This window comes from Paenibacillus sp. (assembly GCF_035645195.1).
GTDB lineage: Bacteria > Bacillota > Bacilli > Paenibacillales > YIM-B00363 > Paenibacillus_AE.
Window position 1 is genome coordinate 288,358 of sequence record NZ_DASQNA010000025.1, and the last position, 57,671, is coordinate 346,028.

The 57,671-nt window shown below is 55.9% G+C and carries 44 protein-coding genes (1 of these 44 running past the window's edge); 12 read left to right on the forward strand and 32 right to left on the reverse strand.

Annotation, left to right across the window (positions count from 1 at the left end):
- Positions 1-737: the 5' portion of a beta-galactosidase gene (locus VE009_RS13815; protein WP_325008523.1), read on the reverse strand. It extends 2,044 nt beyond the left edge of the window; the window shows 737 of its 2,781 coding nt (coding positions 1-737); the start codon lies at positions 735-737; its stop codon lies beyond the left edge, outside the window.
- A gap of 1,408 nt (positions 738-2,145) precedes the next feature.
- Positions 2,146-3,723, reverse strand: a complete 1,578-nt coding sequence (locus tag VE009_RS13820) for a glycoside hydrolase family 28 protein (protein WP_325008525.1) — start codon at positions 3,721-3,723, stop codon at positions 2,146-2,148.
- A gap of 104 nt (positions 3,724-3,827) precedes the next feature.
- On the opposite strand from VE009_RS13820, the gene VE009_RS13825 reads away from it, so the two are divergent.
- Positions 3,828-4,673 (forward strand): AraC family transcriptional regulator, encoded by an 846-nt coding sequence (locus VE009_RS13825; RefSeq protein ID WP_325008527.1) that lies wholly within the window; start codon positions 3,828-3,830, stop codon positions 4,671-4,673.
- Between the two features lie 96 nt (positions 4,674-4,769).
- Here the strand turns inward: VE009_RS13825 and VE009_RS13830 are convergent, their stop codons facing one another.
- Together VE009_RS13830 and VE009_RS13835 are read right to left on the reverse strand one after the other, a co-directional pair.
- Positions 4,770-6,338, reverse strand: a complete 1,569-nt coding sequence (locus VE009_RS13830) for a glycoside hydrolase 43 family protein (RefSeq protein ID WP_325008529.1) — start codon at positions 6,336-6,338, stop codon at positions 4,770-4,772.
- Between the two features lies 1 nt (position 6,339).
- Complete coding sequence (locus tag VE009_RS13835; protein ID WP_325008531.1) at positions 6,340-7,470, reverse strand: glycoside hydrolase family 88/105 protein; 1,131 nt, start codon at positions 7,468-7,470, stop codon at positions 6,340-6,342.
- Between the two features lie 235 nt (positions 7,471-7,705).
- Here VE009_RS13835 and VE009_RS13840 point away from each other — a divergent pair, with 235 nt between their 5' ends.
- Positions 7,706-9,130 (forward strand): serine hydrolase, encoded by a 1,425-nt coding sequence (locus VE009_RS13840; RefSeq protein WP_325008533.1) that lies wholly within the window; start codon positions 7,706-7,708, stop codon positions 9,128-9,130.
- Between the two features lie 196 nt (positions 9,131-9,326).
- On the opposite strand, the gene VE009_RS13845 is transcribed toward VE009_RS13840, so the two are convergent.
- From VE009_RS13845 to VE009_RS13870, 6 genes are all read right to left on the reverse strand, one after another.
- Complete coding sequence (locus VE009_RS13845) at positions 9,327-10,244, reverse strand: nucleoside hydrolase (RefSeq protein WP_325008535.1); 918 nt, start codon at positions 10,242-10,244, stop codon at positions 9,327-9,329.
- 22 nt (positions 10,245-10,266) lie between these two features.
- Positions 10,267-10,434 (reverse strand): DUF3502 domain-containing protein, encoded by a 168-nt coding sequence (locus tag VE009_RS13850; RefSeq protein WP_325008537.1) that lies wholly within the window; start codon positions 10,432-10,434, stop codon positions 10,267-10,269.
- 224 nt (positions 10,435-10,658) lie between these two features.
- On the reverse strand, positions 10,659-12,155 hold the full coding sequence (locus tag VE009_RS13855; protein ID WP_325008539.1) for a glycerol kinase: 1,497 nt from the start codon (positions 12,153-12,155) through the stop codon (positions 10,659-10,661).
- The gene (locus tag VE009_RS13860; protein WP_325008540.1) at positions 12,155-13,102 is read right to left on the reverse strand and encodes a transketolase family protein; all 948 of its coding nucleotides are present in this window, start codon (positions 13,100-13,102) and stop codon (positions 12,155-12,157) included. The genes VE009_RS13855 and VE009_RS13860 overlap by 1 nt, the downstream gene beginning before the upstream one ends.
- Positions 13,103-13,104: 2 nt before the next feature.
- Entirely contained in the window at positions 13,105-13,950 is an 846-nt protein-coding gene (locus VE009_RS13865) for a transketolase (protein ID WP_325008542.1), read from the reverse strand.
- A 16-nt stretch (positions 13,951-13,966) separates the two neighbouring features.
- The gene (locus tag VE009_RS13870) at positions 13,967-15,400 is read right to left on the reverse strand and encodes an L-fucose/L-arabinose isomerase family protein (protein ID WP_325008544.1); all 1,434 of its coding nucleotides are present in this window, start codon (positions 15,398-15,400) and stop codon (positions 13,967-13,969) included.
- 265 nt (positions 15,401-15,665) lie between these two features.
- On the opposite strand from VE009_RS13870, the gene VE009_RS13875 reads away from it, so the two are divergent.
- Positions 15,666-16,727, forward strand: a complete 1,062-nt coding sequence (locus VE009_RS13875; protein ID WP_325008546.1) for a LacI family DNA-binding transcriptional regulator — start codon at positions 15,666-15,668, stop codon at positions 16,725-16,727.
- Positions 16,728-16,790: 63 nt separating this feature from the next.
- Here the strand turns inward: VE009_RS13875 and VE009_RS13880 are convergent, their stop codons facing one another.
- The 8 genes from VE009_RS13880 to VE009_RS13915 all read right to left on the reverse strand — a co-directional run bounded on the left by VE009_RS13880 (position 16,791) and on the right by VE009_RS13915 (position 25,675).
- Positions 16,791-17,852 carry an ABC transporter permease gene (locus VE009_RS13880; RefSeq protein WP_325008548.1) on the reverse strand — a complete coding sequence of 354 codons (1,062 nt, stop codon included), beginning with the start codon at positions 17,850-17,852 and terminating at the stop codon, positions 16,791-16,793.
- A 1-nt stretch (position 17,853) separates the two neighbouring features.
- Positions 17,854-19,410, reverse strand: a complete 1,557-nt coding sequence (locus tag VE009_RS13885; RefSeq protein WP_325008550.1) for a sugar ABC transporter ATP-binding protein — start codon at positions 19,408-19,410, stop codon at positions 17,854-17,856.
- Position 19,411: 1 nt separating this feature from the next.
- Complete coding sequence (locus VE009_RS13890; RefSeq protein WP_325008552.1) at positions 19,412-20,056, reverse strand: DUF2291 domain-containing protein; 645 nt, start codon at positions 20,054-20,056, stop codon at positions 19,412-19,414.
- A 116-nt stretch (positions 20,057-20,172) separates the two neighbouring features.
- Entirely contained in the window at positions 20,173-21,207 is a 1,035-nt protein-coding gene (locus tag VE009_RS13895; protein WP_325008553.1) for a D-ribose ABC transporter substrate-binding protein, read from the reverse strand.
- A gap of 628 nt (positions 21,208-21,835) precedes the next feature.
- A complete protein-coding gene (locus VE009_RS13900; RefSeq protein WP_325008555.1) occupies positions 21,836-22,147 on the reverse strand; it encodes a hypothetical protein in 312 nt (103 codons plus the stop codon).
- A gap of 271 nt (positions 22,148-22,418) precedes the next feature.
- Positions 22,419-22,721: a hypothetical protein gene (locus VE009_RS13905; protein ID WP_325008557.1), complete on the reverse strand. Its 303-nt coding sequence runs from the start codon at positions 22,719-22,721 to the stop codon at positions 22,419-22,421.
- A gap of 132 nt (positions 22,722-22,853) precedes the next feature.
- Positions 22,854-24,245, reverse strand: coding sequence for a CorA family divalent cation transporter (locus VE009_RS13910; protein WP_325008558.1), 1,392 nt, complete (start codon positions 24,243-24,245; stop codon positions 22,854-22,856).
- On the reverse strand, positions 24,242-25,675 hold the full coding sequence (locus VE009_RS13915; protein WP_325008560.1) for a class I SAM-dependent methyltransferase: 1,434 nt from the start codon (positions 25,673-25,675) through the stop codon (positions 24,242-24,244). The genes VE009_RS13910 and VE009_RS13915 overlap by 4 nt, the downstream gene beginning before the upstream one ends.
- Before the next feature lie 326 nt (positions 25,676-26,001).
- Between VE009_RS13915 and VE009_RS13920 the strand changes: the two genes are divergently transcribed.
- Positions 26,002-27,636 carry a hypothetical protein gene (locus VE009_RS13920; protein ID WP_325008561.1) on the forward strand — a complete coding sequence of 545 codons (1,635 nt, stop codon included), beginning with the start codon at positions 26,002-26,004 and terminating at the stop codon, positions 27,634-27,636.
- Positions 27,637-27,708: 72 nt separating this feature from the next.
- On the opposite strand, the gene VE009_RS13925 is transcribed toward VE009_RS13920, so the two are convergent.
- From VE009_RS13925 to VE009_RS13955, 7 genes are all read right to left on the reverse strand, one after another.
- Positions 27,709-28,593, reverse strand: coding sequence for an AraC family transcriptional regulator (locus tag VE009_RS13925; RefSeq protein WP_325008563.1), 885 nt, complete (start codon positions 28,591-28,593; stop codon positions 27,709-27,711).
- Between the two features lie 153 nt (positions 28,594-28,746).
- Positions 28,747-29,775 (reverse strand): glycoside hydrolase family 88 protein, encoded by a 1,029-nt coding sequence (locus VE009_RS13930; RefSeq protein WP_414694855.1) that lies wholly within the window; start codon positions 29,773-29,775, stop codon positions 28,747-28,749.
- Between the two features lie 212 nt (positions 29,776-29,987).
- Positions 29,988-32,168 (reverse strand): dihydroxy-acid dehydratase, encoded by a 2,181-nt coding sequence (locus VE009_RS13935; protein WP_325008565.1) that lies wholly within the window; start codon positions 32,166-32,168, stop codon positions 29,988-29,990.
- A gap of 23 nt (positions 32,169-32,191) precedes the next feature.
- Positions 32,192-33,646, reverse strand: coding sequence for an aldehyde dehydrogenase family protein (locus tag VE009_RS13940; protein ID WP_325008567.1), 1,455 nt, complete (start codon positions 33,644-33,646; stop codon positions 32,192-32,194).
- Positions 33,647-34,591 (reverse strand): U32 family peptidase, encoded by a 945-nt coding sequence (locus VE009_RS13945; protein ID WP_325008569.1) that lies wholly within the window; start codon positions 34,589-34,591, stop codon positions 33,647-33,649. It abuts the gene before it with no gap.
- The gene (locus VE009_RS13950) at positions 34,588-35,304 is read right to left on the reverse strand and encodes a FadR/GntR family transcriptional regulator (protein ID WP_325008571.1); all 717 of its coding nucleotides are present in this window, start codon (positions 35,302-35,304) and stop codon (positions 34,588-34,590) included. The genes VE009_RS13945 and VE009_RS13950 overlap by 4 nt, the downstream gene beginning before the upstream one ends.
- A 119-nt stretch (positions 35,305-35,423) precedes the next feature.
- The gene (locus VE009_RS13955) at positions 35,424-36,944 is read right to left on the reverse strand and encodes a family 43 glycosylhydrolase (RefSeq protein ID WP_325008573.1); all 1,521 of its coding nucleotides are present in this window, start codon (positions 36,942-36,944) and stop codon (positions 35,424-35,426) included.
- Between the two features lie 565 nt (positions 36,945-37,509).
- On the opposite strand from VE009_RS13955, the gene VE009_RS13960 reads away from it, so the two are divergent.
- The 3 genes from VE009_RS13960 to VE009_RS13970 all read left to right on the forward strand — a co-directional run bounded on the left by VE009_RS13960 (position 37,510) and on the right by VE009_RS13970 (position 40,699).
- Complete coding sequence (locus VE009_RS13960; RefSeq protein ID WP_325008575.1) at positions 37,510-38,877, forward strand: ABC transporter substrate-binding protein; 1,368 nt, start codon at positions 37,510-37,512, stop codon at positions 38,875-38,877.
- 90 nt (positions 38,878-38,967) lie between these two features.
- Positions 38,968-39,858 (forward strand): sugar ABC transporter permease, encoded by an 891-nt coding sequence (locus VE009_RS13965; RefSeq protein WP_325008577.1) that lies wholly within the window; start codon positions 38,968-38,970, stop codon positions 39,856-39,858.
- A gap of 1 nt (position 39,859) precedes the next feature.
- A complete protein-coding gene (locus VE009_RS13970) occupies positions 39,860-40,699 on the forward strand; it encodes a carbohydrate ABC transporter permease (RefSeq protein ID WP_325008579.1) in 840 nt (279 codons plus the stop codon).
- Between the two features lie 222 nt (positions 40,700-40,921).
- On the opposite strand, the gene VE009_RS13975 is transcribed toward VE009_RS13970, so the two are convergent.
- Complete coding sequence (locus tag VE009_RS13975) at positions 40,922-42,085, reverse strand: DUF4317 domain-containing protein (protein ID WP_325008581.1); 1,164 nt, start codon at positions 42,083-42,085, stop codon at positions 40,922-40,924.
- A gap of 600 nt (positions 42,086-42,685) precedes the next feature.
- Here VE009_RS13975 and VE009_RS13980 point away from each other — a divergent pair.
- Both VE009_RS13980 and VE009_RS13985 read left to right on the forward strand, forming a co-directional pair.
- Positions 42,686-44,440, forward strand: coding sequence for a methyl-accepting chemotaxis protein (locus tag VE009_RS13980; RefSeq protein WP_325008583.1), 1,755 nt, complete (start codon positions 42,686-42,688; stop codon positions 44,438-44,440).
- A 15-nt stretch (positions 44,441-44,455) separates the two neighbouring features.
- A complete protein-coding gene (locus VE009_RS13985; protein WP_325008585.1) occupies positions 44,456-48,208 on the forward strand; it encodes an amino acid adenylation domain-containing protein in 3,753 nt (1,250 codons plus the stop codon).
- Between the two features lie 62 nt (positions 48,209-48,270).
- On the opposite strand, the gene VE009_RS13990 is transcribed toward VE009_RS13985, so the two are convergent.
- Positions 48,271-49,008 carry an SDR family NAD(P)-dependent oxidoreductase gene (locus VE009_RS13990; protein WP_325008586.1) on the reverse strand — a complete coding sequence of 246 codons (738 nt, stop codon included), beginning with the start codon at positions 49,006-49,008 and terminating at the stop codon, positions 48,271-48,273.
- Positions 49,009-49,153: 145 nt separating this feature from the next.
- Between VE009_RS13990 and VE009_RS13995 the strand changes: the two genes are divergently transcribed.
- A complete protein-coding gene (locus tag VE009_RS13995; protein WP_325008588.1) occupies positions 49,154-49,762 on the forward strand; it encodes a TetR/AcrR family transcriptional regulator in 609 nt (202 codons plus the stop codon).
- Positions 49,763-49,824: 62 nt separating this feature from the next.
- Here VE009_RS13995 and VE009_RS14000 read toward each other — a convergent pair whose 3' ends face one another.
- From VE009_RS14000 to VE009_RS14015, 4 genes are all read right to left on the reverse strand, one after another.
- On the reverse strand, positions 49,825-50,670 hold the full coding sequence (locus VE009_RS14000) for a carbohydrate ABC transporter permease (RefSeq protein WP_325008590.1): 846 nt from the start codon (positions 50,668-50,670) through the stop codon (positions 49,825-49,827).
- A 3-nt stretch (positions 50,671-50,673) separates the two neighbouring features.
- Positions 50,674-51,615, reverse strand: a complete 942-nt coding sequence (locus tag VE009_RS14005; RefSeq protein WP_325008592.1) for a sugar ABC transporter permease — start codon at positions 51,613-51,615, stop codon at positions 50,674-50,676.
- Positions 51,616-51,777: 162 nt separating this feature from the next.
- Entirely contained in the window at positions 51,778-53,094 is a 1,317-nt protein-coding gene (locus VE009_RS14010) for an ABC transporter substrate-binding protein (protein ID WP_325008594.1), read from the reverse strand.
- Positions 53,095-53,119: 25 nt separating this feature from the next.
- Positions 53,120-54,460: an ADP-ribosylglycohydrolase family protein gene (locus tag VE009_RS14015; protein ID WP_325008596.1), complete on the reverse strand. Its 1,341-nt coding sequence runs from the start codon at positions 54,458-54,460 to the stop codon at positions 53,120-53,122.
- Positions 54,461-54,679: 219 nt separating this feature from the next.
- Between VE009_RS14015 and VE009_RS14020 the strand changes: the two genes are divergently transcribed.
- Complete coding sequence (locus tag VE009_RS14020; protein ID WP_325008598.1) at positions 54,680-55,555, forward strand: AraC family transcriptional regulator; 876 nt, start codon at positions 54,680-54,682, stop codon at positions 55,553-55,555.
- Between the two features lie 54 nt (positions 55,556-55,609).
- Here the strand turns inward: VE009_RS14020 and VE009_RS14025 are convergent, their stop codons facing one another.
- Entirely contained in the window at positions 55,610-56,236 is a 627-nt protein-coding gene (locus VE009_RS14025) for a hypothetical protein (protein ID WP_325008600.1), read from the reverse strand.
- Between the two features lie 251 nt (positions 56,237-56,487).
- Here VE009_RS14025 and VE009_RS14030 point away from each other — a divergent pair, with 251 nt between their 5' ends.
- Complete coding sequence (locus VE009_RS14030; protein ID WP_325008602.1) at positions 56,488-57,651, forward strand: HEAT repeat domain-containing protein; 1,164 nt, start codon at positions 56,488-56,490, stop codon at positions 57,649-57,651.
- Positions 57,652-57,671 lie beyond the last annotated feature (20 nt).

Consider the following 57,671-nt stretch of genomic DNA (forward strand, 5'->3'; position numbering starts at 1 on the left):
AGCGGCACCCCTCGTTCCGCGAGCAGCTCCCGATAGTGCATCGCCTTCTCCTCGAAGGCCGGGTCGCGGTCGTTCGGGTAAAAGTTGCACGTCGGGACGACCCCTTCCGCGAATCCCGAAGCCTCCCGCAGCCCGCCTTGCCCTGCGCAGGCGATGAGCGGCACCGCGATGCCGTGAGCGAGAGCCATGTCCCGCAGCGCCGAGATGTACCCGTTCGGATCGGAGCATCCATAGAAGTCCAGTTCGTTGTCCAGCTGCACGCAGATGACCGTTCCGCCCGCGCCTGCTTCGTACTTTTTCAACATCGGCAGTACGCGGTCGTACCACTTCGACACATACGCCAAAAACGCGCTGTCTTGATCCCGAAGCTTCATGCCTTCCTTAGCGAACAGGTATGCGGGCAGCGCTCCGCCGTCCCATTCCGAGCAAATGTAAGGTCCCGGTCTCGCGACCACCCACACCCCCGCTTCCGCCGCGGTCTGCAGGAACGCCTCGATGTCTTTCTCGCCGGCGAAATCCCACTCGCCCTCCCGCGGCTCATGGAAATTCCACGGAAAATACACGTCGATGCAGTTATAGCCGAACGTCTTCAGCTGCTCCATCCGTTCGCGCCAATATGCCCGCGGAATTCGAAAGTAAAAGAGCGACGCGCACAATAAAATTTCCGGCTTCCCTTGAATGTTCAGCGAGTTCGCGGACAGCCCGACGGCTGGCGCGGCGGCATGGGGCGTTTCCATCACGATTCCTCCGATCGATGTCGAAATTTGTGAAACGGGTTTCATGAAACCCGTTTCATAAAGTGGATGCTGAATGTAACTTCTGTAACCATGTTGTCAAATGAGGCGGATCTCCGTACAACTCTGCGATCGACATTTTAGTGAAAGGGGTTTCATTTTTGTCTGATTTGGCGGGTTAGTATGATTTGCTCTGGGTTGCCGTACGAGGTGGGAAGCGCTTACAAACAAAGGATAGCATGCCGCCTGACCTTTTGTCATGCAATTATTTTTACTTTTGATCGCACTATTTTGATCTTTTCGCGAGTTGCGACACTCCGGTCGCTCCTCGTTGTCGCTGCGACCGTCGCCGCCGGGGAGCTTCCCGCCGCCGCGCTCGTCGGCTTTCGAGCACCGCGCTGCCTCGATCGCCGACTCTCGAGCACCGCGTCGCCCCGATCGCCGGCTCTCGAGCACCGCGCCGCCCCGATCGCCGACACTCGAGCACCGCGTCGCCCCGATCGCCAGCTCTAGAGCACCGCGCCGCCCCGATCGCCGGCTCTCGAGCACCGCGCCGCCGCCATCGCCGGCACTCGGGCACCGCTCCACCTCGACCGTCAGTTCTCGGGCGCCGCTCAGCCGCTATCGCCGGCACTCGGGCCATTATGGGAAGCATGTATGCGTAACAAGTAACCACCCTTCCTTTCTTATGCATACTTCCTTCCCTTCTTGCTCCCGGCACCGCCGCTGCCGTCGGCGCTAGGACCCGTTATGGGAAGCATGTATGTATAAGAAGTAACCACCCCTCCCTTCTTTTGTATACCTCCTTCCCTTCTCGCCCCTCGCGCCGCCGCTGAAGTCGGATCTTGGACCCGTTATGGGAAGCATGTATGCTTATTAAATAACCATCCTTCCTTTATTATGCATACCTTCTTCCCTTCTCGCCCCTCGCGCCGCCGCTGAAGTCGGCTCTTGGACCCGTTATGGGAAGCATGTATGCTTAATAAATAACCATCCTTCCTTTATTATGCATACCTCCTTCTCTTCTTGCCCCTCGCGCCGCCGCTGAAGTCGGATCTAGCCCCGAGCGTCGGCTGGGAAGGGGGCCAGGGGCCATCGATTAGCTAGGGAACCCAGCGCCAACGTGCGATCACCAACTCCGACCCTGGCCCCGTGGGGAGGTCCTGCGCCGCCGCCGTGAGTACCGGCCGGGTCGGGAGAGACCCCGCGCGCAGCTAGAGCGTCAGCAACGGGACCGGCAACGGCGGTGCGCAGGTAGAGCCAGCAACGGGACCGGCAGCGCAGCGCGCAGGTAGAGCCAGCAACGGGACCGGCAGCGGCAGCGCGCAGAGCGATCATCGCCGGTAACGCCGAAAACCCGCACAGAGTGCGAGTTTTCGGCGAATTCGCTGGATTGTCGTTCCGCCTGGGATCAACCGACGATGCGAACCGCTTCCCTGTTCACCTCAGGGGAGACGTCCACACGCCGATGCGTACCCTCCGCGGCCGCTGAACGGCATTCGATCGCTTCCGTTAACGAACCGGTCACATGCAGCAGCCGATCATCGTCCGGCGAGCCCTCGCCCGCCATCCCTTCCAGGCGGATGTCCCGGCATTGGTGCAGCGTCACCAGCGGCCCCCCTTGAACGCGAAGCTCTACGTTCCGAAGCGTTACGCGTTCCCCGTACCTGCAGACGATGCCGTGTTTGCTGGAGACGACCGAATCGCGCCATTCGAAATCGGACACGGGCATCTCCGGCAGGCCGTTGATCAGAAGCGCGCTCTCGGCGCCTTGGCAAACGACGTCCGTGATGCGGATGTTTCGGAACGCCGGCGTTTCCTCCGTGACCGGGAACGGCGTCTCGTCCCCCATCGCTCCGGAGCCGGACTTCCCTTCGTAATACAGATTGAACGAAATCGCCTCCCCGACGATGTCCCGCATGCGGACGCGTTCGATGACGATCCGTTCCACGACGCCGCCGCGGCCGCGGCAGCTTTTGAACCGAATGCCGATGTCCGTGCCGATGAACGTACAGTCCGACACGCGCACATCCCGAACCCCGCCGGACATTTCGCTGCCGACGACGATGCCTCCGTGACCGTGGTAGACCGTACAATTACGGATCGCGATATGTTCGCTCGGAAGCCCTAATCGGCGACCAGCTTCGTCCTTGCCGGACTTGAGGCAAATCGCGTCGTCCCCGACGTCGAAGGCGCTGTCCTCCACGACGACTTGGCGGCAAGAGTCGATATCCAATCCGTCCCCGTTCTGGGCGTACCACGGATTACGCACCGTTACGTTCCGAATGATAATTTGCTCCGAAGCCCAAGGATGCAGGCACCAAGCGGCCGAGTTTTGGAACGTAGGGCCGTCCAGCAAAATACGGCGGCATCGTCTCAAGCTAAGCAGGTTCGGACGCAAATAGTCGCGCACAGCCTCGTAACGATCGACGTCCGTCACCCCCTCCCGCTCCAAACGCGCCGCAACCGCCGCTCCGTCTTTGGCGGCCTGCGTCGGCCACCATACGTCGTTCTCGTCCACGACGCCCCCGGACCGGATCAGCGCGTTCCACTGACGCTCCGTCATTTTCCACCGCTTCACGGGCCTCCAAGCCTCTCCGCCGCCGTCGAAAACGCCGCGCCCGGTAATTGCGATATCCTCGAGTCCTTCGCCATCGAGCGGAGACTGGCAGCGCACCGTCTGCTTGCCCTCGTAGCTGGACAGCACAAGCGGATAGTCGCGAAACCGTTTGCTGAAAAGGACGAGAGCGCCGGCCTCCGCGTGCAGCTCGATCCGGCTCTGCAGGGAGATCGGCCCCGTCAGCCAGACGCCCGGCGGAATGACCACTTGGCCGCCCCCCGCCGATGCGCAAGCTTGAATCGCCGCATGAATGGCTTGCGTGTTATCGGTATGACCGTCTCCGACGGCGCCGTAATCGACAATCGAAACCGAACGGTTCGGAATATTGGGCGCGGCGACCTCGGGAATTTCGGTGTTGGTGTCCATCATCTTCTCCACCTCTGGGTTTATTTTCACTGTCTTAGAGTTTGCCTGCCTTGATGCAGCCCGACGCTCATGTTATAAATGGTCAAGGGATGAAAGGAGCGCCTATCGTGAACGATCAATGGAGGCCGAAATTTCATATCGGGCATGACGATTTTTCGATCCAGTACTTGTCTCGCACGGGGGCGACCAACATGCCGCGTCCTCACGAGCACTCCAGCTTCGAGCTGTATTACTTGCTGAACGGGGAGCGCATTTACTTTATGGAAGATCAGGTCGTCACCGTTCGGAAGGGCGATCTAATGATCATATATCCCCATCAGCTGCATTCCACGGCAAGCACGGAGAAACAGCGCTTCGAGCGGATCCTCGTCAACTTCTCCCCTGCGTTCATCGAACAGGGCGGCGGCCAGGTCACGTCGCTGCTGCGTACGGGCGGCTCGAGGCTCGTGCGCGTCCCGCTGAAGGATCAGCCGGACGTCGAGCGGCTGCTGCGGGCGATGCTCGCCGAATGCGAAGGGGCGCAAACCTATTACGAATCCCTCGTTCGAATCTATTTGAGCGAGCTGCTCATCCGCATTCGCCGCATCGAGCTGTCGATGCACGCCCGCGCCGGAACGGAATACGAACACCCGATGCACCATAAAATTACGGAAATCGCGCAGTACATCAAAGCCAACTACCATCAAAAGCTTACGTTGGAGCAAATTGCCAAACAGTTTTACATCAGCCCGTCGCATTTGAGCCGCACCTTCGCGAAGCTGACGGGGTTCCGCTTCCGGGAATATTTGCAAACCGTCCGCATCCGGGAAGCGCAAAAGCGGCTCGCGGAAAGCAAAGATTCCGTGCAGAGGATCTCGGAGCAAGCCGGCTTCGAGCATATCGCGCATTTCAATAAAACGTTCAAAAAAATCGTCGGCACGACGCCGCTCGACTATCGCAAACGCCACGGCTGAGTGCACCCGCGCCCGGAGCAAAGCGAAGCAGCGCCGGGCAAGGCGCCCCTTGACGCCCGCTTTGGCGGCCGCGCCTCATGCGGCGCCGAAGCGCTGCTACCCGCTCGTCACGCGGAACCAATCCGCATCGGCGAAGCCGCCCTGATTGCCGTCGACCCCGGCGGCGAACAAGCCGATTTTCGCGCCGACCCAATGTCCTTCGACCGCTTGGAAATCCGTCTCCCCGCAGGCGATGAACTCCCCGTCCGAATTCTCGTAAGCAAAGGAACAAACCGCCCCCACCTGGACGGTAACGCGCAGCGTGATCTCGTTCGCGGACCAATCGGTCGACCATACAATGCGCTCCTGCTTGGCATTCCCTTCCCCGCGAATCAGCTCCAAACCGGAACCATCCTCTTTCCTGCGGATCGCGGCATATGCGAAGCTGTAGCCGAATACGACGACGCCCGCTCGTTCCCCGGCCTCCAGCGAACCGACTTCGAGCCGCACGTTCGCTTGGAACGATTCCGCCGGGAACTTCTGCATGAGCAGGTGCGGCGCGTAATAGAGCGTCTGACTCGGCGCGGCGGCGGGAATCGGCGCGGCGAACAGGCGCAGACGGCTGTCCCCCCGCAACGAATACCATTCGGAACTCGGGTTCGCCTGCCACTGCCATTGCAGACCGAGTTCGGAACCGTCGAACTCATCGGAGTCGTCCGGCGCCTCCGCCGGATACGACGCCCCGACGTTCGGTTTCGGATGACGCAGTACAGGCTCGCCGATGCCGTCACCGTTGCTGTCTACGCCCATGATCGGCCAATCGTCCTCCCACCGAACCGGCTGCAGATGAACGATCCGGCCATAAGCCCCCTTATCTTGAAAATGGAGGAACCAGGATTCCCCCGACTCCAATTCGACCCATCCGCCTTGATGCGGGCCGTTGATCGGCGTATCCCCTTGATGCAGCACGATCCGGTCTTCGTACGGACCGTAAATCGAGCGCGAACGGAGCACGGTCTGCCAGCCTGTCGCGACACCTCCCGCCGGTGCGAAGATGTAGTAATACCCATTACGCTTGTACATCTTCGGCCCTTCCATCGTCGGATGGCTCTCGGTGCCGTCGAAGACGATCGTCCCTTCGTCCAGCAGCCGCCGGCCGTCTTCGGACATCCGGCACAGCCTCAGCTTGTGCTTAATGCCGCAGCGGCTGTTCGCGAACGCGTGCACCATGTACGCCTGTCCATCGTCGTCCCAGAACGGGCACGTATCGATCAGCCCTTTGCCCTCCTGCACCAAATGAAGAGGCTCCCATTCTCCCGCGGGATCGTCGGCCGTGCTCATGAATATGCCGACGTCCGGATCGCCGTAAAACACCCAGAACTTGCCGGCATGATATCGCAGCGCGGGCGCCCATACGCCGCCGCCATGGTTCGGAACGTCGTAGCCGGGCAACTCCATTCGCTGGATCACATGATTAATGAGCTTCCAATTGACCAAATCTTTCGAATGCAAAATCGGCAGCCCCGGTATATGCGAGAAGCTGGACGCAGTCATATAGAAATCTTCGCCGACCCGGATGACGTCCGGATCCGAATAATCCGCATGCAGCACCGGGTTGACGAAGGTGCCGTCCCCTTGATCGGACATCCAAGCTTTCCGTTGCTGCGAGTTGGCCGTCGTTGTCATATTAGCGCCTCCCGAATGGTAAGTGTTCGTTCATATTCTCCATCTCCAAGCAAGCCAGCAGGAACGGCGCGACGCCGATCGGAGCGTCCGTCACGACCTTCTCCCGGATATAGTAATCGTATGTGCCGTTGCGGTCGTCGCTTAGGCCGGCGCCGTGGCAGATCGAATGTAGATGCACACCGGCATCGTTCGTCTCGACGAACCGTTCCACCAAACCTTGGAAAGCCTTCTCCGCCGCCAGCCTTGCCGGTTGCTCCAAGTATCCTAGGCGGGCTCCCTTCGCCATTGCGTAAATAAACATGGAAGATCCGGACGTCTCCAAATAATTCCCGGCCCGCGAGCCTTGGTCCAACACTTGGTACCACAGGCCGCTTTCCGCATCTTGCACGCGAATCAATGCGTTGCACATCCGGTGGAAGACGCCGATCAGCGTCCCCCGTTTCGGATGGTCGACAGGAAAATGCTCGATGCTGTCCGCCAGCGCCATGGCGTACCACCCGCAAGCTCGGCTCCAGAAATTTTGGGAGCACCCCGTAACGGGGTTGGCCCACGCCTGCTCTTTGGATTCATCCCAGCCATGGTACAGCAGCCCCGTCCTCGGATCGCGAGTTCGCCGCTCGACGAGCAGCAGCTGATGGGCGACTTCGTCGAACAATTCGCCGCGCCCGAACGTTCGGGCGTACTGCGCGAGGAACGGCGAGGACATATACAGGCCGTCCAGCCACATTTGGAACGGGTACACCTTCTTATGCCAAAACCCGCCATCCGTCGTTCTCGGGTGTCCCGCCAATTGGGCGGCCAGCGTGTGCGCCGCTTGTTCGTAGCGCCGCTCTCCGCTCCGCTCCATGAGGAGGAACAAATTTTTGCCTTGGTTGATTTGGTCGAGATTGTATTCCTCTATGCGGTACCCCCGGATCGAACCGTCCTCTTGAACGAACAGATCCATATGCCTTTTCATAAAATGGTAATAATCCTCATTCGCATATTTTACGCCTACCCGAGCGATCGCCATGAGCATCATTCCCGGTACGTACGCCCACCGGGCGGCCAACTCCGGGTGCAAACCGTCGCTCCCCGCTTGGGAAACAATCGTTTCCGCTGTTCGAAGCGACCATTGTTTTCCATCCTTCAAGCGTGCTTCACCTCATTTTCGGAATTCGATCATGTCCCCTATTATAAAGTAGTTAAGGATTAATTTTTTTACATTCCCTGTCCTTTCACGCTCAAATTTTGCTTTCTATGCTTTCTTCCGGCTTTTCCGAGCAAAAAATGCAAAATACCGCTTCATCTCGACAGATGAGGCGGTATTTTGTTCGTCTCCCTTTGTTTAGAATTATGGAAGAGAGCATTCGAAAGAGGTGGAATCTATGAACGAGCTTTTGAGAGTCAGGCCGGAAGAAGTCGGCGTCAATCCATCTGGGATCCTTAACTTCATCCGGGATATTCAGGACCGGAACATCCCTCTGCACAGCTTTATGCTGCTTCGCGGCGGGAAGGTGGCGGCCGAAGCCTACTATGCTCCGTTTCGTCCGGAGCTGCCGCATCCCATCTTTTCCGTGAGTAAAAGCGTCACCTCCGCCGCGGTCGGCATCGCGATTGGGGAAGGCTTGCTTTCGCTCGACGACAACGTCGTCGAATTTTTTCCAGAAAAGCTCCATTCCGCCGTCCACCCGTATACTGCCGAGATGAAAATTCGTCATCTCCTCAGTATGCAGACCGTTCATAGAAAATCTACGAACAAAGAAGCGGCCGATATCGTTCAAACGTATCTGCTTACGCCTCCGAGCCATCCTCCGGGGTCCGTGTTCGCCTACGACACGACGGGTACGCATACGCTGTGCGCCATATTACAGAAGGTTGCGGATTGCACCGTTCACGAGTACCTCGAGCCGCGGCTGTTCGGACCGATCGGTATGCGGGACGTCGAATGGGAAACTTGCCCGATGGGAATTAACAAAGGCGGAAGCGGGATACGCTGCACAACCGAAGACATGGCCCGCTTCGGCCAGCTTTACCTTCAGGAGGGGCGGTGGAACGGGATTCAAGTGCTTCCGGAAGGGTGGGTGCGGCAAAGCACGAGACGGATCGTCGATACTTCCAACGCCAATATGTTGTTGGAAGGGCGCCGCGGATACGGCTACTGCTTTTGGATGGCACGGGCACAATCGTACTGCGCGTTCGGCGCCGGCGGTCAATTCATCCTCGTCATCCCCGGCAAGGACGCCGTATTCGTCACGACCGCCAATACGATGCTGAATCGGGACGAGCACCAGTTGATCTTGGACTGTTTTTGGGCAAACCTGTACCCATCCATGCCGGACGGCGCATTAGCGTACGACGACGCTAATACCGCGCTTCTAGAAGACAAGCTAAGCAATCTGGAGCTGGTCCTACCGGCCGGCCTGCCGTCCTCTCCACTAGCGGCGAGGCTTCAGGGACGTAGGTTCCAGCTCCAAGATGCATGCCTCGGCGCTGACGTCTGCTCGTTCGTATTCGGCGATACCGCCTCGAAGCTGCTATTCGGCCAAGGGGACGACGCGGCGGCGGTATCCTGCGGAATGAACACTTGGATCGTCGCGCAGGAGCCATTCTATGGCATGTCCGCCGCCTGCGCCGCCGTCTGGACGGACGAATCGACGCTGATCGTCAACATTCAGCTGCTGGAAGAGCAGCACATGTTCATTCTTACCTGCCGCTTCCTCGAGGAACGGTTCGTGCTCCAGATCAAACCCGTTGGCTTCGTCAATTCTGAGCCGTGGGACCGCGAGTGGACCGGCATACTCATGCAGTAGTGTGAAAAGTTCCTTTTCGATCCCCCTCCGCCGGATGCCAGCCGTCCAGCACGGAGTTAACGCAGAAAAGCGACATGAGCGTACGGTCTCCAAGGGCGACATTCATGCATCCCCGGCCTTATTCGTTTATGCTAGTCAAAACACATAAACCCAACCGTCATTTTCATGACAGTTGGGTTCAAGCTTGAAGCACCGATCAATTGTTATGATTGCTATAATGAAGCGCAAGCTTCGAGAACATATCCTCTAATGTGAAACGAGGGTCTACGAAATGGTACACGCGGATCATCCGCTCTTTCTGGTCATGGACGTAATACATATCCTGCGTAATGCGCGGCGCCGGCTTGTACGTATACCCATATTCGTGCTCATCCAACAGCAAGCTGATGCAGGGGGAGTCGCCTAGCGACCACATCTCGCCCTTCGGCCATGTCGGATACTTGATGGAGTTGTTGAATTCGATCAATTGTTCCACCAAGTAGTTCCCGATCCTCCCGTACGGTTGCACTTTGTGGATCAATTCCGCCAAGCTGACGCGCATGGTCGTATAAACGCCGCGCGGTACTTGCCACAGCTCGATCGGAGAGTCGAAGATGACGTTCGCGGCATGAATATCGTTGAACAAATTGTATTCCCAGCCGCCGTTCGGATAATCTTCTCCCCCGATCCAGATGACTGTGACTCTCCCGGCGATCTTCGGTTCCATAAGATACGCCGTCGCCATATCGGTCAGCGGACCCATAAACACGACATACAGCGGCGCATCGTCGTCGGCCATCGCTTCGCGAACGATCGCCTCCGCGCCTGCCGACGGTTCCGGGGTCAACTCATCGCTTAGCGGATTGGCGGCGCCGGAGTATACCGGCACTTGTCCCTCCAAATCCATCAAAGAGAGAATTTTATGCACCTCGTCGCAGCTCTGCTGCATCGTATGCTCGCGGTTCATCATTTTGCCGGTTGTTTCGAACTGCGCACCGATAATCCCCTTGATGCGGAATCTGGGTGTCAGTAATGCATGTACGATGGCGAACTGGTCGTCCGCCTCATTCTTCGCGTCCGTATTGATGATCACGCGTATTTTCCGCCACTCCGGCACGTCGAAAGCCAGGTTCATAACGAATCACTCCCGATTAGAATCACTTGTCGTTCGCCGCCGACCAAGCGTCTAGCTGCTTTTGCTTTTCGGCGATAATGTTGTCGATGCCTGCCGACTTCAGTTCCGCGACCTCCGTCTTCACCGGAGACTGGTCGAATGTGAAGACAGATGTCAGGAAGTTGTTGCCGATTTCCCATTGATTAAACATATACTTCGATTCGGTAACACCGTCCGGCATGCGAATTGAGGCGAAGCGAATGGAGGAAGGGCTGCATCCTTGGTAGACCCCCTTGCTGCTTGCCCGGGCATATTCTGTTATTGTAATATATCCATTTTTATATTCTCACTGTATTAGAGCTTCCGTCCATTGCTGCGTAGGGACAAAAACAGCCGACCGAACGAGCGTCCGGCCGGCTCCGAAGCTTGCTTGTATTACAACACGGTAGCGACCGCGCTCTTCCAACCTTCGTACAACGCCTCCCGCGCTTCAGGAGCGAGGGCGGGCGCGTATTCAACATACTGCTTGCCCGAGGCGGCCGACGGAATTTCTTCGGGAGCTCGCCAGAAGCCGGTGCCGAGCCCCCCCATATAGACAGCGCCGAGCGCCGACAATTCCGCTACGTTGGACTTCAGCACGCGCCGGTCCAGCATATCGGATTGGAACTGCATCAATACCGCGTTGTCGCTCGCGCCGCCGTCGGCGCGCAGCTCGACGAGCGCGACGCCCGACTCCCGATACAGCAGTTCCACCGCGTCTCGCACTTGATATGCAATCGACTCGATCGCCGCGCGGACGATCTGCGCCCGGCCGCTGCCCCGGCTCAAACCGACGATCGACGCGCGCGCGTCCGGCGCCCAGTACGGCGCCCCGAGTCCGACGAACGCCGGTACCAAGTAGACGCCTTCATTATGCTCGCCCGCTTCCTGCAGCAGCGCGTCCAGTTCCTCGTACGTCCGAAACAACCCCAACTGGTCCCGCACCCATTTGACGCTGTCCCCGGACGTGCGGATGACCGCTTCGAGCGCATACGTCGCTTTCCCCTCGCGTCCCCAAGCGATCGCGTTGACGAGCCCTTGGACGCCCGGGACCGGCCGGTCGCCGACGTTCATGAGCACCGACGTGCCGGTGCCGTACGTCGCCTTCGCCATGCCGGGAGCAAGGCACAGATGGCCGAACAGCGCCGCCTGCGAGTCGCCGATGACGCCGGCGATCGGCACGGGCACGTCGAACAGGTCGGGATCAAGCGCATAGCCGAACAGCGCGTCCGAACATTCGACGTTCGGCAGCAGCTTTCTCGGTACCCGGAACAGCTCGCACATCGTGTCGTCCCACTGAAGCGTATGGATGTTGAAGAGCGACGTCCGGCTGGCGTTCGTGTAGTCGGTCGCGTGCGTCGCGCCGCCGGTCAGCTTCCAGATCAGCCAGCTGTCGACCGTGCCGGCGAGCAGCTCGCCGCGCTCCGCCCGTTCCCTCGCGCCTTCCGTATGGTCGAGCATCCAGCTCCATTTCGTCGCCGAGAAATACGGATCGATCATCAGTCCGGTCGCCGCGCGCACCGCATCTTCGTGCCCTGCAGCGACCAGAGCGGCGCAGTCGTCCGCCGTCCGCTGGCACTGCCACACGATCGCTCGCGTGACGGGAAGTCCGGTCGTTCGGTCCCACAGCACGGCGGTTTCGCGCTGATTCGTGATGGCGAGCGCCGCCAATTGGTCGGGACGAACGCCGGCGGCGCGCATCGTTTCGCGGATCGTCCGCTTCACGCTGTCGTAAATTTCGACCGGGTCATGCTCGACCCAACCGGGCTGCGGGTAATATTGCTTATGCTCCGCAGCGCTCTTCGCCACGATCGCTCCGCTTCGATCGACGAGCAGCGCCTTCGTGCCCGACGTGCTCTGGTCGACCGCAAGCATGAATTCGCGCCCGCCCATCAGACCACCTTGGCGTTCGTCATCGCCAGCGCCGTTCGCGCGACGTTGTCCGCGGTAAGGCCGTAGTGGCGGAACACTTCCGCCGTTTTCCCCGCGATCGCCGGTTCGTCCGGAATGCCGAGGATGCGCATCGGCACCGGGCAGTGCTGCACGACGACTTCCGCCACCGCCGCGCCGAGTCCGCCGTAAACGCTATGTTCCTCCAGCGTAATGATGCGCCCCGTTTCCCGCGCGGCTTTCAGAATCGCTTCTTCGTCGAGCGGCTTGATCGTATGCATGTTGAGCACACGGCACGACACGCCCGAGTGCGCAAGCAGCGCGTGCGCGTCGAGCGCTACCCGCACCGTCTCGCCCGCGGCGATGATCGTGACGTCGCCGCCTTCGCGCATCGTGACCGCTTTGCCGATTTCGAACTCGTACTCGTCGTTCTCGTACACGTCTTCGACCGGGTTCCGTCCGATTCTCACATAGACGCCGCCCTCGTGCTTTACGAGCGCTTCGGTCATCCGCTTCGTCTCGTGGCGATCGGCGGGCAGGACGACGGCGAGGCCCGGAATGGCGCGGGCGACGGCGATATCCTGCACCGAATGATGCGACATGCCGAGCGCGCCGTAGCTGACGCCGCCGCTGATGCCGATCAGCTTCACGTTCGTGGCCGAATAGGCGACGTCCACCTTAATCTGCTCGATGCTGCGCATGCTGAGGAAACAAGCCGGCGACGTGACGAACGGCTTCTTCCCGCTGTGCGCGAGGCCGGCCGCGATGCCGACGATGTTTTGCTCCGCGATGCCCACTTCCACGAATTGCTCCGGGTACGTTTCCGCGAACGGCCCCATCGCCGCCGAGCCGCGCGAATCGCTCGCGAGCACCATAATGTCGCGGTCTTCCTTCGCGAGCTCCAATAACGTATCGCAAATCACTTTCCGATTCGGAATCGTATTCGCCACGGTTACCGCACCTGCCCTTCCGACATCAATTGCGCTTCCTGCGCGTCGAGCTCCGCGAGCGCCTTCGAGAGGTCGTCGTCGCTCGGCACATGATGATGCCATTTCGCCGAATTTTCCATGAACGAGATGCCTTTGCCTTTAACGGTATTCGCCATAATGAGCGTCGGCTTGCCTTTCGCTTCCGGCGTCGCCTCGAACGCGCGGACGAGTGCGTCCATGTCGTTCCCGTCGATCGACACGACGTGCCAGCCGAACGCGGCCCATTTGTCCTCCAGCGGCTCGAGCCCCATCACTTCCTCGGTCGTGCCGCTGATTTGCAGCCGGTTCCGATCGACGATGCCGATCAAATTATCGAGCTTGTAATGCGCGCCGGCCATCGCCGCCTCCCAGACGGAGCCTTCCGCCTGCTCGCCGTCGCCCATCAAGCAATACACGCGGTACGGCTTGCCGTCCCGCTTCGCCGCGAGCGCCATCCCCACGGAGATGGCGAGCCCGTGCCCGAGCGCTCCCGTATTCATCTCGATCCCAGGCACTTTGTTGTTCGGATGCCCGATGAGCCGCGTTCCGAATTCGCTGTATGTCAGCAGTTCTTCTTTCGGGAAAAACCCTTTATCGGCCAAAATGCACCAGAGCGACTCGACGGAGTGCCCTTTGCTCGCGATAAATCGGTCGCGGTTCTCGGCCTTCGGATTCAGCGGATCGATATTCATAATTTTGTAGTATAACGCCGTTAAAATGTCCGTGTTGCTGAGCGAACCGCCCGTGTGTCCCGTTTTCGCCCGGTGAATCATCTTGAGCAGCTCTTTCCGCGTCTGGATCGCTTTCCGCTTTAATTCCGTATTCGCCATGGTCTCTCCCCTCTCCTTATAACCCGGCGCCGCGGAGCCACGCTTGAATTTCCTGCTCGGTCGGATCGACCGGATCCGGCTTCAAGCCTGGAATGTAATTGCAAGCTTCGTATAGCGCCGGAATCGCGTTGGCATGGATGCCGACGGAGTGATGCACGTACGGCCCTTTGACCAGCTTCTCTTCCCACAGCGGCCAATCGTTCACCTCGACCCACACGTACGATCCGCGCGTGTACGGTCCTTGAATGCCGCGCGCTTTGCCGAGGAACAGCTGGTATTCGCCGTGATCGCCGTCGAAGCGCGCGAGCGTCATGTCGCCGCCCTTGATTTCGCCTTCGTGCGTGCCCGGCGCGTGGGAGTCGAACAAGAAGTGCTTTCTCAGCTTCGGTTTGTTCTCGACCGACAACGACACCGGGAAGTTGCCGCAATGGAACAGCAGCTCTCCGTTCGGGTTTTCCGGATGGCGGATCGTCAGGTCGGCGAAGAACGTCGGCGCTTGGTTCATCGTCGCGGCCTGCACCATGACGGAGGTGATCGCGCCGTGGATGTCCGTCTCGCAAGTGACCGGAATTTGCTCGTCCGTCAAAATCGCGTTCGCGAGGCAAGGCATAATGCCCATCGCGTCTTGGAGCGATGACCAGCATTGGATCGCGATCGCCGTGCTGCCCGTCTTGACGGCGTATTGCTTCATCGCGACTTTGAGCGAAGCGATCCGCCTTACGTCTTCTTCCGTCACCTCGGACCAATCGAGCTTTTCCTTGATGTAGTCGATGGCGGCCGTCAGCTCCGAGCTGTTCCCTTTCTCGATCTGCTTCGACGCTCTTTGGATGTCCACAAGCGTAATCGGATGAATTTCGATGCCGAACCTCTCGAGCAATTCGCCTTCGTTGCATATCATCGTCCAGAAGGAAGCCGGCCGAGGGCCGATCTGAAGGATGCGAAGGTTCCGGAACTGGCGCACGACGTTCGCCGCCGCGGCGAAGTTGACGAACCCGCGCTCGAACACCGGATCGTTCACGCGGCTGTTCGGGATATACGTGAACGGAACGTTAAACCGGCGAAGCACTTTGCCCGTCGCGAACAAGCCGCATTGCGTGTCGCGCAGCCGCATGCCGTCCTCGAGCGGCGCTTCGTCCCGCGGTCCCCACAGCAGCACCGGTTTCCCGAGCGCTTTGCCGACCCGCGCGACCGTATCTTCCGTCCCGAAATTGCAGTGCGGGAAAAATACCGCGTCGACGCCTTCCTTCTTGAACCGGTCGGCGATTTGCTCGGCGTTGATGTGGTCGTCGTACAGCAGCCCTTCGGAATTCAATCCTTCCAAATCGACGATATCGATATCGAGGCCGAAACTATCGATTTTCTCGCGGATCATCACCTTGTACTTGTAAGCGTCTTCAGCGCTAAAAACGAATCTTCTCGTGGGTGCGTACCCGAGCTTTAATTTTTTCATGTGCTAAACCTCCATTAACTAAACTTTTTGATAAACAATGGCAACTTTGACTAAACTGTTTACTAGTTCTAATTACAGATTAACACCATAACTCTCAGCGGTCAACGTACTTTTAGCTCTATCTAGTTCTATTTTATGTTCCGTTTAACTGAAATATATCTAAACAGGGTCATTCCTTCTTGCATTTCTTTCACAATCGTTGTACGCTAAACTCACTAAACTAAACACAAACCTCTACTCTAAACGGGAAACGGAGTTTTTAAACTTGAAGCTGGAAGATATCGCAAAACTGGCCGGCGTATCCAAGTCCGCCGTATCGCTGGCCTTCAACGAAAAACCCGGTATCAGCGCGGAAACGAGGGAACGCATCCTTCAAATCGCGAAGGAATATGGGTATACGCCGAAGCCGCGCGCGACGGCGGCGGAACCAACAGCGGCCAAAGCGCTAACGTTCCTCGTCATTACGAATTCCGGCATCGTACTGGAGGAGTACTATCAGCAGCCCTTTTTCCGCGAGTTGATTCAGTACATCGAGGAACGGTGCCGGGCGCAAGGATATTCCATGATGTTTTCTTCGGTCGACATGGGGGCGTTCGAGCGGGACATCCGTATCGCCGCCAACGACGCCCGTACGGACGGCATCATCTTGCTCGGCACAAACCTATCGACCGAACATATATCGTTCATTGCCGAACAGATGGCGGACTTGGTCGTCCTTGATACGTGCTTCGACACGCTCCCGATCCATTTCATCGAAATCAATAACTTCATGGGGGCGTACCAAGCGGGCAAGCACCTATGCGACATCGGGCATCGCCAAATCGGCTACATCGCCTCGAACGTTCGAATTCACAACTTTGAAGAGCGTCGGCGCGGCTTTACAGCAGCCCTCCAGGAGCAGGGGCTCAAAATCGCTGATGCCCACGTCTTTTCCGTCGCGCCGACCATTCTTTCCTCCCAAGAGTCGCTTCGCAAGCAGTTGGAGCAATTTTTGCATACTGGGGAAACGATGCCGACGGCCTTCTTCTGCGAGTGCGACTATATCGCCATCAGCGCGATGAAAACGCTCGCCGAGCTCGGCTTCCGCATTCCCGAGGACGTTTCAGTCGTTGGCTTCGACAACATCAACGAGTCTGTTATCGTCTCGCCTGAGTTGACGACGGTGCACGTTGAGAAAGAACGCATGGCGCATTGGGCGGTCGACCTGCTCGTCGGATCGATCGAGGGCGGAAGAGACGTTAAAATGAAAATGAAGGTCGACACGCGTATGATCGTGCGCACCTCCTCCGCTGTTCCTCAATCGGCCGGCGCTTCCGTGGAAACGTAATCGCGACAGTATGAATCAAAAAGTCCGAGCGCATCGCGCCGGACTTTTTTGATTTTCCTTGCTTTAACTTTTGCTGCGGCTTTCCATCGCCAGCTTATGCTGGAGGTTGCGCTGAAATTGGTCGACAACAACGGCGAGCACAATGACGAGGCCAGTAATGACCATCTGCCAAAACTCGGAAACACCCATCATGACCATCCCGTCGCTCAGCACCCCGATGACGAACGCGCCTAAAATCGTGCCTCCGATCGACCCGCGCCCCCCTGCCAACGACGTACCGCCAAGCACCGCCGCCGCTATGGCGTTCAGTTCCCACGTTTCGCCCGTCGCCGGATGCGACGCCACGAGCTGGGAAGAAACGATCAGACCGACGACGGCGGCGCAAAATCCCGAAATCATGTAAACGGCCATTTTCGTCCGCACGACGCGGATGCCGGACAGCTCCGCCGCCCGCTCGTTGCCGCCGACCGCGAAAATATGCCAGCCGAACGGCGTCTTCTTGAATATGTACGCCGCGACAAGGCCGATGGCGATCATAATCCAGATCGAATACGGCACCGCCAAAAAGCTGCCCGCTCCGAGCGCCGGAAAGCCCGTGTTGCCGAGCTCCTCTTTCCCGACCAGGTTCGGGAACGTCGCCCCGCCCGAGCGAAGCATGGAGAAGCCGCGCGCGACGTACAGCACGCCCAGCGTCGCAATGAACGGCGCGACGTTGAACCGGGTGACGAGCAGCCCGTTCACCCCTCCGATCAATATGCCGCATAGGAGCGTGATCAGGATGACGATCGGCACGCTGAAAAACACGCTGACGCCGAACATCGGCAAGACGAGACCTTCATAGATGAGCCCGCCGGCGATCATGCCGGTGAGTCCGACGATGGAACCGACGGATAAGTCGATTCCGCCGCTGACGACGACGAACGTCATCCCGATACCCAAAATGGCATACAACGCCACGTGCTTGGCGATTAAAATCAAGCTTTGCGCGGACAAGAAGTTCGGAGCTAATGCGCTGAACGTAATCAGCAATACAATCAACGCAATAAATGTGCGCGCCTTCAGCAGCAGCAGCCCGATTTGCGCGCCTTGACCTGCGCCGGATGTTCCTTTCATCTGTTGCAGCATGTTACACGGACTCCTTTACTCGAGGTTTCGGGCGGAACCCGCCGTAGGACGCGTTCACCAACGCCTCTTCCGTAATTTGCTCCCCGGCGAATTCGCCGGTAATTTTGCCGTTCGACATGACCAAAATGCGGTCCGAAATCGCCATTATTTCTTTCAACTCGGACGCGACCAGCAAAATGCTGAGCCCCTCCTCCGCGAACTGCCGCGCAATTTTGTACACGTCCGCCTTAGCGCCAACGTCGATGCCGCGCGACGGCTCGTCGAGCAGTAAAATGTTTGGAGACGTCAGCATTCCCTTGCCGATGACGACCTTCTGCTGATTGCCTCCGCTCAGCGACAAAATCGGCAGCTTCCGGTCGGCGACTTTAATGTACAAATCTTTGATCATTCTCGTAATGCTCTCGTTTTCATCCTTCTCCGAAATGTGGAACAGCTTCGTATAGTTGGACAGGCTGGAGAGCGTCATATTTTTCGCAATCGAAAGCGCCTGCACAAGCCCTTCCCGCTGCCGGTCCTCCGGCACGAGGGCGAAGCCCCTCTGGATTTGCTTCCAGACGGATTCGGGCTTAATTTTCTTGTCGTTCAAATACAGCTCGCCGCGCACTTCCGGCCGCAGCCCCATGATCGACTCGAGCAGCTCCGTCCGGCCGGCGCCGAGCAAGCCGTAAATGCCCAAAATTTCTCCGCGGCGAAGCTGGAACGATACGTCCTCCAAATAATAACCGCCCCCAGCGCGGGGCAGCGTAAACGATTCCACCCGCAACACTACTTCGCCTGGAGGCTTCGTGCTCCGCGTTATGGCCGCCGTCTGGCTATGACCGACCATGCTGCTGACGATCCAAGGGATATCGATGCCGCTTACCCGCTCCTCCGCCACGAGCTTCCCGTCCCGGAGGACGGTAATGTAGTCGCCGATGCGCATAATTTCTTCGAGCCGGTGCGAAATGTAAATGATCGAAATGCCCTGTTTCGTCAAATCTTCGATGAGGCGGAACAGCACCTCGACCTCCGCGCTGCTGAGCGACGACGTCGGTTCGTCCATGATGAGCACGTGCAGATCCTGCTGCGCCATCGTTTTCGCGATTTCCACGATTTGCTGCTGGCCGACCTTCAGCTCCTGCACGAGCGTGTTCGGATCCATCGGATGCTCGAGCCGCTCCAATATTTGTTTCGTTCGTTCTATATGCTTCTGCTCGTCGATGGCGGCGCCGAACAGCTTCGTTTCTTCCCTCGCCATAAAAATGTTTTGCGCGATCGTCAAGTTCGGAAACAAATTGAGCTCTTGATGAATGATGCCGATGCCCTTAGCGGACGCTTCGCGCGTGTTTTTCAAATGGATCTGCTCGCCATTCAAATAAATGGAGCCCTCGGTCGGTTGTTCGATTCCGGCCATAATCTTCATCAGCGTCGATTTCCCGGCTCCGTTTTCGCCGATCAGCACGTTGACCTTACCTTTGTAGACATTGAAATCTACCTTATCAAGCGCTAGGGTCCCCGGGTACACCTTCGACACCTGTCGCGCCTGCATGCAAATTTCGTCTTTGGCGGGTGCGCCCATGTCAGCCCCCTCCTTCGACGAGTTCAAGCTTTACCGGCGTGATAACGATGTTGCTTCCCGCCGTGAACGCGCCCGTGAACCGCACTTGTTGCTCCGCCAGCGACACCGGGTCCAGCCCGGCCAGCGCCTGTTCGTTCGCGCGCTTGTTCAGCGCGTTCGCGAGCTGCGCGTACTGAATTTGGTTTTTAAATTGGTCGAACTTCACGAAATCGAGCGAATCCCGAATCGACGTCCCTTTAATGACAGGTCCGATCTGGACCGTCGCATCCTTCGCGCCGTCGAACGGCGCCAGGTCGATGTCCAACGTGCCTGCCCTCGACTCGGTGTTAACAGCGAGCACTCGTGCCTCGCCCTTGACGATGAAATTCCATGGGGCGCCGTCCGCTCCGCTCCGTACGCCGTACGTTTCGCCGGCTTGCTCCGGATCTTTGGCGAGTGCGGACAGCACCTCGGCGATATCGTCCGCATTCTCGTTAAAATAGGCGTTCGTTCTCTCCCATTCCGCGCTAACGAACCCTTCGGCGTCGAAGCTTTCGTCAAACATGCCGCCCCCGGACGTCGTCGCCGCCGGGGAGTCGAGGCTTACGACCGTGCACGCCGGCAGGAGCAGCAACGATGCGGTCAGCAACGCAGTATGGGCCGCCATCCGTATTTTTCTGGGGCCTGTACGTTTCAAAGCGATTCCCCCACCCTTCTTCATGCTTCAAAGGTTTGCAAGGATGGCCCGGTAAAGCAGCCATCCCCGCAATTCCGCCAATTTAATTATTGTTTCAATGCGAACGTTTCCAACTGGTCGGCGTTTTCCGGCGTAATAAGTACGCAATCGATCAACTGCTTTTCTTCTTTGCCCGTCGAACCCGTTTTCAAATATTGATCCGCTTGCTCGACCGCCATTTGGGCGATGTCGTAAGCCGGCTGGAGCACCGTCGCTTTAATTTCGCCGGCTTTGATCGAGTCGCGCACGTCGTTGCTGCCGTCGAAGCCGACGACGATGACGTCCGTCATGCCCGCAGCCTTCAGCGCAGCCATCGCGCCCATCGCCATCGTGTCGTTGCCGGCGATAACTCCCTGAATATCCTTGTTCGCTTGGATAATGGATTCCATTTTGGAGAACGCTTCCGTTTGGCTCCAGTTTGCGCTTTGCTGCGCAACCATCTTCATGTCCGGATATTGGTCGATGACGTCGTGGTACCCTTTGGAGCGGATGCCCGCGTTCGTATCGGATTCTTTGCCGAGCAGCTCTACGTAGTTGCCCTTCTCACCCATCAAGCGGACGAACTCTTCCGCGCCGAGCTGCGCGCCTTGATAGTTGTTGGAGACGATTTGCGAAACGGCAAGGCCGGTTTCGTTAATTTCGCGGTCGATCAGGAACGAAGGAATGCCCGCGTCTTTCGCCTTCTTCACCGCCGCCACCGTAGCGTCCGCGCCGGCGTTGTCGAGGATGATCGCCGCCGCGTTCCGCGCGATCGCCGTATCGAACAACTCGTTTTGCTTATTCGGGTCGTCGTCGTGCACGAGCACGAGCGTTTCGTAACCGAGCTCTTTCGCTTTTGCCTCGGCGCCATCCGCTTCCGATTTAAAGAACGGATTGTCATGAGAAGGGGTTATAATGACGATCAGGTTCGACTTCGGCTTCGCCGCAGCCGGCTCCGCTTGCTGCTCCGTCTTTGCCGGCTCTGCCGTCGTCTCCGTCTTCGCGGGCTCCGACGGCGCCGCCCCGCCGCCGCCGCTATCGGCCGACGAGCATCCTGCGACCGCGAACATAGCCGCCAACATCAAGACAAACATTTTTTTCATTTTCCTTGCTCCCCTCGATTCATGGTTTGGAACTCGTTTAGTTTTCCCTATTGTAAGCGCATCCATTTTAGAGATTTGCACTAAACTTGATTTTGATAATATACAAAATTTAGGTTCCAGTCAACTAACTTTTTATATATATTTTATTTTATTTTTAGCAAAACGAACTAAAAAGGTCGTATTTAACAATATATTTTAACTATTATCTTACATTTTTAATAACACGAGACTCTATCCTCTAATAAACTAAATACTAAACTTCTGACACAATAGCTCATAAAATGCAATAAACTTTTCTATTCCCTTCTACGTAAGCAAACAAAAACCCAACCCCTTGTCGAACGAGGGTTGGGTTTTACTGCTTGATTTGTCGGATTAACCGTTTAATTTCCCGAAGTTCCTTCAACATTTTTCGGTACGTCAAATATCCGACGAACGATTTCACCGCGAAAAACAGAATGGCTCCGATGCCGACAAGAAGATAATTTCCTTTCACCCCATCGACAAAGTGATTGAAGCGGTCCATAGCGTCTCCAGATCATGGTATATTGGATGTACCATTATCATGTACGGTTGGGACGAGAATCATTCCCTTGCGCGCTCGTCGGACGAACTTTGCTTATTTCGTTTACTTCTTTTCCTGAATTAACCCTTCTCTTACGAACAATTCGTACACGACTTCCTGTTCGCTGGACTCCATGCACGACGACATGACGATGTTCAATTCTTTCTCTCCGATCGAATCTTGTTTATACTCCGCCATCCATTGCTTGAACTTGTCCAGCGCCCGCACCCTTGTTTCCGCCGCAATATAATCTTGGTGATCGGTCAGCGTTTTTTCGGCGAGCTGTTCCCATTGATCGTCAAGAAATTGGTGCAGCTTCTCGGGCGTCAAGTCCGCCGAATCGAGCAGACCGGAACGTTCTGCGCCTTTCAGCAAGCGCGCGATTTCCTTAGCGACTTCATTAGGGTCTTGCTGTATTCGGTTCGGTGCATGGTGGTTATCTTGTTTCCCGTTGCCGCTCAAGTCAATCGCTCCTTATATCGCTCAGTATTTGAACCTGCTTTTGCTAGCATAAACTTATTGAATTCGGGTTGCAAAGGGTCCGAAACTCCGGCTTGTTCCCTCTGCAACGGTTGGATATATTGGTGTTTCGTAGACGAAGCCGCACTGGCACGCTGAGGAAGGCGTATTTCGCGAGAGGAGCCCATCACGACTTAGACGTGCTCTCTATGCTCCGGGAAGAATGTCCCTCGTTATCCGGCGTTTTGGCCGCGGAAGGGCAGAATTCCTTAACATAGCTAAAGATGAGCTCCATAACGACGCGCTCGCGTTCCGTTTTTACGTAAAAACAATGTCTGCTCCAGTCAAGCAGTTGGATCGCCCCGCGAATTTCGCCGTTCGCAGCTTGTTCGGCGGCCGTTGCGACTTCCCGTTGCTCCGGAACCCGATGATGCCGGCGGTAAAACCCCACCGCTTTTGAAATGGCCTGATAATCAAACGTTTGTTCCATAAGTTCACCCACGCCATTATACCAAGAGGACGTTGCTCATTCCCCAGGAAATCTTCTCCTCGCCCCTCGTCGGGCGGCGACAATCGTCCTGCTCATGCCAAGAAGACCTCGGTCATCCGACCGAGGCCATAGTTACGCATCCGTCCCGGCGCGAAACCGCACACGAAACAGCAGATACGTGAGCGAGTAGGCGACAAGACTGACGACGAGGAATGGCCAGACGCTGCCGCTCGCCTTCTGAATGAGATCCAGCTCCATGCCGAACAGACCGCAAACGACCGTCAATGGCAGAAACAGCGCGGTAATCCACGTGATCTTACGATGGAACGCTTCCTCGCGCTCCCGCTTCGCCGCCTCCTCCTTCCGCTCGAGCGCCTGTTCCACGATCGCGGTCAGCGCCGCGAGCGCATGGAGCGACTCATTGATCTCCAGCATCAGCTCCTCGATGCGCAGCCGGCGGCGGATGAGCTCGTACACGTCGGAATGATGCGTGTTATACGTCACTTGATGATACGAAGACCGCAGCATAAAGCGGATGCAGCTCTGCTTCAGCGCGTCGATCGCATCGCTCTGGGCGCGCAGCGACCCCCTTGAGCCGCCGAGCTCCCCTTGCAAACCGGCGGCGAGCTTGGACAACCGAACCAACGCGTACTTCTGATGCAAAGCTAGGATGTACAGATACAAATACGTGCCCTTCAATTGATGAAAATACGCGCCTTCGAAAAACGCATCCGTCTCCGGGTCGCCGGTCCGCGTGACCACGTTCGCCATCCCTTCGAGCGAGACGCCGAAGCGGCTGTTCTCGAAGGGTCGTATGACGAATTCGTCCCGTTCTTCGCTCCTGTGAGCGCTCACGGGCTTATATGCCTCGCGGTAGGCGCGGCGGAGCCGAAACAAGACGTCGGCAGCAAACTCCTCCGCTCCTGCTTCCTTCGTATTTACATCAAGAAGCGCCCCGCTGAACACGATCGCTTCGGCCGGCGTCGAACCGTTTCCGTCGAAAAAGCGTCCCGCGAACGGTTCGACGGCCTCGCTGGCTGCGGCCGCGAAGCTGAACGACTGCATCTCGGCCTCCGTCTTCGACAACCGCCGTTCGTATCGAATCGTATTGCCGTAACCGGCGATTTTCTTGAGGGCGTACAGCCCTTCCGTAAAACTGCGCGCATCCGCGGCGCCGGAAAACTCGATGTGATGGACGAGGAAGCCTGTCCCGGTTTCAAACAAGTACAGCTCGACATTCGTAACGGCGAACGTCCATGTCCCCGCCTTGGAGTTGCACGTCAGCGTCGAACGGTGGTTGTTGGGGAGCCCGTATGCGTGCCTGCCGCGTTGGGTCATTTTCCACATTCTGCCGATCGTATGCGGTTCGGACGCGTGCGCGACGAGCGTACGGATATGCTCGAAGCAGCGGTCCGCCGCGGGCTCGGCTTTCTCGAACCGATCGGCGTTCACCGCCTCCGCAGCGTCCGGAAAGGGCATATCGTAATGAAACGGAATCACGAGCGCGGCGACGTGGGCCTTCAAGATTTCCTCGCGATCGCCGCGTAGATCGTCTCCTGGTAATAAAACGCGTCATTCATAAACTCTAACTCCAGCTCCTCCAGCGCATCCTTCATCCAGCGGTATTCCTCGATGTACGTCGGGTGATTCGGCTCCCGGTCCAGCCGTTTCTTAAAGTTATTGATTCGATACGAGAAGCTGCCGCGGAACAGTTGGAGCCGCGAGTCCAGCGATTTCCCGGCCGTATCCTTCACCTCGTATTTCATCTGCACGTCCCGAAAACCGGACTTCCATAGCTGCGTATATAGTTTCCGTCCGTTCTCGCGGTCGGAGGCGCCTTCCACCCGCGCCGTCATCGCGATGATCGAGGGGACGAGCCCCTGCTCGTCCGGATAAGCCAGCTTCGATCCGTCGTCGGAGCCGCGCAGCACCAATACGCCGCCGGGCTTTAACCAACGCCGAAGCTTGACCAGCGCCTTCACCGGATTGGCGAGATGATGAATCGTCAGCGCGGAGAAAATAAAGTCGAACGCTTCCCCGAGCCCTCGCTCGCGCAGCGTCTGCGCCAGCGCTTCGTCGAAGCCATCCTCCTCGATGTCCGCGGCGACGAAGGCGTAGGCCGCTCCGTCCCCCGCAGCGGCGGCTTCGGCGATCTTCGCTTCGTTCTTGTCGACGCCGACGACGCCCGAGAAGGCGGAGAACGCGTCGAACCGGTCGCGCGTCACTTCGCCCCCCGCGCACCCGACATCGAGCGCGACAAGGCCGTCCTTCCGTTCGAGCCGTTCCAGCGCCCGCTCGAACGCCGCTATATCGAGCGAACGGTAATTGTTGCCCTGTACGGCGAGCCTTGCCGCCTCGTTGGGATCGGTAGGCGCATAGGCGGACTGCCGAAGCTCTCGCTTGCGAATGACCGGAAGCTTCGGCGCCGAAGCTTCTTCCTTCTCCTGCGCGGCAGGCGTTTCCTGGCGGAACGATTGATGGATCGAATTGTCCAGCTCCGCGAAGCCGAGCACGGCGAGCATATTGCGCAAATATTCGAATACGACGTTCGCTTCCCCGCGCGAGCAAGTCGCCCCTTTGTGCGTAATCCGATTGCGCAGGTTCACGATTTCGTTGTAGTTTAACGTTTGAATAATACCGAGATCTCTTCCGGTATGCTTCGACCATTTGTCCATTAATCCGCATTCCCTGAACAAGCCTACGAGCTCGCCGAAACCGAAATCCTGCACGCCTTTCGTGCCTTTTCCGACTTTCCGTTCCGCTTCGAGGACGGCCTGGCGGTCCTGGAAGGGCAGTGCGACGAGGGCTTGCTGAAATATTTTGCGAAATACGATTTCGAACAACGTGCAGCATTCTTTCACTGCGACGTCGTAATCTCCCATATGAAGAACGCGTTGAATGAACCCTAGCTTGTCTTCCATCCTAGCAGTCGCGCGATCATCTTCCATAAGCATGCTGTTCCCTCCCGAACCCCCATGGTACCCGATTCTCCGTCAAAAAGGAACCCATGCCTCGCCGCCGGATTTGCCCCGGCGCCGTTCCCCCAAGAGGAAACGTACAGCCAGTTTCACGAATTTCCCAAGAGAGCAATTATATGAAAAAAATGCGCAGTTCGGTGTAATGAGTTTACGGGGGCGGATTGATATGATAGTAATCGCGCAATCGGAAATGAAACCGTTTCCAAGTTTGCGATTGAAAAGGAGGTGTTTTCCGAAAAGTTTATGTTCGACCGTGCGTCGAAGTCGAGAAACCAAAAGATCCATTGGAGGTGCTCGGATTTATGAGTCAGATGTTGTTCAGAACGTGCGGCAAAATCGTGCTGTCGATTGCCTTAGCGGCATCCTTGACGCCCGCGGTATTCGCGAGCGACGGTCCCGGCCGCGCCGATCTTCCGGAAGCGTCCCGCGTCACCGACAAGATCGTCGTTACCGCCGCCGATCGAATCGATCGGAAGGCCGACTCCCTCGAGGAACGGTATGCCGGCGCAAAGAAAGTTTCCGTCTTGCATGTCTTAGATCTAGTGCAATACGACGAAGGCATCAAGCGGGAAGGAAAGACGTTCACGAACACGTTGGAAAAGCCGGGCGGGGCCAGCAACCGCTATCTTCGCATCGGCATTCAAGACGGGAACGGAATGTTGGATTTCACGGCATTGAACGGTTCCGCCGGTCAAATCGGGGTACATATTCGCGCCACGGTGGACGTGAGCAAGACGACGAACGGAATGTACTACACCATGAAAGATGAAGTGAGCAAAGATTCCGGTCACGTAGCGCCTTTGCATTTGATCAATTGGCGGGATTACACCCCGGAAACCGCCGTTTTCGATACCGTGATGGAACTGGAAACTACGTTGTGGGACGTCGAAAACGCATTCGTGGAAATCTTGCTTCCCTACCAATCCGCGATCACCATTCACGAGATGTACATGTTCGTAGAAAAGGAAGTACCCGGGTTCAGCGATATGCATGAACGGATTACCGGGGGAGCCGGAGCGTCGGAGGAAAACATTCATGTCGTCCATAACGCGGCCGAATTCGCGGAGGCGATCGGCAACGTCAGGGCGGCCAAGAGGCCTTCGATCATCTACGTCAACGGGACCGTTACGTACGAGGACTGGGTCGCGGCGACGGGGCAGAAAGATCGCGCGATTTCGCTCGGCTCCGAAGTGAAACATCTGTCCGTCGTCGGCGTCGCCGATCGGGGAATTTTGGACGGCGCGGGATTGAAAATCCACGGTCACAACATCATCGTGGAAAACTTAACGATTCAATATGTCAAAGCCAAGGACGGAATCGAAGTCAACAACGCGACCGACGTTTGGATCAGACACAACAGTTTCATCGACGGCGGACGGGAACTCCCGGAGGGGACCCGGTTCGATGAACTGATGTCGATTAAAAATAACGCCAAACATGTGATCGTCTCCTGGAACCATTTCAAGAACAGCAACCGCGTGCTCTTGGTCGGCAGCAACGACGAATTGGACGCGATGCCGGACCGCAGACTCATTATGCACCATAACTTCATCGAAAACGTAACGCAGCGCGTGCCGCTCTACCGCGGAGGCCATGCGCACATTTACAACAATTACATTAAAAACGTCAATCTTTCGGCGTCGAACGTTCGCAGCAACGCGAAAATCCGGTTGGAAAACAACTTCTACGAAGACGTCAAAGATCCGATCGGCGATTTCAACGGTCTCATTCCAGGCCGTTACGAAGTCAAAGGGAACATCTTCAAAAATTCGACGGGCAGCCAGCCGACGGAATCCATGATCGAAATTCACTTTACGGATTACCGTTACGAGCTGGATCCTGCGGAAGATGTCCCGGCGATCGTCCCGGAAGGGGCCGGGGCCGGAAAGATTGATCAAGATTTAGAGTATATCGCGAGTTTGGCAAACCGCGAGTAACGGCAATGTAAACGAAAAGTTCCTCTTTTCACGGGCGTGACAAGAGGAGCTTTTTCGTTATTGCGGCCGCAACTACGTCGCTTCATCGTTGTCACTGGTTCGATGATACCTTTTTCGGTAGGCGAGCGGCGTAATCCGGGTTATTTTTTTGAACGTCGTACTGAAGTGCGCAACATGTTTGAACCCGACTTGATGCGCGATTTCGATAATTTTGCTTGGGCTGTCCCGCAGCAGTTTTTGAGCTTCTTTGATTCTTACGGACATGAGGTATTCCCGAAATTGAAAGCCGGTGAGTTTTTTGAACATGCGGCAAAGGTAGTAGGGGCTAATGTAAAATTTCTCGGAAACCATCTGTAACGTAATGTCTTCGGCGTAATTTCGATTCATGAAAGCGGCGATTTCCGATATTTTCTCTTGCAGCGGATGGGAGGAGGGGGGCGCTTCGTTCCCTTCCTCTTGCGCGGCCTGCCGGTTGATTCGAATCAGCAGCTGGGTTAAACACGATTTAATATAATCTTCGTACCCTGCGCGTTGTTCCCTGCACTCGTTGAGCATTTCCCAAATAATGTGATCGACGAACGAACGCTCCTGCTTGGGAAAATGAATCAAACCGTGACCGCCCGCGAACGGCGCCCCGTCTTCGCGAGGGAGCCAATCGCCGGAGCCGAGGAAGGCGGGCGCGAAATTGATTAAAATCCGCTCGCATTCCTGCGCCTTCGAACCAGCTCCCGTGCGGTGAAGGGTGTTAGGGAAAATGACGACGACGTCGCCCGGCCGCACCGTATACACGCGGTCGTTAATAAAGAAAATTCGTTCGCCCTTCACGATATAAAAAATCTCGTAGTAATGATGCAGATGAAAGTGCGGCATATGTCCGATCGAAGGAGCGCGTTGGATGCTCAAAGCGTTATCGCCGATCCGATAATACGGCCACGACGAAGCGTTAGATTCGGCCATGACTCGAGATCACCCCCGATTGCCTTATTTGAATCTCGGATTTTCGCTATCGATAATACCGGCTCGCGCAAAACCTAAGAGACGTTCCAGTGAAAAAACAGATCCCGTACCTGCCGGTACGGGATCGAGTTTCTCCTTGCGTCCTTCTTCGGCTTACTCCTTCGTCGTCTCCAATACCGACGTCAGGAAGGCGAGCGTCAGCCCCTGCCCCCAGCCTTGGGCCCATTTCCGGTCGATGCCGAGGTACCCTTGGATATCGTTCATGACGGCCGTCCCGCCGGACACGTTCAGCACGCGGCCGTGCTCGGTAATATTCGCCAGCACGCCGTCCAACGCTTTCTGCACGTACTTCGAGTGGAGCGGATTGCCCTGCGTGACCATCGCCGCGCCGATGCCGGCCGTCGCCGAAACCTCGCCGTACGCTTCCGGGAAATCGAGAACGGTGCCCCACAGGCCATCTTCTTTTTGAAGCTTCTTGATCGCCGCCAGCTGATCGCGCAAGGAACTCCAAATATGCATCATCGGAGGATATAAGTACGCTTCCGGCAGCACCTTCGCCGCGCGGGACATCGTATAGGCCGCCCACGCGTTGGCGCGCGCCCAATAGATGCCGGACATATGGTCCTTCTTAATATTGTTGTAGCCGTGGTACCACAGCCCGGTGTTTTCGTCCTGCAAGTAATTTATATGCCAGAAAAATTGATGCAGCGCATCGTCGATCAGACGCTTTTCGTTCAGCTTAATGCCGACGCGCAGCAGGAAGTAGGCGGCCATGAACAACGTATCCGCCCAGGCCTGTTCCGGAAAATCGTTCTTCGCCGACACCGTATGCTGAAGCACCCGATCGCCGAAACGCAGGGCCCGGTGTTCCAAATACTCCACCTTGCTCATGATGAGGTCCAAATATTTCTGCTCCCCGGTGTGCTCGTACAGGGTGACCAGCATATGCCCCATCGCGCAAGCGTTTACCGTCCACACCGGAAGTCCGACTTCGATGTATTCGTCGCACCATGCCGCCATGCGTTCCAAATAGGCTTGTTCTCCCGTCACCTCGAATGCCCGGCCGACCCCGTAGAAAGCGACGCCTCCCGGCCAGTCCCAAGTGAGGTCCATGCCGAAAGTATAATCGACCACGTTCGCGATGGTTTGCTTCAGTTCTGTCGGTTGAATCTGTAATTTCAATTAGTCCAGCTCCCTTTCGTCGGCCCAAAGCCTCTGCCGCAGCAGAGACCTGGATATGTGTTCGGAGTCAAGCGCCCGCTTCCTACCATTTTACTAGCAACACGTTATATTTCTCAAGAGAGACCAATTCTTCCACGTTCATGCCGATTTCGGTAGATCGAATAAGAAAAGCTCCTTGGTTCCGTAAGGTTCCAAGGAGCTCGCCCAAGCCGTTACAACGTTGTTACGGCGCTTTCGTTCGGCGCTTGCCTCCAGTCCAGTTCCGCTTCCAACGCCACGCCCATCGGCACGACGCCTCGGGAGGCGTCGCTGCAGTCGCGCAGCCGGTTCGATGCCGCGACGCCGCGTTGGCGCATTCGGATATTGTCCATGCGCGAACGGCCCAGGGCGTCCCGATCCTTCCGCAAATCGCCGGAATAAGGGGAAATCCCCCCCTGTTCGAACCGTTCCGGGTCCAGCAGCACAATGTGTTTGCTGCGGAATTGCAGGTGCAAAATATCGGCGTCCGCCAAATACAGAATTCCGCCCCCGTGCAGCGCTTCCGGGGTCATGTGGCCGATCGCCGCCCCTTGGGTGACGCCGGAATAGCGCCCGTCGCTAATTAACGTCACAAGTCTCCTAAGTTTCCGATCGGCGTTAATATGCTGCATCGGCGTCATCATCTCCGGCATGCCGTACGCTTCCGGTCCTTGGCCGGAGATCACGACGGTCAACCGCAAGGCCCCCTCATCCACCATCCGATCGAACAATCTGTCGTACTCTTCGCTTGCATCAAGCCACGAAGGATCGGATGTATTATAAGCGGCCATTTGGCGCAAGCGAGCGATCGGCAGCGTTCGTTTCGCTTTGAGATTGTCGAGGAGATTAATATTCAACAGCTCCCGGTTGGCCTGTTCCTCGTTTTCGAAATACAGCACGAACGAGACCTTATCATCGAAGCGGTCGAGCTGTTTGCTTTCCATGCCGCTGATTTTCACGACGGCCGTGTCGAAAAAGTTCCCCCGAAGCACGTCGATTCCGCTGAAGCTGCGCTTGGGCGTACTGAGAATGATTCGGTTTTCGCGCACGCCGTCCGCTCCCAACCCCTTTTCGTCGGAGAGCCGCTCCCGCCACGATTGACCCGTAACGGTGAAAGCGTCCAAATCCAAGGGAACTCCGTTTCGGTGCAATTCGTACATCAAGGTTTCCATGCCTCGAATCAACCCGGAGCAGCACTGCTGCGCGAGCACGAAAATGTCCCTTCCTTCCGTAAGACTGTAGTCGTATAGGTCGGGGATCGGGTGTTCCTTCAGAATCGCTTCCATATCCTCCAGCGAGAAGACATATCCCGCGTACAACATAGCCCCGACAATGTGCATGACGAGGTTCGAGGACCCGCCGCTGGCGCTGTGGATGCGGATCGCGTTGCGAATGTTCGTCCGCAGCAGCTCGCTCACGCTGCACTCCGGCCGAAGGAGGACGGAAAACAGCCCCTTCACCGAGGCGCTAACCTGTTCTAGCGTCGGGGGATCGGTCAATAATTCGACGGCCGGATGAACGAGCCCGAACCCCGCAGTGATTTCGCGCGAACTGTTGCCCGTTCCGTGGAACGCGCAGATGCCGCCCTTGGCATCGCATGTATTCACGGCAAGCTGTTTCTCGTACAGTTTTTGCTTTTCCCCGGTAAGGAGCCCATATTCCACAGCTCGTTGCAGTACGCCTTGGAACGAAGTATTCGACGAGCACTGCAAAATATAGCTGAGCGCATCATGAATGTCCGCCGCCACATCCGCGTACCCTTGTTCCTCCGCGCGATCGGCCAACGTCAGCAGCTCCCGCTTCAGCTCCGCAGGAACGGTGCCGCCTTTGAGCACATGCGACGGCGCGAAGGTCGCGAATACCGGGTGCTCGCCCCGAAACCTGCGGAGCCGGTCCAAGTGGGCGAGCCCGCTAAGCACGCCGAGCGGCTGTTTATCGCAGCCTTGAATAACGAACGCTCCATGATAGGAGTGGGCTTCCATTTGATTGACGACCATCTCGGCAATCGCGTTGCGGCTTTGAAGCGAATACGACATCCCGATATTGTTCTGGGCCGTCCCGTCGCACAGCACCGGAGTGCTGAAATAGAAGGGCACCCCGCCTTCCTGCCAAATGGCGAGCGCCGCTCTGCTCACCGTCTGATGGTCGAGAATGTGAGCCGGGTGATCGGCGGAACCACCGATGATCGCGATCCTTGGCGAGTTATGCTCCAGTCGGTCGTAAATGCGATCCAGCGTCCAGTCCGGATCTCCCGCAAAGCCGTCCCCTATCTCCTTGCGAGCCCGATCCAATAACCCCGCCACCGTAATCGGTTCGTTGGCCTTCCCCTGAACGTTGTGGCTATAAGAATTCACATGATTCGGTATTCTTATCATTCGGCGCCCCCCCTCCCCGTCGGTCAAAGTCTTGAACCGGATATCGATATCGTTTGCACCGCGGTAAAAAATTCAATGGCAGCCCTGCCTTGTTCCCGTGAATGGGAGCTCGACTTCTTCATGCCGCCGAAAGGCGCATGAGGCTCGACTCCCGCCGTTTCGCCGTTAATTTTGATCAGGCCGGCTTCGACATGCTTTAGGAATACAAACATGCGGTCGATATCCTTCGTGAAAATGGACGCGCTGAGTCCGAACTCGACGTCGTTGGCGATTTGCAGCGCGTGTTCCAAGCTGTCGGCGGGAATAATCGACAACACCGGTCCGAAAATTTCATGCTGCGCGAGCTCGGATTGCGGATCGACCTGATCGAAAATCGTCGGTTCGATAAAACATCCGTTCATAAGCTCCCCTTCGGGAGCTTTGCCGCCGGTCAACAAGCGCGCCCCCTGCCGGATGCCCCGTTCGATCGCCTCTAAAATGGACTGCTGTTGACTCTGATTCACGACTGGCCCTAAGTAACAATCCGGCTCCAGCGGGTCGGACAGTTTGACGCTCTTCGCCTTCTCCAATAGAAGCGCAGTAAAGGACTCAAGCACGCTTCTCTCGACGATGACGCGGCTCGTCGCCGTACATTTCTGCCCGGCAGAACGCATGGCAGCGCTTAACGTCAACGTGCTGGCCTTCTCCAGATCGGCGTCCGCCGCGACGATCGTCGGATTTTTCCCGCCCATCTCCAGCTGGTATTTCGCTCCGCGCTCCACCGCCGCGCGGGCGACTTGCTTGCCGACTTCGTTCGAGCCGGTGAAGGTGATCCCTTGCACGTACGGGTGCGTAATGATCGTTTGCCCTACTACGGTCCCTTTGCCCGTTACCATGTTAATAACGCCCCTCGGGAACCCGGCCTTCTCAAAAATTTGCATGAGCCGGTACGCGGTGATCGAAGCGGGATCGGCGGGCTTCCATACGACGGTATTTCCGTAAATTAATGCGGGCGCGATCTTCCAAACCGGTATCGCAACCGGGAAATTCCAAGGCGTAATGACGCCGACGACGCCCAGCGGCACCCGGTTCGTGTACAGCATGGACTGGCCGTCGGAAGCCGGGTACGTCTCCCCGAGCGCCCGCATGCCCTCTCCCGCGTAATACCGCAGCAGCGTTACGCCGCGCTTGACTTCGCCGATCGCCTCCCCGATCGGTTTCCCCATTTCGCGGGACAGCAGGGTTGCGATATCCTCGGCTTCGTCCTCCAGCCGCTGCGCAGCGCGAAACAGCGCCTCGCCCCTCGAAACGCCGGGCAGCGATCGCCAATGCATAAGCGCTTCTTTCGCCGCATGGATAGCGGCTTCCGTCTCTTCCGCCGTCGCAAGCGGGTAATCGCCGATCGTTTCGCTTAACCTGGCGGGATTGCTGCGGAGCTGCCTTGCCCCCGATGCGCCGTCCAGCCATTCCCCGTTGATGTACAGTTGTGCATGCAGCATTTATACCCGCTCCTTCGAAGTATTTGGGATCCCTAAGTCCGCCGCCCCCAGAGCCGACGTAACGGCGTCCGGATAATACCGCTCTACCATCGTAAGTCCGAGCGCGGCTCGATGAACTCTTTCGCGGCATAAGGAGATGTTCACGGCTTCTAGATGTTTGCCGGAAGGGTATACGTCGGGATGATTGCGGAGACCGAATTTAATGTAAACAGGGGAAAGAATTCGAATGATTTCGGGAATTTCGTAATGGCGAATGAAGCCTCCGAACGTGTCGGGAACCTCGACATAAATATCCAGCGGCAGATCCACCGCTTGACGAATCGCCGCCAGCTTCGGGAGCGTAAGAGCCGTCGGAAGATTATAGGTGTCCGCTCCCAAATCTTGCATGATTTTCACCGACACCGGGTTGGACGCCATCATTTGCACCGAGCATTTGACGACGAAATCGGGCGGCAGCGCTCCGCGGCGCTTCATTTCCTTGGTCAAGAGCAACAGCCCCTCGTCCCCGACCAGCGCGCCTCGGATTCCAAGACGAGCCGCCCTTTTCAAATCTTCCATCGCATATACGAGCTGATCCGCGCCTTCATGCCGGATGCCGGCCGCCTTGCCCGCAGGCGTCATCGGGAGCGGGCTGATATCCCACGTCCCCCGCGGGCCGACGAATAAGCTTAGCTCCACGCCTCTTTCTTCGCACATCGATCCCATTTCCAGAATCTCGTCGTCGGATAGCAGCATAATGCCGCTTCCCTGCGAAACGCGATGCACCGTGATCCCGTATCTATCGATCTCTTCGAACGTCGCTTCCAACGCCCGAGGCCCCTCGACGCTCGGAAGCTCGATCCGGTACTGCGCGCCGTCAGGGAACCTTTTGGGCGACGACGGAAGATCGTACAAATCTTGTCCGGGGTACCCGAGAGAACGCAGGAAGTCTCTTGACTCTTTCATTCGTATTCCTCCCTATCGGTCATGTTCTTCAGCGATTCAAGCTCTCTAAGCTTTAAGAAATCTTGTTTGACGTCGTTGAGATGCGCGCTCATCATTTCCTTCGCCATCTGCGGGTTGCGCTGCTCGATCGCCAACGCGATCAGCATGTGGAAATGCGACGCGCGCTCGGCGCTTCCCGGGATTCGAATCGTATTCCTGCGGCTTTCCAACAACAGATCGGATATATCTTTCATCACCTTCGCCATGATTTCGTTCGCGCACGCCTCGGCAATATATTCGTGAAAGGCGATATCGGCTTCGAAGTAATCCTCGCCCTTCTCAATATTCGAGATCATTCGGCTAGCTGCTTCTTTAATTGAGCGAATCTGGCCGATGGAGCCCCGTTCGGCGGCAAGCCGAGCCATCTCGGGCTCTAACAAATTCCGAAATTCCAACAGGGAAGCCATATTGCCGAAGGGCAATCCGCTCAATTCGAACATATCGTCGGAACGCCAGTAGCTCTGGGCTCTGACGAAAATCCCCCTGCCGTGTTCGATGAGAACGAATCCTTTCTCTTCCAAAATGCGCATAACTTCTCGCAGCGTGGACACGCTGATCGAGAATTCGGCGGCAAGCGCGGAGAGCGAAGGCAGTTTCTCCCCCGGCTTCCACTCTCCGTTTTCGATTTTTTCCGTCAATTCGCTCAATACTTTCGTGCTTACCAATACTTTCATGGCGTTCTCTCCATATCTCCAGCGTCGACAAAGCTGCCGCGATTGGTTCTCTCGTGAGCATATGCAAGGGGGACGAAGGCGATCGCCCCCCCTGCGATACCCCAATTATAGCTCAGAACTCATTCGCCCGGATCTACCATCACCAGCTTCCATTGCTGCGGAGGCCATTTGGCCGCTTGGGTCAAATTCCCCGCTTGATGGTCGCCGTCTCTGCGGTAGTTGCCGACGACGTTCGTTCCGACCGCGCCGTTGTCATTCTCGATTTCCAAGGCAAGGTTGGCTTTCTTGACGACCAGCCGGTGGAAGCCGTGTCCCGTATCGTCGAAATACCACTGCTGCAGCGGATTGTCGCCGCCCCGGCACGGCTTAAGCGATACGTCGGTGTTGTCCGCCCCTGAAGCGTCGGCCATCGTCAAGCAATACGCGCGGTCGTCCAGAACGCTCTTAAGTCTGTAGAACCCGTCGTATTCCCGCTCCAGCTGCCAAATCTGCTCCTGCGCATCGCTGCATTCCGCTTGGATTACGTTCGCTTCGCCTTTGTTCCCTTCCGCGGCCGCCGTTAAACAACGATTGCTGGCCACCGGGTTTTGCAGACTGTTCGGGTCCGCAATGCTCCCGTCTTGGTTTACCAGCTTATAATACGCCCCGTCTCGCAGATCGTACGGTCCGCCGTTGTCCTCGTAGAAAACCGGCCAATGGTCGTGCCAATCCACTTCGCGAATTCCGAGCACCGACTGCGGGCGGTAAGCATGGTACACCATGTAATACGTTCCGTTCTCGATAAAGAAATCCATCCCGCCAGGGGCGCGGTACAACCCTGCCGGCGTAACGCCTTCCAAAGCCACCCGGCTGTTCAAAATAATGCTGCCGCCGCCTTGAGCCATGTCTACCCCGCCCTTGTCGAGGTAAGGACCGTCGATGGTTTTCGAACGGCCGACGACAATCTTATATGTATTGTCGTTGCCGTTCCCGCGGCAGCACCAATCCCATGCCACGACAAGGTAGAAATAACCATCCTTCTCGAAGATCGACGGACCTTCGATTCGGTTGAAGTTCGGCTGCGGCACCGGGAACCGCTCGCTGCCGCGCGACGCCACCAGTTTACGGGTGCCCGGCACGAGGGTGACGAGGTCGTCCTCCAGCTGCTGGACGTAAATGCCGTCAAAGTGAGAGCCCCATACGATCCACCATCTGCCGTCTTGGTCTTGATGCACAGCCGCATCGATGGCGTTCATCGTTGTTTGGGTTTCCCCCGTCAGGCGGCTCATGCTGCCTGAGGCGATGATCGGCCGGCCCAAGTCCTGCCAACTGGAAGGATCCCCCGGCGTCTTCGTCGTCTTGACCCCGATGGCCGAATTATTCGTTCCGAAGTTCGACTGGGAATAGTAGTAGTAGAACGTATCGCCGATCTTCTGCACGTGCGGAGCCCAAAGGCCCCCGCGGCTGACTTCGTTCGTCCAGTTTGCTTTCGGGACGGCGCCGATGTAGATCCACGGGCCGTTCAAGCTATTGGAACGGTACAGACCGCCGCCCGTCGCGGATATGTAATACGTGTCTCCGTCCTTGAACAAGGTAGGGTCATGCTGGTTCGTCTCCCCGGTAACGGGAAGCTGAGCGGCCTCCGTCATTCTTACTCCCATCGCGACAATCCCCGAAAACAGCAATGCGAGAAAGACTGCGCACATCACCCAATAAAGCGGTCTGTCTTTGATTCCCAACGTCATTATACTTGGCTCATCTCCTTTCAGATTAGGACCAACGTATGTCTCGACTGAGCTGCCGCGTTCGGCAATCCCTCCTTCTACGGCGGTTCCGCAGCGCCCCGCCGAAACCGCTTCCACATTTCGTCGCCGTGTTCTTCGGGAGCTGCGGGACTGTGATCCGGCGCCGGCCCTTACCCTATGCAAGGCTGTGAAATAGAATCTTTACCGCATTTATACATATGATGAGTTATGCAACTCATATTATCACTTGTGGTTTTTGGGTGTCAATATTGGAAAATTTTTTATATTGACCCCGTTGACAGCGGTTTCAACGGAAATGTATATTTAGCATGAGTTGAGGCCATCGACCCTTATACAACAAGATCTTCCGGGACGGTACACCGTTTGTGCGCACACTCGAGTGTATCGAAGGGAGACAGCTTGCTTAGTATTAAGTGTGTTACATGAGTTATCCATCTGAACTCAGAGGGGACGTGTTAGCATGGGGAAGTACACCAAGATTTTTGCAGTGATGATCTTGACGGCAACGCTGTTGCTCAGCGCGTGCAGCGGGGCAGCGACTAGCCCCGCAACCGACGAGAAAGCGGTTACCGACACCGGAGGAGCGGAAGGCGCCAGCGATGCTCAACCGAAGGCGGAGGCTCCGAAACCGGCGGAACCGACGAAGCTGTCGCTTTGGACGTTCCAAGAAGTTCACGCGAAATATTACAACAGCATGGCCGAATCGTGGAATGCGGCGAACCCGGATAAACCGATTCAACTTGAGGTGACGACGCTGCCCGACGCTGATATGCACAGCAAGCTGTTAATCTCCCTGCAGTCGGGCGTCGGCGCTCCGGATCTTTCCGACATCGAGGTCAGCAAATTTCCAAACTTCCTAAGGGGTAATATTCCGCTGGCGGAACTGAACGATATTATCGATCCGGTGAAAGAAAACATCGTTCAAGCTCGGGTGGATATGTACTCCAAAGAAGGAAAGTACTACGGCGTAGACTTCCACGTCGGCGCGTCCGTGATGTACTACAACAAGGAAATTTTGGACCAGGCCGGCGTAAATCCGGACGATATCGCAACATGGGCGGATTTCGTGGAAGCGGGCAAAACCGTGCTCGCCAAGACTAGCAAGCCGATGATCGCGGTGGAGACGATCGGCGAGTGGCAATTCTGGCAGATGATTTCCCAGCAAGGTTCCGACTTCCTGGACGCGGAGGGCAACGTCATTCTTGACAACGAAATCAACGTGAAAACGGTCGATTTCCTGAAACAGCTGATCAAGGATAAGATCGCCGTAATCGCGCCAGGCGGGAAATATCACACGGAAGATTACTACGGATTTATGAACGGCGGCGGATCCGCTGCGGTCGCCATGCCGATGTGGTTCATGGGCAGATTTACCGATTACATGCCGGATTTGTCGGGCAAGATGATCATTCGTCCGCTGCCGAGTTGGGAGCCCGGCGGCAACCGTTCCGCCGGCATGGGCGGAACCGGAACGGCCGTGATCAAGTCTTCCCCGAACGCCGCGTTGGCTAAGGAATTTTTAGCATACGCCAAGCTTTCCAAAGAAGGAAACATTCAAATTTGGAAGCAGCTCGGCTTCGACCCGATCCGCACCGATGTTTGGGAACTTCCGGAGTTGAAGGAAGAAAATAAGTTCACCAAATATTTCGGAACGAACCTCTTCGACACGCTGATGGAAGTCAAGGACGAAATCAACACGGTCAACATCAAGGATAAGACGCCGCAAATCAATGCAGCCGTGAAGACGATCGCCTTGTTCCAAGCGATTCAAGAAGATAAAGACACGTACACGACGTTGAAGACCGTATCTGACGTTATTAGAAAATAAGATTCGGTAAACCCTTGAAATGACGAACGCTAGCTTTGTACGGCGGGCCGCCTGCCGGCAAAGCTAGCGTTTTGTAGAGGAGGATATTTCGTGAGATCCGCGAAGTCATTGTTGTATTCTCAATCCTTCGCTCCCTTCCTATTCGTGTGGCCTTTCGTCATCACGTTCCTGCTCTTCTTCGCCTATCCTGTCATAAGCACCGTAATCATGAGCTTTCAACAGGTAGTGCCGGGCGAGGTTCGATTCATTGGGCTCGATAATTACCAGAAGCTCTGGAATCCCCAATTCCAGCAAGCTCTGAAGGTGAGCACGATGTACACGTTTTGGACGCTGCTGGTATTGATTCCGGTTCCGCTCGTGCTTGCCGTGTTCTTAAATTCCAAGCTGCTGTTCGCGCGCAACGTCTTCCGCTCCGTCCTGTTTGTCCCGGCGTTAACGTCGGTGGTCGTGGCGGGCGTCATCTTCCGTCTCATTTTCGGCGAGACGGAGGGCTCGGTCATGAATACCATCGTCGGATGGTTCGGCATCCCCGCGCAAAAATGGTTGTTCAATTCGACGACCGGCATGCTGGTATTGGTGCTGTTAGCGAGCTGGAGATGGATGGGGATCAACATCATTTACTTTCTCTCCGCGCTCCAGAACATTCCGAAGGAGCTGTACGAATCGGCGGATATCGACGGAGCCGGCGTCTTCCAGAAATTTTGGAGCATTACGCTGCCGCTTCTGAAGCCCATCACGATTTATGTGTTAACGATCAGCATTTACGGCGGCTTCGCCATGTTTACCGAGAGCTACGTGTTTTGGACGAATAACTCCCCGGGAGACATCGGTTTGACTATTGTCGGCTATTTGTACAAACAAGGCTTCGAGTTCTTCGATTTGGGGTACGGTTCAACGATCGGGATTACGCTGCTCGGCTTAATTTTAATAATTAACGTCATACAGCTCAAGTTCTTCGGTCTCTTCAGGAAGGAGAGCTAACATGCAGAACGCTAACCGGTTCCGCTCGGTATGTTTTTTTCTATTTTTCGTGCTGCTGAGCATCGTCTTCCTGTATCCGTTGGCGAGCTTGCTCCTTGCCTCCTTCAAACCGTCGACGGAGCTGCTTCGGAACGGGCTTAGTTTGGGCATACAGCCGGAGCTGTTCACATGGAATAACTATTCGTACTTATTTTCGGATGCCGGTCGCAAGTACTTCTTCTGGTACCGGAACAGTTTAGTCATTACGTTCGTCTTTACGATGCTCTCTTTGCTGCTTTCCTCCATGGTTGGTTACGGGCTTGCAATATACCATTTCAAGGGGAAGAATCTGCTGTTCCTTCTTGTCCTTGTGGTCATGATGATTCCCGTAGAAATTATTATTCTACCTTTATACAAGCTCACCATCTCGCTCAAAATTATCAACACGTATTGGGGCGTCATTCTTCCCTTCGTCGTCGCGCCGCTGCCGATCTTCTTCTTCCGGCAGTTCGCCAGCTCGCTGCCGAAGGATTATCTGGATGCAGGCAGAGTCGACGGCTGCACGGAGCTCGGCATTTTCTTCCGCTTGATGATCCCGCTGATGCTCCCCGCCTTCGGTGCGATGGCGATTCTTCAAGCGCTGCACAGCTGGAACAATTTCCTGTGGCCGCTCATCGTGCTCCGAACGGACGACATGCTGACCTTGCCGATCGGGCTTACCTCGATGATTACCCCGTACGGAAACAACTACGACATGCTGCTCTCGGGGTCGGTGCTTTCGATCGTTCCGATCGTTATCCTGTTCGCCGCCTTCCAACGCTTCTTCATTTCCGGGTTAACCGCCGGAGGCGTGAAGGGATAGCAGATCGAGGGATGTTTCACGGCCATGAGCACTACGGTAGTTTTCCGAATCGAGATGGACCCCGGGCGGGTCACCTTCGGCACGTTCGAACCGCAGTCATCGCTTCCGCCATCCGGACCGGCGTAGCGAAGCGGATTCCTCCGGAGTTCGGGTAACCGAAATCCCCGCGAAAGCGCACAAAAAACAAGCCTGCATCCGAAAGGGTGCTAGGCTTGTTCTTCTTTATAACGTCTCCGTCGCGAGCGTAAAGCCTTCGATCACGGCGTCTTCGTCGACCTCGATCAAGATGCAGCGTTTCCCTTGGTAGTTCACCTGCTTCACGAATTTCAAATCCTGCGGGCTGATCGTGATCGTCGCCACCTTCGTATCGATCTTAATCGACTTCGAAGTGAATTTCGGGATGACGCTGCTCGCTTTGAGCTCGAAGTGTTTGTCGTCGACGACCGTTTGGAACGCCCGCTCCACTTTTTCCGTCGTCACGTTCTCCACGCCGCTCACGGCCAGCACGCGTTCCACATCTTTGTAATCCAGCTTCGGGGGCTCTTCTTCCTCGTTCGTTTCGATGACCCGGTGGATTTCCTCGTATACGTGGGCGATCGTCGCCGCGTCAAGCTGCTCCCCCGCCACTTCCTTCACGATATCTTCGAAAATGGTCCGCTCTTCGTGCGCCGTCACCGTCTTCTCGGCATTCAGCACTTGATCGATGAACACATGATTCGGCTCGTTGGACTTCCCCGCGCAATACAGAATGCGATTGACGTCGGACGCGTTGTCCGTCACGCTCGGGTAGAAGAACCCTTGCTCCGGCGTGCTCAGCTTAATGATCGGATCCACGAGGACGTTGTATTTGAACTCCCGCTCGACGTAATCGAACAGCAGCGTTTTCCGCGGTTGTTCCGTGCTGTTGACGCTGCCCAGGATGAACGGATGCGCGAACATTTCGTCCTTCTCGCTCTCCTCGGCTTCTTCGTTCCGCTCCCTGGTCGGACGGAAATACTCTCCGCGTACGAACGTAACGACTGTATCCCGCTCGTACTTCGTGTCCGCCAGCATTTTCTCCACGAGAAGAAGCATCAGGTTCATCCATTCTTCCGTGTGACCGGTCACGAGCGCTTGATGGAGCAGCACCCGCGTCGGCTCCTCCGCGTCTTCTTGAAACTTCAATTCGAACAGCTTCTGGCCCAACTCGCCGGTCAGCAGCTTCTTGAAATTGCCCATGTACAGCTCCTGCTTCTCCCGATCCAGCAGGGCGAACGATTGACACTCGTAATGATAGATTTCGCTGCTGTCCTTCATGATGTATACGTTGAGAATGTCGAAAACCTTGAGCAAATCATGATCGAGCTTGAATTGCTTGCGAATGTGCGCGACTTCTTTTTTATTCATGGTCCGTCAGACAGCTCCTAGGAAGTTTGATATGGCTTTACCAGTATAAACGATAGGAGCCGCTATGTGTAAGTAATCTCGGACTGCCGTTCGAACGTCCCGAGGGGGGGCGACGCAACGAGTAATAAGCAGATCCTCATCTTGTAAGCCATCGGTCGGGAAAAAGGAAAGTCTCGCAATAAAGTTTTAAAAAGCTATGAAGATCATTACTTAATGTTGTAAATCTATCGGCTCATGTAGTAAATTACAGTTGTAATATTCCATTAATAGCCAAATCGCAGACCATCGTACACCTGACGAAAATTCGGGCCGCAAGCTGCGGTTCTAAAGTCCTTCGGGGCGATCGTAGGGTTGCCGAAGCGTATGAACAAGGAACTTGTTCAAGCATGAAGTCGGCTGTTCGACCGAACAGCCTATTATTGTGCGTCCTTGCCGATCTGCATGGCTGAAGCGGGGTGATCATCTTAGTTTTCCGGTACGGAGCTTCAGCGGCGCGTGCCACAAAGAAAAAGGAAGGGAGCAATGTAGCACACTTAATACAGGGTCCGTGACTAAACAGCTATCATCATCGTTACATTCCAAGGACGGAGGCTTACAACTGTGAATAGCAGAAAAAAAATGTCGTTTATCGCGAAAAATGTACTATTCTCTTCGATAAATATCGTCTTGGTCGGTGTTCTGCTCATTGTCTCTAGCTACTACATCCAAAAAAGCATATTGATCAATCAACTGTATAAGCAGATTCAAACCGTCACCGAATCGTGGTCGCAAAGAATCGATCCGCAGCGGGTTCGGGCGGCGATGCAGGAGAAGGACTTCGACGGCGAAGTTCAGCTCGAGCTCCGAACGATTCTCGATTCCGTCAGCGAGCATAATCCGAATATCGCTCAAGCGTATATCCTGGGCACGGAATTGGAGGACGGCAACAAAACGTCGCAAATCGCCGTGCCGACGTCGCTCTTGGAGCCGCTGAAGTCCATGAATATCACGCTCGAGGACATGTACGAGCAGCCTCAAGTGATCGTCGACATGCTGCAAGAGATGCTGAAGACGGGGGAGCCGACGTTCTCCGATATTTACACCGACAGTTTGGGCGCCTGGACCACCGTCGCTTACCCGATCAAAGACGAGAACGGAACCATCTTCGCTTATTTTGCGGCGGATGCGGATGCCAGCGATATTTTCAAAGGCCTTAACACGCTGCTCACGTACAGTCTCTCGATATTGGCAGTTTTCTTGGCGATTATGCTCTCGGTTCAGTACTACATCGTGAAACGGACGTTATCCCCCATGAAGTCGCTCATCTCGGGCATCGAACAGGTGAGCGCCGGCCGCCTCGACGTGGTCATACCGGCGGGGACGGACGATCTGGGGATCGTCAACGAGAAGTTTAATCAAATGGTTCGCACGATGAACGATACGATGACCAGCGTGCAAGAGCTGTCGGCGAAAGTCGCGGCATCGGCCCAGACCCTGTATCTTGCGACCGAAGAAAACAATCGCCAAGCCGAGACGATCCATCACAACATCCAGATGATTGCCGACAATATCGGCTTCCAGCAGCAGTCGACCCGGGACTCCTCCCGCGCGATCTCGGAAATGTCGACCGTGATTCAGACGGTCGCCCAAAACTCGTCCCAACTGGCCGAAGAAGCCGCCGATATGGAGTATAGATCGATGCAGGGCCATTCCTCCGTTCAGAACATGGTCGAGCAAATGACGTCGATCTCCGGATTCGTCGACAATATGTCGCGAACGGTAGACCTGTTGAACCGGAAATCCGAAGAAATCGGCAGCATTCTCGTGTTAATCCGTTGGATTGCGGAGCAGACGAATCTGCTGTCGCTGAACGCTGCGATCGAAGCGTCCCGCGTCGGCGAGCACGGCCGCGGATTCGCCGTCGTCGCCGGCGAAGTGCGGAAGCTGTCGGAGCAGACGAAGCAATCCGCCGATCAAATTTCGGGCTTGATCGCCGATATTCAAGAGCAGATTCGGCACGCGTCGCAGTCGATGGGCTACGGAACGGAAGTCGTGGAGAAAGGAATCCTCATGGCGCAGGAAACAAGCGGCTTGTTTGCGGAAATGCTGCGGGCGAGCAAGAACGTGGCCATGCAAACGCAAGAAGTGTCCAGCGCCACCCAGCAAATGTCCGCCGGGACGGAGGAACTTGCCGCGTCCGCGGACGAGCTGAGCGCGACGATGGATACGACGGCGTCGGGCGCCGCCGAAATCGCGCAATCCGTCGAGGCGCAGCGGGGGCAGTTGGCTTCGATCGTGGAAGCTTCCAACCTGCTTTCGTCCGTGGCCGAAACGCTGAAAGAGAGAATCGAACGGTTCCGCGTATCAAGCAAATAAAGGGAGGCTTCCATCATGAACAAGAGCGATACACCGAAGCCTCCGGCGATTTTCGAACGGGAAACCGACCTGCCCGTTCTGCAGCTGCCTATGGACGGCTCCCGTCCATCCGGGGATTACACGATATCGAGCGTCCGCATGGGGCTGCCGGCCGGTTCGCCGCAGTCCATTTCCGTCAACCTGCGCGACGAACGAAGGCGGAAGGCGATGTGGTTGGCTGTCTACGCGTCCCTGCTGTACCGGTTCTCCGGGGGCGAAACCGACATCGCGATCCCCGCGGCGACGCCGGAACACGGCCGGTTTTATCTTCTAATCTCTCTGGAGAAAGACCGATCGTTCCGTGCCGTCTACGACGCGATCTTCGAGCAGCTCCGCGAACCTGCCTATATCCATCGCAGTCCGATGATCGAATCCGGTTTTATGATCGACTGCGAGCCGCTTCCGCATGAGAAGCAGCTTCTATGCTGGATTGTATCGGACAACGGCGATGGGTTTGCCCTTCAGGTGCGTTACGACGCTTCGGCGTACCGGGAATCGACGATTCGCCGTTTCATGGACGCCTATCTCACCATTGCTAGGGCCGCTCTCGCAGACGATGCGGTGAACATCGGGGCGATCGATCTGCTGTCCGCCGAAGAGTACGCATTGTACGAGAAGCTGAACGATACTCGCTCGGACTACCCGGCCGACGTGACGGTTCATCAATATTTCGAGCGGGTCGTCCGAACGTTCCCGAATCGCTTGGCCGTTTCCTCTGCAGGCGGCTCTTATACGTACCGGAGCTTGAACGAACAGGCGAACCGAGTCGCTCATTTGCTGCTGGAGCGCGGCATTCGCAAGGGCGAATGCGTGGCGTTATTTATGGAACGGAGCATGGAAACGATCGTCAGCCTGCTGGGCGTCTTGAAGGCAGGGGGCGCATACGTGCCCGTCGATCCGGAGTACCCGGAAGAACGCATAAGCTATATTTTGGAGGATACGAAGGCGAAATATTTACTGACCAAGCGTCCCCATCTAGAGAGAGCGGCTCAGCTGCAGGCGAATCTTGGAACGGTGGAGCATGCAGTCGCCGTAGATGCGGACCTTGGCGCATACGACGCGTCCAATCCGGAAATCGCGGTATCCCCGGAAGACCTGGCGTACGTCATTTATACTTCCGGTTCAACGGGGAAACCGAAGGGAGCGCTGCTCGCTCACGGCGGGGTCGTGAATCTCGGCGTGTTCAGCAAGCGGCAGTTCGAAATTACCGAACGCGATACGTTGACGCAGTTCGCCTCGTTCAGCTTCGACGCTTCCGTCTCGGAGCTCGTCTGCGCGCTGTTCAGCGGGGCTCATCTTTATTTGCTCTCCCCGGAGGAACGCGTTTCGGTGGAAGCCTTCGCCTCCGCCGCGGAACGAAACCGGATCACGTTCGTTCCGTTCGTGCCGACCGTCTTTTTCAACCAACTCGCTACCGTGCTCTCCGACGAAGGATATCGCAAGCTGCGGCTCGTCAGAACGATCATGACGGCAGGCGAAGCGTTGTATGGAGAACAAGTCCGGGTGTTTCAGAACAAAACGGGCGGCAGCATCGGCGTTTACAACTTATACGGGCCGACGGAGTGCACGGTCGGAACGACGTTTTACCGGATCCCGTCGCCGATCGGCGACGATTGGACCCATATCCCGATCGGAACTCCGAACGACAATTACAAGGTGTATGTCGTCAACGAAGATATGCGGCTGTGCCCCGTGAACGTTCCGGGCGAATTGCTCATCGAAAGCGTCGGCCTCGCGCAAGGGTATCTCGGGCAGCCCGAAAAGACGGCCGCCGCCTTTATTCCCAGCCCGTTCGAACCGGGAAAGACGGTGTATAAATCCGGAGACATCGTCAAACTGACGTCGGACGGAACGCTGGTCTATGTGACCCGCAGAGACACGCAGGTCAAAATTCGGGGGCATCGAATCGAAATCGGAGCCGTCGAGGACGTGATGGCCAAGTTCCCGGGCCTGCAGGATGCCGCAGTCGTCGCGCTGAAAGAGCCGAACGGGCAGCTGGCTCTGGCCGGCTTTTACACGGCTAAAGACGGCGAAGCGCCGCGCTCCTCGGAACTTCGGACGTTCCTGTCGGAGAAGCTGCCCTCTTATTACTTGCCGAAGTGGCTGATTCGGCTGGATCGGATGCCGCTCTCCCCGACGGGGAAAATCGATCGAAGACAGCTGGCCGCCTACGATCCGTCATCCTTCGCGGATGAGCCGGCTCCGACGTCCCCGGACGAGCAGCCGCGGACGGAATACGAGAAGCTGGTCGCCGCGGCGTGGTCGGAAGCGCTCGGCAGCCGTACGGCCGGCGTCGAGGACGATTTCTTCCTCGTCGGAGGCGATTCGCTCTCTGCGATCCATGTGCTGGTGTACCTGAAGCCGCACTGTCCGGCGCTTGAAATTCAGCATGTGTTTCAATACAAGACGATCCGCCAGATGGCTGGATTTATGGAGCTGCTCGCGAAGAACGAGCAGATCGCACGCATCGAAAGCGGCCAAGCCGCGCTCGAGACGGCGGCGGCACGAGAGGCAAGCTTGAAGGTGCTCCGGGAATATCCTAGGTTGCGGGAATATTACGGCAGTTCGCCAGTCAACGATCGAGATCTTTCCTGCATACTACTCACGGGCGCTACGGGTTACTTGGGTTCGCATCTTCTTTATGAATTGTTAACGAAGAGCCGAGCCGATATTGTAGCGTTCGTTCGCGGAACGCCCGGCCGATCCGGCCGCAGCCGGCTTCGGGACGTGATGAAGACGTATTTCGGAGAAAGCCTGCTGCTCTTAATGAACGAACGCGTCCGCGTCGTCGAAGGCGATCTGGAGGCCCCCGACCTCGGCCTGCCGCCGCAGGAGACGGAGAGGCTCGTCCGTCAGCTCGACGCGATCGTTCATGCCGCCGCCGACGTCAGACATTTCGGAGACGCCCGGCAATTTTACAAAGCGAATGTCGAAGCGACCCGGCATTTGCTCGAGCTCGCCGAATCGAAACCGGGCATACAGTTCCACCATATTTCGACGATCGGCGTGCCCGAGCAGTTGGCTTTCGGCGGAGCGTGGCCTTCTGTCGAAGAGACGAACGACATCGCTCCGGAGCTTCAGGTGGACAATGTGTACACCAATAGCAAGCTGGAGGCTGAAAAGCTCGTGCTGGCCGCCGCCCGGAAAGGGCTTGCCGTCAGCGTGTACCGCCCGGGGAACGTTACGTGCCATTCGTTAACGGGCAAATTTCAGACCAACATCGATAGCAACGCCTTTTACCGCATGATCAAAGCGATGCTGCTATTGGGCAAAGCGCCGGAGATTCGCGGGTACGTCGATTTGACGCCCATCGATTACGCCAGCAGCACGATCGCGGATCTCGTCCTGACGAAGGAAGCGATCGGGCATATGTTCCATATTTGCAATCCGAACCCGATCCCGTTCATGGAACTGGTTGAGTTGATCAACCGATGCGGATACCGCGTGGAAACGATGGAGTACGGCGCGTTCGTGAAATGGCTGTTCGACCCAGCCGTCCCGAAAAGCAAAGAAGCGATGGAGCTCGCCATGACGATATTGGAAGGCGACGGCGCCAAAGATTCGGACTTCGTCTACGGCTGCGAGACGGCTTCTGCTTTCTTGAGACCGACCAGCCTGCGGTGCGCTCACACCGATCTGTCGTTCGTCCAAAAGCTGATCGCCTACGCCAATTACGTCGGGTTTTTCCCTCCGCCGCAGCGATGCCCGGAAACCGCGGTGCTTACGTAATACAGAAAGAGCAGCATGAGCGTCGTCGCTTCATGCTGCTCTTCGTTCGTTCTCCCAGACTTTTATTGAGCGGTGTACCCGCCGTCCACGATCAAGCTACTTCCCGTCATGAACGAAGAATCGTCGCTGGCGAGATACAGCACGGCTTTCGCCATCTCTTCGGCTTTCCCCAGCCGTTTCATCGGCGTCGCCGCGGCCAGCGATTGTTTGTAATCTTCCGGAATGATCGGCGTGTCGATGAAGCCCGGGCACAAGGCGTTAATGCGGATGTTCCGCTCCGCATATTCCAGCGCGAGCGAACGCGTCAAGTTGACGACGCCGCCCTTCGCAGCGTTGTATGCCGCCGATCCCGGCGAACCGACCCAACCGTACATCGAAGCGGTATTGACGATGACGCCGCCGCCTGCTTTCAACATTTCGCGGATCGCTTCGCGAGCGACCAGGAACACGCCGTCCAAGTCGACGTTGACAGTATTGCGCCATTCGGAATATTCCAGCTCATGCGTCGGCTGCACGCGGCCGATTCCTGCGTTGTTGAATACGATATCCACTTTCCCGTAGGCAGCGATCGTTTGTTTATAGATTTGAATGACCTCTTCTTCGACGGTGACATTCGCCTTTATAAACAAAGCTTCTGCATTTAGCGCTTTCAACTCCGCCTCGAAAGCTTTCCCTTTTTCTTCATTCAAGTCAACAAGAACAACCTTCGCCCCTTCCGCAACGAACAACCGCGCCGTCGCCGCGCCGATCCCCGACACGCCCCCGGTGATGACGGCTACTTGGTTTTGCAATTTCCCCATAGAAGATCCCTCCTGTATAATAGGTAAGCGATGCGTCTTACTTTTAATTGTACTCCTCTGTCCAAAGTCAACAATCATTAGGATTCCGTCATCTGTCTATCTAATATACACTTGCAGCACAAATGTCTTCTTGCGAGGTTGTTATATGCGCGACGATCTTAGAGAGGCTTCACCACGTCGAAACCGGACCAAAGAACATTTCAAATCCGCTCTCGTCCGGCTGATCAAAGCGAAGGGCTACCATTCCGTAACGGTCAAGGATATTGTCGATGCCGCCGCTTACAATCGCAGCACCTTTTACGTACAGTACAAGGATAAAATCGAGTTGGCCGAGGATCTGCTCGCTTCCATGCTCCAAGGATTAGAGGAATCTGTCGGCAAACCCCATGTACCGGGTCACAAGGTGTATACGGCGAAGCTCAACCCGGCGTCCTTCCATATCATTGCCTACATTTACGAACACCGGGATTTTTTCGAGCTTCTCAAATACGAGGATACGCTGCCGGGTTTGCGCACGGGATTTCCGAATACGATTTTGAAAATTTATATGGAGAAATTCACGTTCGAAACGATCAATAACCTCCCCGTCAACATGGATTATTTCAAGCGGTATACCGCCTATGGCTTTTACGGGCTCATCCTGCATTGGATTGACGGCAATTTCAAAGAATCTCAAGAGGAATTCATCAAGGAAGTCATCGATTTAACGAAGACGCACATTTACTCGTTCCAATATATCGGGGATCGACGGTAATACGCAAAAATGAGATTACCATCATATAGGTAATCTCATTCGTTCTGAAGATGGCCGGCGGTTCAGCCTTTGACCGAGCCGGACAAAATATCCGTTTGGAAGTTTTTCGCGAAGATCAGATACACAACGACGATCGGCAGAATGGAGATCATCATGGCTGCGGCCATTAGTTCGTAATCGGTCAAATACGGCCCTTGGAAAGCGTATAGAGCATAGGGAATCGGATATTTGGATTCTTCGAATATGTACACCATCGGGGCGAGCAAATTGTTCCAAGCGCCCAACGCCTCGAAAATAATAAGCGACGACCACGCCGGATACGTATTCGGCAACACGATTCGCATGAGCAGGCTCAACTCGCCGCAGCCGTCGATCCGGGCCGCCTCGAGCATGGAATCCGGAAGCGACACGAAGAACGACCTCATGAGCATTACGGCGAAACCGATGCCCATCGCGATCGACACGACGGCGACGCCCGTCAACGAATTCAGCAATCCTAACGATTTCAAAAGAAAATACAAAGGCAGCATCACGGTTTGAAACGGAATCATCATGGTGATAAGCAGAAGATAGAAGATCACATTTCTCCCCGGATATCTGAATTTGGCGAACGAATAACCCGCCAGGGTCGATACGAAGAGCGTTCCCGCGACGGTGACGACAACTAAGTACAAGCTGTTAAAAAGATAACTGCCGAAGTTGCCCATACTCCATGCTTGAACGTAGTTTGACACAATGTTCCATTCTTTGGGCCACGTAAACGGGCCGTTCAGCGAATCCGCCCTGGTTCGGAACGACGTAATCAAAATCGTGGCAAAGGGAACCAAGGTGTAGAGCGCGGCCGCGATCAGGAAGATATGGACGAGAATGCCGTTCATTCGTCTGGATAAGGATGCGAAGGTGTTCATGATCTACGCCTCCTCCTTATTTAAGAACCGATTGTACACAACCGTAAAGATCACCATAAAGATGCCGAGCATAATGGCTGTCGCAGAGCCGTAGCCGAATCGGTCGAACGTAAACGCCTGCTTAAAAATATAGTAGGTCATAATTTGCGTCGCATCGTTGGGACCTCCGGCGGTCAGGACGAGCACAAGGTCGTACACCTTGAAGGAGTCGATGATCGTAAATATGATTAGGGCATTGAAAACCGGGGCGATTTGCGGGAGGACGATCTTGAAAAATATTTGAAATTTGTTCGCGCCGTCAATTAATGCCGATTCCTTCAACTGCGTATCGTTGCCCATCAGCGCCGCAAGGAAGATGACCATACAAAACCCGAAATATGTCCATCCGCCGGTAATGATAATCCCGATCATCGCCGTCTTGGGATTGCCCAGCATGGCAAAATTCGAAGCGTCGATTCCCAGTGCGTCTAACAGCATAAGCAGCAGACCGTTCCGCGGATCGTAAATCCATTTCCACACGACCCCGTATATGACGGCCGAGACGATGCGCGGGAAGAAATATACGGTACGGAAAAACGTACGACCTCTGATTCCCGGCAAGGAAAGCAGGTACGCGAGCAGCAGACCCGGAAACACGCCTAGGACGACAATGCCGAGGGCGTAAGCCCAGTTGTTAAAGAACGATTTCCAAAACACGCTGTCCCGAAGCATCTCCACGTAATTGTTTAGACCGATGAACGACTGCTTCCCCACGCCATCCCAATCGAGTAAGCTGTAGCGAATCGATTCGAACAAAGCGAATCCGAAGAAAACGGCAAACAGGATCAACGCAGGCACCAAAAGCATATACCCAACCATCATTTGCTTTCGGTATAACGGGTTGGGGCGATTCGCGGTTTTCGTCGAAGCGTTCGCCGAGGTACCGATGAAAGTCTTTAAGGACATCCTTACCGGCCTCCTAATCCATGAAAATCATTGCGTCGTATCCGCGCTCGCCAGGTCTCCCTAAGATGGAAAAAGCAGCCGTCAAGAAATTCGCTTGACTGCCGCTTTTTCCTGCGAGGGCGGGTCGCGCCGCAAGCGGCGGACGCCGCTTACGCGAGATGCTTATTTATTGAACGATCCCTTGGTATTCCCCGCGGCGATATCCTTGTTGCGAGCGCTTTCAAGCGTCGATATAAACGAATCCGCATTCAAGGCTTTGATTGCCAGCTGCTGTCCCGCCTTCGAGAAGAAGTCGAAGGTATGCGATCCGACCCACATATTAATGCCGGGCATATTGTTCAATGCGGGATCTTTCAGGTAATTTTGGATCGTCTTTGTGTATTCGGAGACATCCGCGTTCGACTCCTTCGCGTAGGAAGGGATCTGCTTCCCTTGCTCCGTCCAAATCTTCACCGCTTCGGCGTCGGTCAAATTGAAATCGATGTAATCGAGCGCAGCTTGCTGGTGTTTCGTCTTCGCGTACACCCAATAGCCGCCTCCGGCGAAGTTCACCTGAGCGCCGCCGTCCGGATTCGTTTCCGATCCCGGGAAGGGCACGATCGCTGTTTTAAAGGTGTCTTTGACGGTATTTTCGAGAAAAGCGACTTCCCAGTTGCCGACGACCCAAGCAGCCGCCTTCTGCGTCCCGAACAGGTTTTCTTGGTCGCCGTCGACTTCCGGGCTCGGCGGGAAATACCCCTTTTCCAACCATAGCTGAATCGTTGCCACCGCGCTGCGCACGGAAGGCAGGTCCCAAGAAGCGTCTGTGTCCATAACGGCGGTGATTTCCTCTTTCGTCATATACGAGTAAAGAATCGTTCCGACAAAATTCATGTTGTTCCACCATTTGGTATCCAACGTGTTTGCTAAAGGATAATAACCGGCGTTCTTAATGACTTCGAAGGAGGCGGTCAATTCTTCGATGCTCTCAGGCGCCTTGAGACCGAGCTTGTCGAAAATATCCTGGTTGTAATATAGGCTCATGGTCTCGAGCTCGTTCCCGACCGCAAAAGTGATCTCTCCGACCGTCGGAATGGATTTCGCCACCGGTACAAGGTCCTCGTTCCAGCCGTAGGAATCGAATGCATCGGACAGGTTCAGCAGGTGATCCGCTTTCACGTAATCGCCTGCGGCCCCGATTCCCGCTTCGTTGTAGATGACATCGGGAGCGGTTCCGGACATGAAGGCCGCCTTCAGCGTTTGGTCCAGCGCATCGGGGGTCTTGGAAACCTGATTGATTTTCACATTCGGGTGAGCCGCTTCGAACGCTTTGTTAATGGCGGCGCTGGCATTCTTCTGCGCGTCGCCGGTGAACGTATCCCACACCGTCAGCGTAATCGTTTCTTCTCCGCCAGCCGATGTCGATCCTCCGCTGCAACCGGAAACGATAAGAGTCACAAACATTGAGATCAGCAGGAGCAATCCCATTCTCTTTTTCAAAAGAAGAACCTCCCCTTTTTTTCGACTACATAATCTGCTTCGCTTGCGCTGTGTAACGAGTCAGCAGGTCGTCGAAGTCGACGTATTCCGGTCCTCCGTTCAAGTAGTTGTGCATCCGGTTGTTAAATGGTTTATACCAATGCTCCGGAATGTTTTTCTTGCCGATCACCGCCCCCACGATGCTTCCTGCCGTAGCGCCCGTGCAGTCGTTATCCATCCCCATGGCGATCGTCTCGCCGATCACTTTGGTGAAGTCTTTGCCGCCGATATGGATGCCGAAGACGACGAAGAGCGCGTTGTTGATCGCATGCCCCTCGAACATTCCCGCGTAACGTTCGCGAACGGCGGCGGCGCCGTCTTTGTAGGATTTAATTTCCGGCGCGACGCTGAAGGCCCAACGGATTGCTTCGGCGAAGAGGGAGTCCTGAGGAATTTCTTGTAAGCCGAGATGGAGCGCTTCGACCGGGTCATCCACGGCGAACGCCGCCGCGATGGAAGCCGCGAAAAACATGCTGCCGTATACGCCGTTCCTTCTATGATTGACGGAGGCGTCTCGATAGGCCAATTCGGCCGCCTTCTCCGGCCAACCGGGAGCCACGTAGCCCCAAGTATCGGCTCTGGTCCACGCCGCGATCGACTGGACGTTCGGATTATTCGCATAGCCGGCTTTTTCCAATGGCATCCCCGCATGCAGATTTTGAAGCATTTTTCTTTCTCCCCAATAAGCGCCCCAGCTTCCGTTCGCAGCCTGCAGCGGGAACTTTTCTTTCCAAAGATCGGCCATTTGTTGTTGTGTAAAATTCGGGCCGTATTTCTCCAAAGTCAATAAGCCGATCAACGTGTAGGCGAAATCATCGTCTACCGGAATACTGTCCATATAGGCCTTGGTCAATTGCTCGCTAGTTCCAAGTATGTAACGATGCTGATAAGGATTTTTCACCATACTCCAATAATCGGTAAGAGGATACGCGTCGCCGCAATAACGCGCCCAGTCTTCCATCTCTTGCACGCCGCGGAACTCCAGCGCGCCTCCGAGCGCGCAGCCCGCTCCTCGCCCGATGAAGGCGCCTAGGAAGCGCTCCGCGTAATCCTCCGGCAGCTTCTCCGTCAAACGATGCCGGCCTTGAGGCCGCTGAGCGAGAATCGACGCCCAATCTTCCGGTTCGTTCTCGTCCGGTCGGGGATTTTCTACGATTTTGGCGAACGTTTCGATTCCGCTTTGGAGCGTCTCTTCGATTCGCCGGATAATATCTCCCGCTTCTTGGTCATAGCCAAATTCGGCCGCAAGTCTCGAATATCGCAGCAGCGCATCGGTTAATTCATGGAAATTGGGCAGATCGGGGTACTTCAAATGCTGAAGCTTCATTAAGATCCCCTCCAAGAGATAATTGTAAGAACGTTCTTGGCTTCGATTATATCGCCGCCCCTCCGGCAATAAAATGTACGAAAGAATCTTCTAATGGACAAAATGAACCTTGTTTCGTTATCCTTTTCTTAACAAAATGCTGGAAATTCCGTGAAAGCAAACGGTTGCAATCTTCATCCGGTTAATTAATGGACAAAATTATTTTGTCGGAGGCTTAGCATGGAGGTTATCGAGTTCGACCATTTCTCTTCCTTTTACATTGACGCCGCCGGCGTCTTGAGGAAAAACAAGCCCTGGCTGCATCCGACCCGCAATTGGGATATCGTCGTACTCGCCTATATGGACAAAGGTTCCATGGTGCTGTATGAGGACGGCGCGGAATTAAACATTACGGATCAAACGTTTTACGTTCTTTTCCCCAATCGCACGCATTACGCGACCGCCGTATCTTCCGGCCAGCTGCAGCTGCCGTGGATCCATTTGATCTATCATCGCAAAAAGCCGAAAACGGTCAGCCATATGCCTCTTGTCTACTCCTCCGAAATTCCCTTCAGCGAAGAGTCGTACGGGAAAATTTACATTCCTTCGTTTTGGAAGGTCCAAAACCCGGAATACGTAAAATCGAAATTTCTGGAAGCGTATCAGCTGCAATCCAAGAAAGATCCGTATTCGCACAGCCGCGCGATTTTGACGGTGATGGAGATATTGATGCACCTGTCGACCGAATATTCCGCGGCGCTGCGCAGCGGCCAGTTCGACCGGAACCGAACTTACCTTCTCACCAAAAAAATGGTGGAATACATCGGCGCCAATTGGCAGCTCAACCCCACCGTAGAGCAGCTCGCCGACGTCATGGGTATTACCCCCGGGTACTTGATTCGGACGTTCAAAGCGAATTTGGGAATGACGCCGCTTCGGTATATGACTTTCTTAAGGATCGACAAAGCGAAGGAGCTGCTGTCCCAATCCGAACTGTCCATAAAACAGATTACCGCTGAAATCGGATTGGATGACCCCTATTACTTCAGCCGCTTATTTAAAAAGCAGACCGGCATGACGCCGACGGAATTCCGGCTGAAATCTTATCAGGATTAAAACGCAGAAAAAGCCCGGGAAATTGCTTTCCCGAGCCTCAAGCCGAAATGTCGATTAGTTCACTTGCGTGGACACGCCCTGATAAAAGCGCAGCTGCGCGACCTTCAACCCATTGTTGTCATATTCCCAATAATAATTCTGGAAACGGTCGTCGAAAAGCGGATATCGTTCCGCCTCCCCGTCCCCGTCCATATCCTCATAGAGGTACAGGAGATACCCCGAACCGTTCACCCAGGGGCTGTACCCTGCCGTCCGGGTAACTACCAATTTGTCTTGGGAGCAATACGTGTCGCCGCTTTCCGGATCGGTTCCGCACGTATTGATCGTCGCGCTGCCTCCCGGTTTGCCGAGCGCCCGGACATACACGGAATATTCCGTCGTTCCGTCGTTCTCCGGGTCGGGATTCGGGAGCTGATACGACGCGCCGTCTTCGTCCGTGCCGTTCGCGTCCAATACTTTGAACTCTCCCTCTTTCAGCCAAATTTGCGCTTGCCCGTATAACGGGACGAAAATTTTCGATCCGTTGCTGTCTTTCATTGGCGCTTTCTTGTCGTGAGGCACGCCGATGATGTTGAGCGTATAATGCTCGCCGGACGGCAAATCCGCGGCGGCGATGCTTCCGGTCAACGAAGTTACAGCCATCACGACAGCCCCGATGATGGCGTAAACCTTCCTTCTCATCATATCCCTCCATCAAGTTATAATTGTAATGGCCATTACGAAGTATAGAATAGCATAAGTTGATGGTTTTTGGGGAAATTTGGGTAAAAATGAAACTTTAATACTGTCATTTTGCATCTGTAATGGGTGCTTTTACCTATTCGGGAGAAATCCGCCGACGACCGCCGGCACGATTCTCCAGAATGTAAGCGGTGATAAACTCGAAGAATGTAGTATACTAGGTTTAAAACTTCCAAGAGGATGAAACGAACATGAGCCAAGACTTCGGCGGGGTCGGCCGCCGTCACCTGCAGAACGATTCTTATGGAATAGCAGCCTTTTGTTTTTACCGAGCGATTCAGGAAAACCCTGCGAACGCGGGGGCCTGGAACGGTTTATCTCTTGCGCTGAGCCTCATGCGCAGAGAGCATGACACGCAGACGATGTTGGCCAGGTATGCGCTGCAGCCGCAGCTGCCGTACGACAAGCAGATGATTCCGATCGCATTCATGATGTTCCGAAACAGCCCGCCGGCGATGGCCGGATGGGCGCGCGCCACCACCGGCCGTTCCGGAGTGAATCCGCAGGAACGTCAGTCGTTCCTGAAAATGGCGGACGATATCGAAGCTTCGTATCGCAACTTGGTGGAGGAGCGCGGGGAAGAGACGTTGAAACGCCAAGGGATGCTTACGCTCGAGGAGTTCGCTGCAAGGACCATCGAGCTGGACTTGATCCTCAAGGGGGGAGCGGATTCGCTGTTCGCGCAGGCGGAGGCCTGGGTCAAGGACGAGAATATGGTACTGACCGCCGTCCGCATGCTCTGCCTGCTCCCCGACCCGCGCAGCGAGCGACTTTTGCGCAGGGTATGCCGGGACGAGGAGGTCCCCGGGAAAATTAGAACGCATGCGCTGCTCGCGTTGAGATGGCTGGGCGTACGGGGGAATGTTCGCCTTCAGAAGATGGGCGAGTCGTTCGTCATTAATTTGGACGACCCGAAGCCGGAGCTTACGATCTCGGTCCCTGCCGCGTACAAGCCCGCTCTAGACCGGATGCTCCTGTGGATGGCGAAGGAAACGGGCACGGTAACCGCGGAGGAGTACGAACAGTTCGCCTCGACCGAAGACAAGGAGCTGCCGGAGCCGCTGGCCGAGAAAATCAAAGAAGCAGATCTCCCCGGTCTTCTCCAAGAAGTCGTGCATACCGTCATCCGGAACGCCTACGATCATTATTACCCGTTGGTTCCCGGAATTCGAGGGTATCGCTCTTGGGGCAATGCGTTCCTGATTATTATGAAAGAATACGTCGAAGCTTCGGGCGAAACTTGGAAATACGGCGAGCTGGAGCAGGACGATACGGCCGTGCTGCACCGAAACTGGCTGCTGAGCGCTACGCCGGATTTCCACGAACAAATCGCCGCCGCCAGAAAAAACGGCTGAAACGGGAAAGAGCCGATCCT

Bases quoted from the DNA above. Each gene is read 5' to 3' on its own strand.
- VE009_RS13820 (WP_325008525.1), bottom strand. From the start codon at position 3,723: ATGATGGACACCAACACCGAAATTCCCGAGGTCGCCGCGCCCAATATT.
- VE009_RS13830 (WP_325008529.1), bottom strand. From the start codon at position 6,338: ATGACAACGACGGCCAACTCGCAGCAACGGAAAGCTTGGATGTCCGAT.
- VE009_RS13840 (WP_325008533.1), top strand. From the start codon at position 7,706: ATGAACGAGCTTTTGAGAGTCAGGCCGGAAGAAGTCGGCGTCAATCCA.
- VE009_RS13845 (WP_325008535.1), bottom strand. From the start codon at position 10,244: ATGAACCTGGCTTTCGACGTGCCGGAGTGGCGGAAAATACGCGTGATC.
- VE009_RS13850 (WP_325008537.1), bottom strand. From the start codon at position 10,434: ATGTTTAATCAATGGGAAATCGGCAACAACTTCCTGACATCTGTCTTC.
- VE009_RS13855 (WP_325008539.1), bottom strand. From the start codon at position 12,155: ATGGGCGGGCGCGAATTCATGCTTGCGGTCGACCAGAGCACGTCGGGC.
- VE009_RS13865 (WP_325008542.1), bottom strand. From the start codon at position 13,950: ATGGCGAATACGGAATTAAAGCGGAAAGCGATCCAGACGCGGAAAGAG.
- VE009_RS13870 (WP_325008544.1), bottom strand. From the start codon at position 15,400: ATGAAAAAATTAAAGCTCGGGTACGCACCCACGAGAAGATTCGTTTTT.
- VE009_RS13880 (WP_325008548.1), bottom strand. From the start codon at position 17,852: ATGCTGCAACAGATGAAAGGAACATCCGGCGCAGGTCAAGGCGCGCAA.
- VE009_RS13885 (WP_325008550.1), bottom strand. From the start codon at position 19,410: ATGGGCGCACCCGCCAAAGACGAAATTTGCATGCAGGCGCGACAGGTG.
- VE009_RS13890 (WP_325008552.1), bottom strand. From the start codon at position 20,056: ATGGCGGCCCATACTGCGTTGCTGACCGCATCGTTGCTGCTCCTGCCG.
- VE009_RS13895 (WP_325008553.1), bottom strand. From the start codon at position 21,207: ATGAAAAAAATGTTTGTCTTGATGTTGGCGGCTATGTTCGCGGTCGCA.
- VE009_RS13905 (WP_325008557.1), bottom strand. From the start codon at position 22,721: ATGGAACAAACGTTTGATTATCAGGCCATTTCAAAAGCGGTGGGGTTT.
- VE009_RS13915 (WP_325008560.1), bottom strand. From the start codon at position 25,675: ATGCTTATGGAAGATGATCGCGCGACTGCTAGGATGGAAGACAAGCTA.
- VE009_RS13920 (WP_325008561.1), top strand. From the start codon at position 26,002: ATGAGTCAGATGTTGTTCAGAACGTGCGGCAAAATCGTGCTGTCGATT.
- VE009_RS13925 (WP_325008563.1), bottom strand. From the start codon at position 28,593: ATGGCCGAATCTAACGCTTCGTCGTGGCCGTATTATCGGATCGGCGAT.
- VE009_RS13935 (WP_325008565.1), bottom strand. From the start codon at position 32,168: ATGATAAGAATACCGAATCATGTGAATTCTTATAGCCACAACGTTCAG.
- VE009_RS13940 (WP_325008567.1), bottom strand. From the start codon at position 33,646: ATGCTGCATGCACAACTGTACATCAACGGGGAATGGCTGGACGGCGCA.
- VE009_RS13945 (WP_325008569.1), bottom strand. From the start codon at position 34,591: ATGAAAGAGTCAAGAGACTTCCTGCGTTCTCTCGGGTACCCCGGACAA.
- VE009_RS13950 (WP_325008571.1), bottom strand. From the start codon at position 35,304: ATGAAAGTATTGGTAAGCACGAAAGTATTGAGCGAATTGACGGAAAAA.
- VE009_RS13955 (WP_325008573.1), bottom strand. From the start codon at position 36,944: ATGGGAGTAAGAATGACGGAGGCCGCTCAGCTTCCCGTTACCGGGGAG.
- VE009_RS13960 (WP_325008575.1), top strand. From the start codon at position 37,510: ATGGGGAAGTACACCAAGATTTTTGCAGTGATGATCTTGACGGCAACG.
- VE009_RS13970 (WP_325008579.1), top strand. From the start codon at position 39,860: ATGCAGAACGCTAACCGGTTCCGCTCGGTATGTTTTTTTCTATTTTTC.
- VE009_RS13975 (WP_325008581.1), bottom strand. From the start codon at position 42,085: ATGAATAAAAAAGAAGTCGCGCACATTCGCAAGCAATTCAAGCTCGAT.
- VE009_RS13985 (WP_325008585.1), top strand. From the start codon at position 44,456: ATGAACAAGAGCGATACACCGAAGCCTCCGGCGATTTTCGAACGGGAA.
- VE009_RS13990 (WP_325008586.1), bottom strand. From the start codon at position 49,008: ATGGGGAAATTGCAAAACCAAGTAGCCGTCATCACCGGGGGCGTGTCG.
- VE009_RS13995 (WP_325008588.1), top strand. From the start codon at position 49,154: ATGCGCGACGATCTTAGAGAGGCTTCACCACGTCGAAACCGGACCAAA.
- VE009_RS14000 (WP_325008590.1), bottom strand. From the start codon at position 50,670: ATGAACACCTTCGCATCCTTATCCAGACGAATGAACGGCATTCTCGTC.
- VE009_RS14005 (WP_325008592.1), bottom strand. From the start codon at position 51,615: ATGTCCTTAAAGACTTTCATCGGTACCTCGGCGAACGCTTCGACGAAA.
- VE009_RS14015 (WP_325008596.1), bottom strand. From the start codon at position 54,460: ATGAAGCTTCAGCATTTGAAGTACCCCGATCTGCCCAATTTCCATGAA.
- VE009_RS14020 (WP_325008598.1), top strand. From the start codon at position 54,680: ATGGAGGTTATCGAGTTCGACCATTTCTCTTCCTTTTACATTGACGCC.
- VE009_RS14025 (WP_325008600.1), bottom strand. From the start codon at position 56,236: ATGAGAAGGAAGGTTTACGCCATCATCGGGGCTGTCGTGATGGCTGTA.
- VE009_RS14030 (WP_325008602.1), top strand. From the start codon at position 56,488: ATGAGCCAAGACTTCGGCGGGGTCGGCCGCCGTCACCTGCAGAACGAT.